At 41.8% G+C, this 57,671-nt stretch carries 56 protein-coding genes, 2 pseudogenes, 2 riboswitches and 1 other annotated feature (2 of these 61 cut by a window edge); of the genes and pseudogenes, 20 read left to right on the forward strand and 38 right to left on the reverse strand.

The features are described 5' to 3' along the window. Positions 1-725 carry the end of an FMN-binding glutamate synthase family protein gene (locus BAE31_RS18945; protein ID WP_041108671.1) on the forward strand. 856 nt of this gene lie to the left of the window's left edge, so the window shows 725 of its 1,581 coding nt (coding positions 857-1,581); the start codon falls outside the window, past its left edge; it ends in the stop codon at positions 723-725. 248 nt (positions 726-973) lie between these two features. Here the strand turns inward: BAE31_RS18945 and BAE31_RS18950 are convergent, their stop codons facing one another. Further along, positions 974-1,288, reverse strand: a complete 315-nt coding sequence (locus tag BAE31_RS18950; RefSeq protein WP_024424524.1) for a YerC/YecD family TrpR-related protein — start codon at positions 1,286-1,288, stop codon at positions 974-976. Positions 1,289-1,848: 560 nt separating this feature from the next. Further along, entirely contained in the window at positions 1,849-3,591 is a 1,743-nt protein-coding gene (locus BAE31_RS18955; RefSeq protein ID WP_024426688.1) for an adenine deaminase C-terminal domain-containing protein, read from the reverse strand. A gap of 125 nt (positions 3,592-3,716) precedes the next feature. Here BAE31_RS18955 and BAE31_RS18960 point away from each other — a divergent pair, with 125 nt between their 5' ends. After that, complete coding sequence (locus BAE31_RS18960; protein WP_024426689.1) at positions 3,717-3,938, forward strand: YgaP family membrane protein; 222 nt, start codon at positions 3,717-3,719, stop codon at positions 3,936-3,938. 32 nt (positions 3,939-3,970) lie between these two features. On the opposite strand, the gene BAE31_RS18965 is transcribed toward BAE31_RS18960, so the two are convergent. Genes BAE31_RS18965 through BAE31_RS18980 form a run of 4 tightly spaced genes read right to left on the reverse strand, consistent with a single transcriptional unit; the run spans position 3,971 to position 7,955 of the window. Beyond that, positions 3,971-5,236, reverse strand: a complete 1,266-nt coding sequence (locus BAE31_RS18965) for a peptidase (RefSeq protein WP_056767546.1) — start codon at positions 5,234-5,236, stop codon at positions 3,971-3,973. A gap of 14 nt (positions 5,237-5,250) precedes the next feature. Next, complete coding sequence (locus tag BAE31_RS18970; protein ID WP_056767543.1) at positions 5,251-5,916, reverse strand: 3-oxoacid CoA-transferase subunit B; 666 nt, start codon at positions 5,914-5,916, stop codon at positions 5,251-5,253. Further along, complete coding sequence (locus BAE31_RS18975) at positions 5,892-6,578, reverse strand: CoA transferase subunit A (protein ID WP_034282829.1); 687 nt, start codon at positions 6,576-6,578, stop codon at positions 5,892-5,894. Before BAE31_RS18975 ends, BAE31_RS18970 begins: the two co-directional genes overlap by 25 nt. 12 nt (positions 6,579-6,590) lie before the next feature. Beyond that, the gene (locus BAE31_RS18980) at positions 6,591-7,955 is read right to left on the reverse strand and encodes an aspartate aminotransferase family protein (RefSeq protein ID WP_056767540.1); all 1,365 of its coding nucleotides are present in this window, start codon (positions 7,953-7,955) and stop codon (positions 6,591-6,593) included. Positions 7,956-8,146: 191 nt separating this feature from the next. Here BAE31_RS18980 and BAE31_RS18985 point away from each other — a divergent pair, with 191 nt between their 5' ends. Beyond that, positions 8,147-9,805, forward strand: a complete 1,659-nt coding sequence (locus BAE31_RS18985) for a PucR family transcriptional regulator (RefSeq protein WP_076841123.1) — start codon at positions 8,147-8,149, stop codon at positions 9,803-9,805. On the opposite strand, the gene ablB is transcribed toward BAE31_RS18985, so the two are convergent. The 21 genes from ablB to BAE31_RS19085 all read right to left on the reverse strand — a co-directional run bounded on the left by ablB (position 9,800) and on the right by BAE31_RS19085 (position 29,237). Beyond that, positions 9,800-10,645, reverse strand: a complete 846-nt coding sequence (gene ablB / locus BAE31_RS18990; RefSeq protein WP_076841124.1) for a putative beta-lysine N-acetyltransferase — start codon at positions 10,643-10,645, stop codon at positions 9,800-9,802. The genes BAE31_RS18985 and ablB overlap by 6 nt on opposite strands. Before the next feature lie 14 nt (positions 10,646-10,659). Beyond that, complete coding sequence (locus BAE31_RS18995; RefSeq protein WP_076841125.1) at positions 10,660-10,860, reverse strand: hypothetical protein; 201 nt, start codon at positions 10,858-10,860, stop codon at positions 10,660-10,662. Between the two features lie 111 nt (positions 10,861-10,971). Further along, positions 10,972-12,246, reverse strand: a complete 1,275-nt coding sequence (gene purD / locus BAE31_RS19000) for a phosphoribosylamine--glycine ligase (protein ID WP_076841126.1) — start codon at positions 12,244-12,246, stop codon at positions 10,972-10,974. A 12-nt stretch (positions 12,247-12,258) separates the two neighbouring features. Continuing rightward, the gene (gene purH / locus BAE31_RS19005) at positions 12,259-13,797 is read right to left on the reverse strand and encodes a bifunctional phosphoribosylaminoimidazolecarboxamide formyltransferase/IMP cyclohydrolase (RefSeq protein WP_025092624.1); all 1,539 of its coding nucleotides are present in this window, start codon (positions 13,795-13,797) and stop codon (positions 12,259-12,261) included. Positions 13,798-13,812: 15 nt separating this feature from the next. After that, entirely contained in the window at positions 13,813-14,382 is a 570-nt protein-coding gene (gene purN, locus BAE31_RS19010; RefSeq protein WP_041108687.1) for a phosphoribosylglycinamide formyltransferase, read from the reverse strand. Further along, positions 14,379-15,419, reverse strand: a complete 1,041-nt coding sequence (purM, locus tag BAE31_RS19015) for a phosphoribosylformylglycinamidine cyclo-ligase (RefSeq protein WP_076841127.1) — start codon at positions 15,417-15,419, stop codon at positions 14,379-14,381. Before purM ends, purN begins: the two co-directional genes overlap by 4 nt. Positions 15,420-15,515: 96 nt before the next feature. Next, on the reverse strand, positions 15,516-16,946 hold the full coding sequence (gene purF / locus BAE31_RS19020) for an amidophosphoribosyltransferase (RefSeq protein ID WP_024424615.1): 1,431 nt from the start codon (positions 16,944-16,946) through the stop codon (positions 15,516-15,518). Beyond that, positions 16,922-19,153, reverse strand: coding sequence for a phosphoribosylformylglycinamidine synthase subunit PurL (purL, locus tag BAE31_RS19025; protein ID WP_076841128.1), 2,232 nt, complete (start codon positions 19,151-19,153; stop codon positions 16,922-16,924). The genes purF and purL overlap by 25 nt, the downstream gene beginning before the upstream one ends. Continuing rightward, positions 19,137-19,820 carry a phosphoribosylformylglycinamidine synthase subunit PurQ gene (gene purQ, locus BAE31_RS19030; RefSeq protein WP_024426699.1) on the reverse strand — a complete coding sequence of 228 codons (684 nt, stop codon included), beginning with the start codon at positions 19,818-19,820 and terminating at the stop codon, positions 19,137-19,139. The genes purL and purQ overlap by 17 nt, the downstream gene beginning before the upstream one ends. Then, a complete protein-coding gene (purS, locus tag BAE31_RS19035; protein WP_003214349.1) occupies positions 19,817-20,071 on the reverse strand; it encodes a phosphoribosylformylglycinamidine synthase subunit PurS in 255 nt (84 codons plus the stop codon). The genes purQ and purS overlap by 4 nt, the downstream gene beginning before the upstream one ends. Beyond that, positions 20,064-20,786, reverse strand: a complete 723-nt coding sequence (gene purC / locus BAE31_RS19040) for a phosphoribosylaminoimidazolesuccinocarboxamide synthase (protein WP_076841129.1) — start codon at positions 20,784-20,786, stop codon at positions 20,064-20,066. Before purC ends, purS begins: the two co-directional genes overlap by 8 nt. A 72-nt stretch (positions 20,787-20,858) precedes the next feature. After that, positions 20,859-22,154 (reverse strand): adenylosuccinate lyase, encoded by a 1,296-nt coding sequence (gene purB, locus BAE31_RS19045; RefSeq protein WP_008355754.1) that lies wholly within the window; start codon positions 22,152-22,154, stop codon positions 20,859-20,861. Further along, entirely contained in the window at positions 22,151-23,293 is a 1,143-nt protein-coding gene (gene purK, locus BAE31_RS19050; protein WP_076841130.1) for a 5-(carboxyamino)imidazole ribonucleotide synthase, read from the reverse strand. The genes purB and purK overlap by 4 nt, the downstream gene beginning before the upstream one ends. Then, positions 23,286-23,774, reverse strand: a complete 489-nt coding sequence (purE, locus tag BAE31_RS19055; RefSeq protein WP_039183007.1) for a 5-(carboxyamino)imidazole ribonucleotide mutase — start codon at positions 23,772-23,774, stop codon at positions 23,286-23,288. Before purE ends, purK begins: the two co-directional genes overlap by 8 nt. Positions 23,775-23,943: 169 nt before the next feature. Continuing rightward, a riboswitch (purine riboswitch) is annotated at positions 23,944-24,045 on the reverse strand. Between the two features lie 79 nt (positions 24,046-24,124). Further along, positions 24,125-24,325 (reverse strand): NETI motif-containing protein, encoded by a 201-nt coding sequence (locus tag BAE31_RS19060; protein ID WP_012009137.1) that lies wholly within the window; start codon positions 24,323-24,325, stop codon positions 24,125-24,127. Continuing rightward, complete coding sequence (locus BAE31_RS19065; protein WP_044335251.1) at positions 24,322-24,843, reverse strand: DUF2179 domain-containing protein; 522 nt, start codon at positions 24,841-24,843, stop codon at positions 24,322-24,324. The genes BAE31_RS19060 and BAE31_RS19065 overlap by 4 nt, the downstream gene beginning before the upstream one ends. A 237-nt stretch (positions 24,844-25,080) precedes the next feature. Then, positions 25,081-25,872: a hypothetical protein gene (locus BAE31_RS19070; protein ID WP_076841131.1), complete on the reverse strand. Its 792-nt coding sequence runs from the start codon at positions 25,870-25,872 to the stop codon at positions 25,081-25,083. 222 nt (positions 25,873-26,094) lie between these two features. Further along, complete coding sequence (locus tag BAE31_RS19075; RefSeq protein ID WP_024424503.1) at positions 26,095-26,274, reverse strand: YezD family protein; 180 nt, start codon at positions 26,272-26,274, stop codon at positions 26,095-26,097. 11 nt (positions 26,275-26,285) lie between these two features. After that, entirely contained in the window at positions 26,286-26,447 is a 162-nt protein-coding gene (locus BAE31_RS19795; protein WP_166644707.1) for a hypothetical protein, read from the reverse strand. A gap of 206 nt (positions 26,448-26,653) precedes the next feature. Continuing rightward, positions 26,654-27,979 carry an NCS2 family permease gene (locus BAE31_RS19080; protein WP_056767517.1) on the reverse strand — a complete coding sequence of 442 codons (1,326 nt, stop codon included), beginning with the start codon at positions 27,977-27,979 and terminating at the stop codon, positions 26,654-26,656. 144 nt (positions 27,980-28,123) lie between these two features. Continuing rightward, a riboswitch (purine riboswitch) is annotated at positions 28,124-28,225 on the reverse strand. A gap of 115 nt (positions 28,226-28,340) precedes the next feature. Continuing rightward, entirely contained in the window at positions 28,341-29,237 is an 897-nt protein-coding gene (locus tag BAE31_RS19085) for a LysR family transcriptional regulator (RefSeq protein ID WP_076841132.1), read from the reverse strand. Between the two features lie 101 nt (positions 29,238-29,338). On the opposite strand from BAE31_RS19085, the gene BAE31_RS19090 reads away from it, so the two are divergent. Next, on the forward strand, positions 29,339-30,526 hold the full coding sequence (locus tag BAE31_RS19090; protein WP_076841133.1) for an MFS transporter: 1,188 nt from the start codon (positions 29,339-29,341) through the stop codon (positions 30,524-30,526). A gap of 18 nt (positions 30,527-30,544) precedes the next feature. Here BAE31_RS19090 and BAE31_RS19095 read toward each other — a convergent pair whose 3' ends face one another. Next, a complete protein-coding gene (locus BAE31_RS19095) occupies positions 30,545-31,990 on the reverse strand; it encodes a DUF4179 domain-containing protein (protein ID WP_076841134.1) in 1,446 nt (481 codons plus the stop codon). Further along, on the reverse strand, positions 31,959-32,504 hold the full coding sequence (locus tag BAE31_RS19100) for a sigma-70 family RNA polymerase sigma factor (RefSeq protein ID WP_024426708.1): 546 nt from the start codon (positions 32,502-32,504) through the stop codon (positions 31,959-31,961). Before BAE31_RS19100 ends, BAE31_RS19095 begins: the two co-directional genes overlap by 32 nt. A gap of 179 nt (positions 32,505-32,683) precedes the next feature. Between BAE31_RS19100 and BAE31_RS19975 the strand changes: the two genes are divergently transcribed. The 5 genes from BAE31_RS19975 to BAE31_RS19125 all read left to right on the forward strand — a co-directional run bounded on the left by BAE31_RS19975 (position 32,684) and on the right by BAE31_RS19125 (position 36,408). Next, entirely contained in the window at positions 32,684-32,869 is a 186-nt protein-coding gene (locus tag BAE31_RS19975) for a hypothetical protein (RefSeq protein ID WP_041108705.1), read from the forward strand. Positions 32,870-32,873: 4 nt separating this feature from the next. Further along, positions 32,874-33,434 carry a GNAT family N-acetyltransferase gene (locus tag BAE31_RS19110; RefSeq protein ID WP_041108707.1) on the forward strand — a complete coding sequence of 187 codons (561 nt, stop codon included), beginning with the start codon at positions 32,874-32,876 and terminating at the stop codon, positions 33,432-33,434. A 748-nt stretch (positions 33,435-34,182) separates the two neighbouring features. Beyond that, positions 34,183-35,112: a S8 family peptidase gene (locus BAE31_RS19115; protein ID WP_041108709.1), complete on the forward strand. Its 930-nt coding sequence runs from the start codon at positions 34,183-34,185 to the stop codon at positions 35,110-35,112. 1 nt (position 35,113) lies between these two features. Beyond that, positions 35,114-35,962, forward strand: a complete 849-nt coding sequence (locus BAE31_RS19120) for an SAR2788 family putative toxin (RefSeq protein ID WP_041108711.1) — start codon at positions 35,114-35,116, stop codon at positions 35,960-35,962. Continuing rightward, positions 35,938-36,408 carry a DUF7878 domain-containing protein gene (locus BAE31_RS19125; protein WP_041108713.1) on the forward strand — a complete coding sequence of 157 codons (471 nt, stop codon included), beginning with the start codon at positions 35,938-35,940 and terminating at the stop codon, positions 36,406-36,408. Before BAE31_RS19120 ends, BAE31_RS19125 begins: the two co-directional genes overlap by 25 nt. 532 nt (positions 36,409-36,940) lie before the next feature. Here BAE31_RS19125 and BAE31_RS19980 read toward each other — a convergent pair. Then, positions 36,941-37,132: pseudogene (locus BAE31_RS19980) on the reverse strand (glutamine-hydrolyzing GMP synthase); the annotation flags it as partial. Positions 37,133-37,232: 100 nt separating this feature from the next. On the opposite strand from BAE31_RS19980, the gene BAE31_RS19130 reads away from it, so the two are divergent. The 4 genes from BAE31_RS19130 (at position 37,233) to BAE31_RS19145 (ending at position 41,874) form a co-directional block, all read left to right on the forward strand. Beyond that, on the forward strand, positions 37,233-38,120 hold the full coding sequence (locus tag BAE31_RS19130; protein WP_076841135.1) for a helix-turn-helix domain-containing protein: 888 nt from the start codon (positions 37,233-37,235) through the stop codon (positions 38,118-38,120). Positions 38,121-38,339: 219 nt separating this feature from the next. Beyond that, positions 38,340-38,604: a binding site (T-box leader), on the forward strand. A gap of 57 nt (positions 38,605-38,661) precedes the next feature. Next, positions 38,662-40,323: a 2-isopropylmalate synthase gene (locus BAE31_RS19135; protein WP_041108717.1), complete on the forward strand. Its 1,662-nt coding sequence runs from the start codon at positions 38,662-38,664 to the stop codon at positions 40,321-40,323. Further along, the gene (locus BAE31_RS19140; protein WP_076841136.1) at positions 40,324-41,379 is read left to right on the forward strand and encodes a helix-turn-helix domain-containing protein; all 1,056 of its coding nucleotides are present in this window, start codon (positions 40,324-40,326) and stop codon (positions 41,377-41,379) included. 18 nt (positions 41,380-41,397) lie between these two features. Next, complete coding sequence (locus tag BAE31_RS19145) at positions 41,398-41,874, forward strand: YbaK/EbsC family protein (RefSeq protein WP_076841137.1); 477 nt, start codon at positions 41,398-41,400, stop codon at positions 41,872-41,874. A gap of 88 nt (positions 41,875-41,962) precedes the next feature. On the opposite strand, the gene guaA is transcribed toward BAE31_RS19145, so the two are convergent. From guaA to BAE31_RS19175, 5 genes are all read right to left on the reverse strand, one after another. Next, positions 41,963-43,504, reverse strand: a complete 1,542-nt coding sequence (gene guaA / locus BAE31_RS19155) for a glutamine-hydrolyzing GMP synthase (RefSeq protein WP_024424487.1) — start codon at positions 43,502-43,504, stop codon at positions 41,963-41,965. A gap of 186 nt (positions 43,505-43,690) precedes the next feature. After that, positions 43,691-45,895 (reverse strand): transglutaminase TgpA family protein, encoded by a 2,205-nt coding sequence (locus tag BAE31_RS19160; RefSeq protein ID WP_076841139.1) that lies wholly within the window; start codon positions 45,893-45,895, stop codon positions 43,691-43,693. Positions 45,896-45,904: 9 nt separating this feature from the next. After that, positions 45,905-46,990: a DUF58 domain-containing protein gene (locus BAE31_RS19165; protein ID WP_249895876.1), complete on the reverse strand. Its 1,086-nt coding sequence runs from the start codon at positions 46,988-46,990 to the stop codon at positions 45,905-45,907. Between the two features lie 101 nt (positions 46,991-47,091). Continuing rightward, positions 47,092-48,054 (reverse strand): AAA family ATPase, encoded by a 963-nt coding sequence (locus tag BAE31_RS19170; RefSeq protein ID WP_024424484.1) that lies wholly within the window; start codon positions 48,052-48,054, stop codon positions 47,092-47,094. Positions 48,055-48,156: 102 nt separating this feature from the next. Then, entirely contained in the window at positions 48,157-49,056 is a 900-nt protein-coding gene (locus BAE31_RS19175) for a cation diffusion facilitator family transporter (RefSeq protein WP_076841141.1), read from the reverse strand. A gap of 482 nt (positions 49,057-49,538) precedes the next feature. Here BAE31_RS19175 and gabP point away from each other — a divergent pair. From gabP to BAE31_RS19190, 3 genes and pseudogenes are all read left to right on the forward strand, one after another. Further along, positions 49,539-50,935 (forward strand): annotated as a pseudogene (gene gabP, locus BAE31_RS19180) (GABA permease); the annotation flags it as partial. Between the two features lie 89 nt (positions 50,936-51,024). Then, positions 51,025-52,557 carry a multicopper oxidase family protein gene (locus tag BAE31_RS19185; protein ID WP_076841143.1) on the forward strand — a complete coding sequence of 511 codons (1,533 nt, stop codon included), beginning with the start codon at positions 51,025-51,027 and terminating at the stop codon, positions 52,555-52,557. 275 nt (positions 52,558-52,832) lie between these two features. Continuing rightward, positions 52,833-53,204 carry a carboxymuconolactone decarboxylase family protein gene (locus tag BAE31_RS19190; protein WP_076841144.1) on the forward strand — a complete coding sequence of 124 codons (372 nt, stop codon included), beginning with the start codon at positions 52,833-52,835 and terminating at the stop codon, positions 53,202-53,204. Between the two features lie 214 nt (positions 53,205-53,418). Here the strand turns inward: BAE31_RS19190 and BAE31_RS19195 are convergent, their stop codons facing one another. Together BAE31_RS19195 and BAE31_RS19200 are read right to left on the reverse strand one after the other, a co-directional pair. After that, positions 53,419-54,468: a hypothetical protein gene (locus tag BAE31_RS19195; protein ID WP_076841145.1), complete on the reverse strand. Its 1,050-nt coding sequence runs from the start codon at positions 54,466-54,468 to the stop codon at positions 53,419-53,421. Between the two features lie 73 nt (positions 54,469-54,541). Continuing rightward, positions 54,542-54,910 (reverse strand): RlpA-like double-psi beta-barrel domain-containing protein, encoded by a 369-nt coding sequence (locus BAE31_RS19200; protein ID WP_024424478.1) that lies wholly within the window; start codon positions 54,908-54,910, stop codon positions 54,542-54,544. Positions 54,911-55,119: 209 nt separating this feature from the next. On the opposite strand from BAE31_RS19200, the gene BAE31_RS19205 reads away from it, so the two are divergent. From BAE31_RS19205 to BAE31_RS19215, 3 genes are all read left to right on the forward strand, one after another. Next, entirely contained in the window at positions 55,120-55,794 is a 675-nt protein-coding gene (locus BAE31_RS19205) for a hypothetical protein (RefSeq protein WP_024424477.1), read from the forward strand. Positions 55,795-55,918: 124 nt separating this feature from the next. After that, positions 55,919-56,386, forward strand: a complete 468-nt coding sequence (locus BAE31_RS19210; protein WP_076841146.1) for a hypothetical protein — start codon at positions 55,919-55,921, stop codon at positions 56,384-56,386. A gap of 138 nt (positions 56,387-56,524) precedes the next feature. Further along, positions 56,525-56,875, forward strand: a complete 351-nt coding sequence (locus BAE31_RS19215) for a DUF4064 domain-containing protein (RefSeq protein ID WP_025092751.1) — start codon at positions 56,525-56,527, stop codon at positions 56,873-56,875. Between the two features lie 30 nt (positions 56,876-56,905). On the opposite strand, the gene BAE31_RS19220 is transcribed toward BAE31_RS19215, so the two are convergent. After that, on the reverse strand, positions 56,906-57,340 hold the full coding sequence (locus tag BAE31_RS19220) for a hypothetical protein (protein WP_041108742.1): 435 nt from the start codon (positions 57,338-57,340) through the stop codon (positions 56,906-56,908). Positions 57,341-57,584: 244 nt separating this feature from the next. Between BAE31_RS19220 and BAE31_RS19225 the strand changes: the two genes are divergently transcribed. After that, positions 57,585-57,671, forward strand: partial view of an LptM family lipoprotein gene (locus BAE31_RS19225; protein WP_076841147.1) — the start only. The gene runs 450 nt beyond the window's last position; 87 of the gene's 537 nt are visible here — the first part of the coding sequence; it begins with the start codon at positions 57,585-57,587; its stop codon lies beyond the right edge, outside the window.

Genomic DNA, 57,671 nt, shown 5'->3' on the forward strand with positions numbered 1-57,671 from the left:
TTGCGAATATCCGTAAATTACCGCCTCACCAATCCATTGACAGCCCAAACCGCTTTGAGATGTTCCACTCCATTCCTGACATGTTTGATTTCATTGATCAGCTGCGGAGTATAGGCGGAAAGCCAGTTGGAATCAAACTTGTTGTCGGACATAAAGAAAATATTGAAGAGCTTGCCAGCTATATGAAAAAAAGCGGGAAACACCCTGATTTCATTACAGTGGATGGCGGAGAAGGCGGTACAGGCGCGTCCTTTCATGAATTGGCGGATTCCGCAGGGCTGCCGATTTTCACGGCACTCCCAATGGTTCATCAAATATTGAAAGAATACGGTGTCAGAGATCAAGTGAAGCTCTTTGCTTCTGGCAAACTTCTCTCGCCTGATAAAATTGCGATTGCCCTTTCAATGGGAGCTGACTTTGTGAATATTGCCAGAGGACTCATGTTTTCAGTCGGATGCATTCGCGCCCAAGTCTGCCACACGAATAAATGCCCAGTCGGGGTCGCCACGACTGACCCAAAGCTGCAAAAGGGTTTATCGATTGAAGAAAAAAAATACCGAGTGTGCAATTATATCCTGTCTCTTAGAGAAGGTTTGTTTAATTTATCCGCAGCTGCGGGAATAGAATCTCCTATTCATTTTAATGAAAAACATATTATCTTTAGACAAGAGAATGGTGAAACAAGCGAAGTGCCGATGTTCTCAGGCACACAGCCATCTGTCTAGCTCGAAAAGGTGCGGAAACGCGCCTTTTTTGACCTTTTCACTCAATCGCGTATAAAGTTTGCAAACAGTAGAGTTTAAGGAAATCATCTCTAGTGAAGATGGCATCTCCTATGAAGGAGAAAGATGGTTTATAGGCGAGCTAAAGTAAAAAAACAGGGACACTTTATCAGCCCCTGCCCGCCTTTTCATAAAAAAACTGCAAACAAGTCCATTTTTCGTGAAAAGGATTGTTTACAGTGAAAGCTGCTTTATTTTGTTTCGTTATTTTCCTGCTGTTCTGCTACGCGGTCAAGTGCCATCGTATAGGCATCGTTTCCGTAGTTCAAGCAGCGTTTGACACGTGAGATGGTTGCAGTGCTTGCACCTGTTTCCGTCTCAATTTTATGATACGTGTTTCCCTCGCGAAGCATACGCGCTACTTCAAGACGCTGTGATAAAGATTGGATTTCATTGATGGTACATAAATCATCAAAGAATCGATAACATTCTTCCAGGTCTTTAAGGGATAAGATGGAGTTGAATAACTGATCTAAGCTTTTGCCCCTTAATTTATCAATTTGCATCTTAATACATCTTCTCCTTTACTATTGCCACACCGCTTCGCACGATCTTCTTCTAAGAAAGCGGTATCTTTCCTGACTAATTTTTTAAAACCTCAGCAATGAGCTTTGAACAGATCATGACAGGTTTGGTTCCACGCTGAAAATGCCGTCAGGTTCTTTCGTAAGCCGAAGCTTCTTTATCGTAAACAAATTCGACAAGTTCTGTCATTTTCCTTGTATGACAATCTGACAAACTTGTTTGCTTCCGGTATAAAGATGACTTCTGCTTGGTTAGGTCTTCTGCCCTCATATACAGGCTTGCAGAAAGCTCGGCGAGACCACAAATATGCGCCCCGCCTTGCTCAGGTTATTCAAAATATGTTGGCCGGTCAGCGTAACCGGCAAAATCATTTTACAATTAAAGTACTTCATTCGTCATGTCAAAGCCCTCTGCTTTGTCAATAGCTCCACATAAGATCATTTTCACTTACATGGCAGTGAAGAGAACCATGGCTCACTTCTGCCCTATAACAGCAGTCAGAAAATGCGGCAAAGATGATACAGCTCCACTCTGTTATATTTTAACGCATTATAGACGGAAAGAGTACAGTTTTTTTCATGACATCAAATATTCCTCTTGGTGTCACTCGAATATACGGCAAATGTGTACTTTGGAAAAAGACAAGTGTATCAATTGGGCAGTCAAATGGATAGCCGCGCTCAATGAGCAGCTCACGCAATGTTTGTTCCTGCTGAAGAACAGTCTCAAACGGTTCAGCCGATGCACAGCCTGATAATTGCAGCGGGATTTCGTGCAAAATTTTCCCGTTCTCTGTGAGTACGATCCCCCCGCCAATTTCTTTCATCCGCTTATGTGCCAGCATCATATCTTCTTTATTTTTCCCGATCACTAAAATGTCACCCGTGAGCGAAAATGAGCTGACAAAGCCCTGCACTTTATTTGCGAACCCTTTTAGCATCGTATTCACACGCCACTCGCCTTTTCGGTCAATCAGGCTAAAGAAGCTTTGATCATGGTCACATGACAGCTGGTTGATTGAGTTATCAATTTCCACTGTATAAGGCTCCATGATGACAGCATTTCTCATCTTCACACCTAGCGGCATAGAGAATTGCAAATCACTCATCGTGAGGTCGTAGCTTAAATCTAATGGAGCAAGCCCGCCATTTTCCCATTTTGTTTCTTGGAATTGATGCTGGTTCTCGCCATCTAATTTGAGAATAACCCCTTTAGATATCACCGTTTCGGGATTTGGGTTCATTGGATCATCTAAAATATTTAAAGAAGCCAGCCGGCCTGGGCCAACAACGCCTAATAAATCATCAATTTGATAGTATTTTGCAATGTTAAATGTCGCCATATTATACGCATCAATGATCGGCACGCCTTCTTCAAGGGCAATCGAAATCAAACGGTTAATCATGCCTTCCTCATAAAAGTGAGGGGCAGCACCATCTGTTGTATAGAAAAAGTGATCATAGTGTCTAAAGTCACGCTCATGCAGTTCTCTTAAAATGTTCACTAAATCTGGGCGGATGGAAGAATGCCGCAATGAAACATGATAGCCAAGGGACAAGCGTTTTAACACATCGTCCGCATTCATCGCTTCATGATCACTGTCCGCGCCAAACAGCTTCATTTTTGTTAGCGTTTTCTCAGAAGCTCCAGGGAAATGCCCTTCAATTCGTTTTCTCTGCTTCTTTGTTTCTTGCATGCAATATAAAATGAGATCATCACCGTCCATCAATCTTGGCCAGCTTGTTAATTCGCCGCCTTGGAGGACGTCAGGATGATCAATCCATTCCTTCCGGTAGTTGACTGGCAGCATCTCATCTTCATATCTGACTTCCGTTTGAAGATCGTATCTGGACCACCAGAAATACTGAAATGGCTGCTTTTTTAATTCACATAGAGTGGAAAGCGCTTTCTTTTCATTGCTTTGCAAAAGAAGAAATAAGTTATCGCTGACCATTGTTGTTGTGCCAAATTGAGACACATATTCTGCAAGTGATTGGGGATTATAAATATGGAACGGATGCGCGTGAGGCTCTATATACCCAGGCACAATGTATTTCCCTTCACAATCAATCACACGTTTAGCTGATTTATTTTGAGGAAGCTCTGCTCCGACATAAACAATTCGATCATCATGTATCCAAATATTTGCCTTCACCCATTGCTTCAAAAACGGGTTAAGCACGAGTCCATTCGTTAAAAGGAGTGTTGGAACTATTTTTGAGTCGACTACATCGATTTGTGTGCGGATGTCATTGTTTCTCCAATTAAAAGTACGTTCGGACATTCACATACTCTCCTTCATTTGTATTAGCCCTATCGTAACATAACGAACTACGTTACGCATTAATGAAACGTTACAATTTCTTGAAATCACACTTAAAATAATTTAAAAAAGGAGATTCACCTTCAATGAAACCTAATCTCGGCTTAATGGAAGCGCTCATTAGAATTGCCTGCGGAATGACAATATGTACTGTGGCTGGATCCTTATATGCTAGAAAACCATGGAGTAAAATGCTGCTTTTTAGCATCATGTTTGGCGGTATGAAACTGGGATCTGGCATTCTTCGTTTTTGTCCAGTGACATATATGTGTGAGCAGCAGGACACACATAAAGAGAAGGCTGAGTAAGGTAGCCTTCTTTTTTTGTGATCATTTTCATCTCATTCCGCTGCTTCACACCATTCGACCATTGTTCCTGCAATAATTTCTGCTGCTTCAATCACATGCTCAATGTCGATGGATTCATTCGGAAAATGGGCAAGCTCCGTTGTTCCCGGTCCAAACACGATGATCGGAATACCCGCTGCCTGTGACAGTAATCCGCCGTCCGTTCCCCAAGGGGCGGCTTCGATTTTCGGCGGCTGCTTCATGACCGCTTCATATTGTTCCTTCAATAAACCTAAAAGCGGATGATCTGTATCGATTGAACCCGGAAGCCATCTTGCACCAAACCATTCGACCTCAACAGGATGCTCTTGGAACCATTCATCTTTTTCTCCGAGTCCTGCCATCCAATTTTCTAATTCCTTCTCTGCCTGTTCTACCGTTTCACCTGGCATCACCCCGAGCCTGCCTTCCATTGTGACAAGGTCTGCTACAGAGGATGGCCAATCGCCGCCTTGAATTTTCCCGATATTGATTGGGATCGGGATTGGGATATGCTGAAACAATGGCTCAGTGATTCGCTGATTTCTTTTTTCTTCAAGTGCCGCTATATGTGAAAGGACAATCGTGCTCTTTTCAATAGCAGAAACGCCGTGATATCTTGTTCCGCCATGAGCAGCCCTTCCTTTAATATGCAGTCTGAACCATTTAGATCCTTGCTGAATCGGAAAGATTTTCATATGACTTGGCTCTGGAATGATGGCTGCATCTGCTGTATATCCTCTCAGTATGGCTGCAAGGGTGCCTGCACCACCGCTCTCTTCTTCGACAACACTATGAAACACGACATCTCCCTTCAGCGGAATCTGAAGCGCATGCAGTGCCTCAAGTGCAAAGAGTAAAGAAACGTTTCCACCTTTCATATCTGTTGCCCCGCGTCCATAAAGTCTCCCGTTTATGATATGCCCGCTGTAGGGCGGATATGTCCATTGTTTGTGATCTCCTGCCGGGACAACATCCACATGCCCATTTAATAAAATAGATTTGCCGCCCCCTTTTCCTTTCAATCGTCCGGCGACATTAGGACTTCCTTTAAAGGAACGTCTCGGGGAATAAAAATACGGGTGGTTCAGCAAGTCATCTCCGCCAATGTCCCACATGTCAACATCAAAACCAATGGCAGAAAGTTTATTTGCTACGATTTGCTGTACTTCTTGCTCATTTCCTTGTGTGCTGTCACATTGCACCATTTGCTGAAGAAGCGTCACGGCTTCCTCCTGATGCTCTTTCATCCAGCTTCTGATACGTGTAATTGGCTGCAAGTCGGTCATCCTTTCTACACAACAGATTTGACATCAGGCGCTAAAATGAGCGGCGCCTCTGTCGCCCTCATGACATCTTCTGGCTGATACGGCGGCATGACTTCACGCAAAATGAGCAGCTGTGACTTGACCTCAATGACTGCCATATCCGTAATAATCAGGTCCACACAAGACTTAGCTGTTAAGGGCAGCGTGCAGGCTGCTTTTATCTTAGATTGCCCATGTTTATCAAGGTGGCTCATCACAACCACCACCTTTTTCGCTTTTTGAGCGAGCTCAATCGCCCCACCCATACCCGGCACTCGTTTCCCTGGCACAATCCAATTGGCAAGATCCCCATGACTGCTGACTTCAAGTGCACCTAAAATGGTCATATCCAGCATTCCTTTGCGAATGATGCCAAAAGCGGTTGTACTGTCCATATATGAGCCGCCTTTTGTTAACGTAATGGGGAAACCGCCGGCATTGCACAAATTCGGATCTTCTTCCCCTCGTGCTGGTGAAGCGCCTGCCCCCATAATGCCGTTTTCTGCATGCAGCCACACCTCGTAATGTGCTGGGATGTAGTCAGCTGCAAGGGTCGGGATGCCGATCCCAAGATTCACAATCATGCCATCTTTAATTTCCTGTGCCGCGCGTTTGGCTATGCGGTGTCTTAAATCGATGTCTCCCATGCCCATGTCCAGTTCACTCCTTTTGATTGCACGATCTGGTTCACAAATACGCCTGGTGTGACGATTTCCTCTGGATGAAGCCCGCCCACAGGCACAATCTCTTCTACTTCCGCAATGGTCCAGTCTCCTGCCATCGCCACAATCGGGTTTGTATTCCGCGCACTTTTATCAAAAATCAGGTTGCCTGCTTCATCTGCTTTGAGGGCATTCACAATCGCGATATCCGCAGTCAGTGCAGGCTCAAGGATATACTTCTTTCCATCCAGCTGAACCAATTGTTTCTCATCAAGATTGAGGCTATCCATGCCGACATCCGTCACAATGCCCGCTAAACCCATCCCGCCTGCCCTGATCTTTTCTGCTAGGATGCCCTGCGGGTAAAAAAGAACGTCTAGTGTACCTGCCTGCATTTTCTGCCCGGCAATTGGATTTGAGCCAATATGAGAGGCAATGATTTTCTTCACTCTTCCTTCTGTGATCAGCCTGCCAACACCGATTTGCGGGAAGCCTGCATCGTTTCCGATCAATGTCAGGTCTTTGATATTGGCTTCTAGGATGGCATCGATCAATGATGGCGGGGACCCCACACCGCCAAAGCCGCCAAACATGATGGTCATTCCGTCTCTAAAATGCGTGATGACTTGATCAAAGTTCGCTGTTTTGTTCATCATCTTTCCTCCCTACATGGCAGATGGGAAAAACCCTCGATTGATGACTTCTTGCTCGACCTGCGTCATTGTCTGCCCGAATAAATGAATCAGTTCATCCATCTCCTGCTGCGTAATGGAAAGCGGCGGTGCGATCATGACCGCTGCACCCCCCACACCATCCTCTCCAGCGCTTGCTGGGTAAACAAGCAAACCATTTTGCTTGGCCGTCTCCACAACTAAATGCGTCATTTGAGCATGGGCAGGAAATGGTGTTTTCGATAATCGGTCTGCGACAAACTCAATGCCAATGAGCAGTCCCTTTCCTCTCACATCTCCTATGATGGAATGTTTTGTTTGCAAATCCTTTAAAGCATTCATTAAATATCGGCCAGACAGATCAGCCCGTTCTGAAAGCTGGTGTTTTTTCATATATCGAATGACAGCCAGTGAGACGGCTGCTGAAAGCGGATTGCCGCTATAAGTGTGGCCTGCCATCACAGAGCCCGAACCGCTGAGAATTGGTGCCATCACATGATCCGCTGAGACAGCTGCCGCAATTGGTGCATAGCCGGCGCTCATGCCTTTTCCGAGTACCATAATATCTGGTACGACGCCCCAATGTTCCATGGCAAACATTTTCCCAGTTCGTCCAAAGCCTGTCATGACTTCATCTGCAATCATTAAAATATCGTTTTCCTCACAAACTCGCTTCATCGCCGCAAAATATCCGTCTGGCGGAACAAGCGCCGCGCCCGCTGCTCCAACAATCGGCTCTGCAATAAAAGCCGCAATCCTCTCTTTTCCTATACGCTGAATGACAGTTTTAAATTCCTGTACATACCATTCGACCTGCTTGCTTTCTTCCTTTGGCAGCCACGAACGATAGCTGTATGGCGGAGACAGCACCGGGTGTTTTTCGAGCAGTGGTTCAAAGCGCTCTCTCCTTGCAATATGTCCTGACATCGACAGCGCACCGAGTGTGATGCCGTGATAACTCATCCATCTTGAGATGATGTGATTCTTCTCACCCTTCCCCTGCTCCTGCCAATGCTGAATGGCAATTTTCATGGCGGTCTCTGTTGCCTCTGATCCGCTTCCGACAAAAAAAGACCAGTTCAGGTTCCCTGGGCAGAGCGTACTCAATTCATAGGCTAGTTCTTCTGCTGGTTCATTTGTGAATTGTGATCTGTACGTAAAGCTCACCTTTTCCGCTTGCTCTGTCATGGCATCAATGATGTCTCGTATGCCATGTCCAATACTCGCCGTGACAGCACCAGATGAGCCGTCTAAATATTTTTTCCCGTCCTGATCATATAAATAAATCCCCTCTCCTTTCACAGCCACAGGATAATGCTGATTCAACATCGGTTTGATTAAGTAATCCCGGGTCTCCACTTTGTCATTCCTCCCTCTCTCGTCAGCAGCTGCATCTTTCTTTTTTCATGAATCGCAAGAAAATTTTGTATACTTGTTATAAGATTAGCTTAATCAAGAGGGCAGTCATCCTCCATTCGCCACATGCCCGAATTTCACACGCATTTTTTATACATCGTGTATAAGAGTGTTCAAAAGGAGGTCATGAGTCTATGGCGATTCTCGTCAAAGATGCACTCTCGCTCAATATCATGAAGGAAACAAAGCTGCTTGCTGGGGAAAATGGACTAGACCGCCTCATTCAGTGGGTGACCATCGTGGAAATTATCGAAGATACTTCAAGGCTTTCAGAAGGGGAACTGCTCGTCACAACCGGCTTTGGGCTTGCAGACAATCAGGAAAGGCGCACCCGGCTTGAGGAGCTGATTCAATCTCAACGTCTATCGGCCATTGCGATTTATAAAGGCGTATACTTAACGGAAATTCCGGCATCACTGATCGAAGCTGCCAAAAACAGCGGCATTCCACTCATCGAGATTCCTTCACATGTCAACTTTTCAGACATTACAAAAGCCGTCCTAGAGCAAATCGTCAGCAGCCAGCTCCATCAGCTTAAATATTCTTCAGCCATTCACCAAAGACTGACCCATTTAAATGTCAGCAATAAAAATGTCACGCAAATTACAGATGAGCTGGCACATCTCATTTCGGCAAACATCGTCGTGCTTGATGTTTTTTTACATCAAACAGCAGCTCATCTCATAAAAGATGAAGTGACGTACTCTCCTGCTTTTGGCTTTCTGACAGATCATGAACCAATCGAAACGACGCCTCTTCTCAAGCAGGCTGAGGAGAAAGGACGGCTCGTTTATGACACGTGCGGTGCGTTTGTCCTCGCTGCATGTCCGGTGATTGCGATGGGTGATATTTTCGGGTTTATTGTATCTTTAAAGAAAAAGGATGAGTGGCATCATCTCGACGCGATTGCCATCGAGCACGCCGGGGCGGTGTATGCAATTGAATGGCTGAAGCAAAAAGCCATTCAAGATACAGAAAACCAAATGCAAGGTCATTTGTTAGATGATATTTTGCAGCAGCAATACACAGAAGAAAGCTATGTGGTCGAACAGGCAACAAAGCTGCAATACGATATGAGCGATGAGCAGGTGGTCATCTACTTTCAATTTCAGCATCAGCACACACAGCTCGATCACCAAATGATGCAGCGCCTATCTCAATTACTCACGTCGATATTTGAACGCAGACATATTCCTTTTTTACTTAAGACAAGGCTCGATTCCATTTTTGTTCTTACGCCAGCAGAAAAAAAAGCGTTTCAAGAAGCGGAGTGGTATCGTGCAGCAGAAGAGTGCCGGAGCACTTGGTCTTATTTTTTTCCCGTCCATCCGATTGTGATTGGCATTGGGAGAGCCTATGAGCAAATCGGTCTCTTTTCAAAAAGCGCGAAGGAAGCGCAGTATGCAGCAAGGCTTCTTCCGCTTTTAAAGACAGACGAATGCATCATTCATTATCAAAAGCTCGGCTTATACGGGATGCTGCTTGAAATGAATGAAGCGGGTATGAATTTGCATGACTTTTACGTGGAGCTGTTAAGTCCCTTGCTTTATACGAAAAAACAGGGGGCTGACCTGATCCATACACTCGAAGTGTATTTGGCACACAATGAAAATATTCAAAAATCTGCGGGAGAATTGTTTATTCACAGGCATACATTAAGCTACCGGCTGAAACAAATTGAAACGAGAACAGGCTGCAGCCTCAAATCAACAGATGATCGGATGAAGCTGCAGCTCAGTATCATGGCGTACCGCCTATCTGGTCTGCTTGATCAGATGAGAACCATTTCATGATTCATTCGGCGTTTTCACCCATAGATTCATATCTTCAATTTTGTCAAAAATATAGCAGTTGTTTTGGAAACGCCCGGTATACGTATAGCCGAGCTGATAAAACACTTGGTTCATTCCATAGGACAGTGCACGTGCGAGAGAATAAAAGACATAGATGTGCATGAATTGAAGTTCTTTTTCGAGTGCTAGAATCAAATGATGCATGAATCCTAGTTTTCTGTATGATGGGAGGGTCGCACAATCTGTTAATTCCGCATGACCATACGGCGCATTGATTTCAGCGGATGCTGCACTCACAATGTGACCGTCATGTTCAACGGCATAAAAGATGGTCCCTTCCTCCATCACCTTTTGGATGTAATCTGGCTCATTCATTGGCGTAGGATACGTTTCAAAAACGGTATCATAGAGCTTTGCCAGCTTGTGAATATCCTGCGTATCCGCTTTCCTCATCACATACTCATCCTGCCACGTGCCTTGGTCTTTTTTGAGAGGCTTTTCCTGAATAGACGCAACAATTTCATCTTCCTTCAGCCAATACGGGCTGTTCATTCGATCCTCCGTCAGAAAGAGCGACATGCCGTACGCATCACTTCCAAGAAAATAATGAGAAAACACGCCTTCAAGCCGAAAGCCTTTTTCTAAAAAAAGAGGCATATGCTCACGCCTGACTTTCACAATGACCTTAGAAGCCTTGCAGTCCGCCGCTTCCTTTAGAACCGACTGAATCACATCCCGCACCCTGCCGCTATAGTCATCCAAACGGATGCGCTCATTAAATGAATCAATACAGATCGAGGCAGAAAAACGCTCGTTCGCAAGTTCCTTCAATTGCACCATATACTCATCCTCTCTTATAAATCAGCTAATAAAAAAATCCAAATGGAAAATGAAACAATGACGATACCAGAAAAAATCGACATGATCATATACCGAAAGGCTGAGCCTTTTTTGGCTTTGTTTTGCTTTCTCGCTTCATACATGATGAGATTTGAGAACAGTACAAATAAAATAAGTAACACGATTGCAAATAGAATGATTCCTTGAATGACCATGCTCCCTCCTCATAAACTCGTCATCCCATACTACTTCTTCATATTCGAGCATCATCCCTTCTCATGAACAAAAAACACCTTTCCATCTCGTCAGATAGAAAGGTGTTTTGATTAAACGTTTTTCCCCGCAGCCTTCAGTGCACGGGCACCAATGTCACGGCGATAAAATAGACCTGGCTGTATGATTTCTTCAACCGCTTCATACACTCTTGATCTTGCCGCTTCAAATGTGTCGTCAAATGCGGTTACATTCGCTACACGGCCGCCATTTGTGACGAATTGATCGTTTTCTTTTTTTGTTCCTGCGTGGAAGGTCACAACATCAGACACAGTCGTTTGCAAGGCACCGATCGGAGTCCCTTTTGCATAGTCTTCTGGGTATCCTTCTGATGCAAGAACCACACTGACAGCCGCAGTGTCTTTCCACTGTAAGTCCACATCTTTTCCATCAAGAATATCGAGGAAGACTTGGACTAGATCTGATTCAAGACGAGGGAGAACCACCTGCGTTTCAGGGTCGCCAAAGCGTGCATTGAATTCAATCACCTTTGAGCCTTCTGGTGTCAGCATTAAACCTGCATATAAAATGCCTGTAAATGGACGCCCTTCCTGCACCATCGCGCGAGCTGCCGGTTTGACGACATCTTCCACCGCTTTTTGGACGACTTCATCTGAAATTTGCGGAACTGGTGAATAAGCGCCCATCCCGCCGGTATTCGGCCCTTTGTCATCTTCAAAGGCCCGTTTGTGATCCTGCGCAATCACCATCGGGTACACCTTTTCTCCGTTGACAAAGGCCATGAGTGAAAATTCTTCGCCTGTTAAAAATTCTTCGATGACGACAGATGCACTTGCATCGCCAAACTTTTCATCCTCTAAGAAATCATGCAGACAATCGACCGCCTCTTCAAGCGTCATGGCCACTGTAACGCCTTTTCCTGCGGCAAGCCCGTCTGCTTTAATAACTATCGGCGCACCCTTTTCTTCCACATATGCCTTTGCTTCTTCAAACGAGGTAAAGGCGGCGTAAGCGGCTGTTGGGATATCGTAATTCTTCATTAAATCTTTTGCAAATTCCTTTGAGCCTTCAATGACCGCAGCTTTTGCATTCGGTCCAAATACTTTTAGACCTGCTTCTTCAAATGCATCAACGACACCTGCGATTAAAGGAACCTCTGGACCGACAATGGTTAAGCCGATTTCGTTTTCTTTTGCAAAACGAATTAATGACTCATGATCGCCCTCGTCGATTGATACAAGCTTCGCAGCATCTGTCATTCCATCATTGCCGGGTGCGACAAATACTTGGCTGACAAGTTCACTTTGATTCACTTTCCATGCGATGGTATGCTCTCTTCCGCCTCTGCCGATAATTAATACGTTCACACTGTCATCCCCTTAATGTTTGAAATGTCTAACGCCAGTGAAGACCATGGCGATGCCGTATTCATCTGCTTTTTGAATCGATTCTTCATCACGAATAGATCCGCCTGGCTGAATGATCGCTGTGACGCCTGCCTTTGCAGCAGCTTCCACTGTATCGCCCATTGGGAAGAATGCATCAGAGCCTAGTGCGCTTCCTTTTGCCTTTTCACCAGCTTGCTCAATGGCAATGTTCGCTGAGCCCACGCGGTTCATTTGACCAGCACCAATTCCTGCTGTCATTTGATCTTTCGCAAGGACAATAGCATTTGATTTCACATGCTTGACCACTTTCCAAGCAAGCTTTAAGTCTTTCCATTCGTCTTCTGTTGGTTCTCTTTTCGTTGGAATAGAGATCGTTGCTTCCTCTAAGCCGTACGTGTCAATATCCTGAACAAGCAGTCCGCCATGGACACTTGTCAGCTGTTTTTCCTTTTTCCCGAGATCCGCTTCTACATCTAATGTTAATAGTCGAAGGTTCTTTTTCGCTGTTAACACGTCAAGTGCTTCTTGGCTGAACGATGGGGCGATGACAATTTCTAAGAAAATCGTATGCAGCACCTCAGCTGTTTGTTTGTCTACTTCACGGTTAAGTGCCACAATGCCGCCAAAAATAGACGTTTCGTCTGCCTTGAACGCTCGGTCAAATGCTTCTGCAATCGTTTCTCCTGTACCAACGCCGCACGGGTTCATATGCTTCACAGCAACAGCTGCTGGCTCCGTGAATTCACGTACAATTTGAAGAGCGGCATCTGCATCTTTAATATTGTTATAGGAAAGTTCTTTTCCATGTAATTGCTTTGCAGTAGCCAAAGAACCTTTGGCTGGAAGAGCATTTTCATAGAAAGTCGCCGCTTGGTGCGGGTTTTCTCCATAACGAAGGGATTGTTTTTTCTCAAACGTGACAGTGAACTGCTCTGGCTCTGTTTCGCCCACAAAGTTTGTTAAGTAATCCGCAATCAGAGCATCGTAAGCAGCCGTATGACGGAATACCTTTGCAGCGAGCTCACGTTTTTTCTCGAGTGACACGCCGCCTTCTTTGATTTGCTGGATGACTGTATCATAGTCACGAGGATCGACAATCACTGTGACGTCTTGGTGGTTTTTTGATGCTGCACGAAGCATTCCCGGTCCGCCAATATCAATGTTTTCAATCGCTTCTTCATATGTCACATCGTCTTTTGAGATCGTCTCTTTGAATGGATAGAGGTTCACGACAACAAGATCAATCGGCTGAATGCCATGCTTTTCAATCTGTGCCATATGCTCATCGTTTTCTCTCACTGCTAAAAGTCCACCATGAATATTCGGGTGAAGTGTTTTGAGTCGTCCGTCCATGATTTCAGGGAATCCAGTGACTTCTGAAATCCCAATGACATCAATGCCGTTCTCTTGAAGAAGCTTATGTGTACCTCCAGTTGAAATCACTTCAACGCCAAGTTCTGTTAATTCTTTCACAAAAGGTACAAGATTCGTTTTATCGGAAACACTGATTAATGCGCGTTTGATCGTCATGCCTTCGTCACCTCATTAAGATAATTCTAAAAGTGATTTGATCACTTTTGGATATAGTGTGTGTTCTAGTTCATGCATTCTTTTTTCAATCGATTCAAGCTCTTCCCCTTGTTCGATGTAAATCGACGCTTGGTCAATGATCGGACCTGTATCCATACCTTCGTCGACAAAATGGACGGTGATACCTGCCACTTTGACGCCTGCTTGATAGGCTTGTCCAATGGCATCCAGCCCTGGGAAGGCTGGCAGCAAGGACGGGTGGATATTGACAATTTTCCCTCTGAATGCTTCAAGTAATGTCGGACCAATCAGTCTCATATACCCAGCAAGGAAAATCCATTCCACTTCATGCAGCCTAAGCTGTTCAATGATCGTTTGTTCAAAAGCGGCTTTATTCGGAAAAGCCTTCGGGGTAAAGGCAAAGGAGGGAATGCCCTCTTTCTCAGCACGCTCCAGCACCTTTGCACCCGGTTTATCGCAAATCACAATGGCGGCCTCTGCCTGCCACTGTTCTTTTTTTAATGTATCCATAATGGCTTGAAAATTCGTCCCGCTTCCAGAGGCGAAGATCGCAAACTTCTTCATGAGAGGCTTCCACCGCCGAATGTGACACCTTCTCCTTTTCGAACACGGCCGATGAGAAATGCTTTCTCTCCGTCTTCTTCAAGTCCTCTGATCACTTCGACAAGGTCATCTTCTTTTACCGCTAAGACAAAGCCAATGCCCATATTAAACACGTTGAACATTTCTTCTGCCTTTAACTGTCCTTTTTCTTGAATAAAGGAGAAAATTGGCGGTACTGGCCATGAGCCGTTATCAATCTCAACACCAAGCCCTTCAGGCAGCATACGTGGTAAATTTTCAATAAAGCCGCCGCCTGTCACATGTGCCATGCCGTCAATCTTGCCGGCTTTCACTTGTTTGAGAACAGGCTTCACATAAATTTTGGTCGGTTCAAGCAGTTCTTCTCCAAGCGGTCTTGTAAAAGGTTCATACGTTTGATGCAGGTCCAGACCAGCGTCTTCCAGCAATACTTTACGAACGAGGGAGTACCCATTGCTATGAATTCCGCTTGAGCTGAGTCCAATAAGCAAGTGCCCCTCTTTGATGCTCTCTCCTGTCACGATTTCATCCTTTTCAACAACGCCTACTGAAAAACCAGCAATATCATATTCATCTTCTGTGTAAAGACCTGGCATTTCTGCTGTTTCTCCGCCGACAAGCGCTGAACCAGACTGCTCACAGCCGTCAGCCACACCTTTGACGATTGATTCAATTTTTATTGGATCTGCTTTACCAACTGCTAAGTAATCTAAGAAAAAGAGCGGCTCTGCCCCTTGTGCCAGCACATCGTTCACACACATTGCCACGGCATCTACGCCGATCGTATCGTGTTGATCCATTAAAAAGGCAAGCTTTAATTTTGTTCCGACACCATCTGTTCCTGAGACAAGAACGGGCTTTTTGTATGGCAGCTCAGATAAATCAAACATACCGCCAAATCCGCCTAGAGCACCCATGACGCCTGCTCTTTTTGTACGTTCTACGTGTGTTTTCATTCGTTTGACGGCTTCGTATCCTGCTTCGATGTCGACACCGGCGTTTTTATATGCTTCTGACATCCCATTCACTCCTTTTAGCTGCTTCTCTTCCATTTATTTTCAGCAGAATGAAAGAGCAGCATATCAAATCATCTTGACTGCTGCTCCTTTATTCGATTATTTCGTCAGTGCTGTTTCCTTCACATGCGGAAGAACAGTATCTTCATAAATTTCAGTCGGGTATTTCCCAGTAAAGCATGCTAAACATTGACCGCGCTGCGGATCATCATACTTCCTGCCAATCCCGTCCATTAAACCGTCTACAGATAAAAATGCAATGGAGTCTGCACCAATTTCCTGTCTAATTTCTTCCACTGAATGAGAAGAAGCAATCAGCTCTTCATGCGTGGACGTATCAATTCCATAAAAACATGGATGTGCGATGGGCGGAGAACTAATGCGCACATGGACTTCCGTCGCACCCGCTTCTCTTAGCATCGTCACAATGCGGCGGCTCGTAGTTCCGCGTACGATGGAATCATCCACCATCACGACACGTTTTCCTTCGACGACCCCGCGCACAGCAGAAAGCTTCATGCGCACGCCCTGCTCACGCAATGCTTGAGACGGCTGGATAAAGGTACGTCCGACATAACGGTTTTTAATTAAACCGAGCTCATATGGAATACCTGTTGCTTCGGCATATCCAATCGCTGCAGAAATACTCGAATCTGGTACACCTGTCACAACATCTGCTTCGACATGCGCTTCCTCGGCAAGCTTTTTGCCAAGATTCTTTCTCGCACTATGCACGTTGATGCCATTGATGTTGCTGTCAGGTCTTGAGAAATAAATATATTCCATGCTGCACATGCTGCGGTTAATGTTCATGGAGAAGCGTTCAGATTTCAGGCCTTCATCATTAATGATCAGCATTTCTCCAGGCTCCACATCTCGTAAATACGTGGCACCGACAACATCAAATGCACATGTTTCAGAAGCAACGACATACGCGTCCCCAAGCATACCAAGTGAAAGCGGACGTAAGCCGTTCGGATCAAGAGCCACAATCATTTCTGTTTCCGTCATAATTAAGAAAGCATATGCGCCCTTAAGCATGGACAGAGCATTTTTGATCTGCTCTTTCAATTCAACATAGCCGCTGCGCTTAATTAAATGAGCGAGCACTTCAGTGTCAGAAGATGTCTGGAATATACTCCCCTGGTTCTCTAGCTGCTGCTTTAATTGCGTTGCATTCACTAAGTTCCCATTATGAGCAAGGGCAAGACTGCCGTTGTTTTGCGAGCGGAAGAAGAGGGGCTGCACATTTTCAAAGCCGCCTCCGCCTGCTGTCGCATACCGAACGTGTCCGATCGCTCCTTTGCCTTTCAGATCCTTTAGCTCACCGTTTTGAAAGACTTCCGTAATCAGTCCAAGGCCTTTATGTGCCGTCAGGTTTTCACCATCTGTTGCAATGATTCCCGCACCCTCTTGTCCTCGGTGCTGAAGGCTATGCAATCCGTAATATGTGATTTGCGGGGCTTCTTCGTGTCCCCAAACCCCAAAGACGCCACACTCTTCGTTTAAGCCTCTGATTTCAGCAAGCATGGGATCGCTCCTTTCCATGCACGTTCAAGCTCGTTGACCGCTGCATGAATCCATTGTTGTCCTTCTTGATTTTTGACAGTGAATACACCATCATTTGTGACCGTTCCAACTTCTTTCGCATCTTTGACAGCCGCAGCAAACGCTTCGCGGTGCTCTGGTTTCACTGTGACGACAAAACGTGACTGTGTTTCACTGAATAATGAAGCTTCGCTGTTTAAATCAATTTGGATATGAGCGCCAAGACCATCTGTTCCAAATGTACTTTCAGCAAGTGCGACACCAAGACCGCCTTCAGACACATCGTGAGCTGATTGAACAAGTCCGTTTTGAATCGCAGCAAGAAGGGCTTCCTGACGAGTGAGCTCGACATCCAAATCAATTTCCGGTGCTTTTCCGTAAATACGGCCTTCTGTCATCTTTTGAAGCTCACTGCCTGCAAATTCTTCCTTCGTCTCACCAATGACGAAAATCACATCGCCAGCCTGCTGGAACGATTGCGTCGTAATATGAGCTATATCTTCAACCAAACCAACCATCCCAATGACTGGTGTCGGGTAAATAGCTGTTCCATTTGATTCGTTATATAAAGAGACGTTACCACCGATAACTGGTGTGCTTAGCTTGCGGCATGCTTCGCTAATACCGTCAGCAGATTTTTCAATTTGCCAAAAAATTTCTGGTTTTTCTGGGTTACCGAAGTTCAGGTTATCTGTTACTGCAAGCGGACGAGCGCCTGAGCACACAATGTTACGCGCTGCTTCTGCGACTGCGATTTTCCCGCCGACTTCTGGATCAAGGTAAAGATAACGTGCGTTACAATCGGTTGTCATCGCAAGGGCTTTTTTCGTGCCGCGAATTCTTAAAACACCCGCATCAGAGCCTGGTGCAACGACTGTATTTGTCCGAACCATGTAGTCATATTGATCATAAACCCATTCTTTACTTGCAATTGTTGGCTGCTGAAGAAGCTGCTTTAACGTGTCGGCTGCATCTGCGATAGCAGGTGCTTCAACTTTTGTTTCTAAAAACTCACGATAGTAGGCAGGCTCACTTGACGGCTTGTGATAAACCGGCGCTTCTTCTGCAAGTGCATCAACAGGAAGCTCACATACCACTTCACCTTGATGAAGTAAACGAAGCATTTTATCGTCTGTCACATGACCGACTGATACCGCTTCAAGATCGTATTTTTCAAAAATATCAATGATTTCTTGTTCACGGCCTTTTTCAATGACCAAAAGCATTCTCTCTTGAGATTCAGACAGCATCATTTCGTATGCGGACATGCCTGTTTCACGCTGCGGTATGAGATCTAGATTCATCTCGATACCAGAACCTGCTTTACTCGCCATTTCAGCACTTGAGCTTGTTAAGCCAGCCGCTCCCATATCCTGAATTCCAACGAGTGCATCGTTTTTGATGACTTCAAGGCACGCTTCAAGCAGCAGTTTTTCCATGAACGGATCACCGACTTGAACTGCTGAGCGTTTTTCTTCTGATTCATCAGAAAATTCCTCAGATGCAAATGTTGCACCGTGAATTCCGTCACGTCCCGTTTTAGCACCAACGTACATGACCGTGTTGCCAACACCTTTGGCCTGCCCTTTTTTGATGTCCTCATGGTTGATTAATCCAACACACATTGCATTTACGAGCGGGTTGCCTTCATAGCTTTGATCGAAATGGACCTCTCCGCCGACTGTTGGAATTCCGATACAGTTTCCATAGCCTGCGATCCCTGCCACTACTTCTTCAAACAAGTACTTCACGCGCGGTGAAGTCAGTTCACCAAAACGAAGAGAGTTTAATACAGCAATTGGACGCGCACCCATGGAGAATACATCACGGATAATTCCGCCGACACCTGTCGCCGCTCCTTGATACGGTTCAATCGCAGATGGATGGTTATGGGATTCGATTTTAAATACAACCGCTTGGTTGTCTCCAATATCAACGATTCCAGCGCCTTCCCCAGGACCTTGAAGGACGTGCTCTCCTTTTGTCGGGAATTTGCTTAAAACAGGCTTTGAGTTTTTATAACTGCAATGCTCTGACCACATGACAGAAAAAATGCCCGTTTCTGTGTAGTTTGGCAGCCTGCCAATAATGGATTCGATTAAAGCGAATTCTTCATCACTCAATCCCATTTGCTGATACAATTTCTCTTCTTTAATTTGCTTGTGACTTGGTTCAAGCAGTAGTGACATGAGTGTCCCTCCAATTTTTCACGATAGATTGAAACAATTTAAGTCCGTCTGCGCTGCCTAGTAATGAATCAACCGCGCGCTCAGGGTGCGGCATCATGCCGAGTACATTGCCCTCTTCATTCGTTACACCTGCAATACGATTCACACTGCCGTTAATATCGTCTCCATAAGTGAAAGCGATTTGGCCGCGTTCAATGAGCTTCGCTAAAGTGTCTTCATCACAGTAGAAGTTGCCTTCACCGTGCGCTACAGGAATCGTAATGGATTCGCCTTTTTGATAACCGCTTGTAAATGGCGTTTCGTTGTTTTCTACAATGAGTTCAACTGGACGACAGATAAATTTCAAATCTTTATTTCGTCTCATCGCACCTGGAAGAATGCCAAGCTCCTGAAGAATTTGGAACCCGTTACAAACACCAAGAACAGGTTTTCCTTCCTCAGCTGCTTTTTTCACCGCCGGCATGATGTTTGAGAAGCGGGCAATCGCACCACATCTTAAGTAATCCCCATAAGAGAAACCGCCTGGTACGAGTACACCGTCAAATCCGTCAAGACTCGTTTCGTCGTGCCATACATATTCAACTTGTTCACCCAGCTCATCTTGAATCGCATGGTACATATCGATATCACAGTTAGAGCCAGGCAAGACGATCACTGCAAACTTCACTGTGCGACAACCTCCTCCACCTCATAGCGGTAATCTTCAATCACCGTGTTGGCAAGTAATTTTTCGCACATTTCTTTGACGACTGTGTCTAAATCACGATCTGATTTTTCAATGACAAGCTCCATGTATTTCCCGATACGGACATCCTTTACTTCCTGATAAGACATGCTGTGCAAAGCGTGCTGCACGGCACTTCCTTGTGGATCAAGAACGCTCTCTTTTAAGCTGACAAAAATTTTCACTTTATACATGTTTATGGCCTCCAAGTCTTTTGAAAATTTCTTCGTATGCATTCGTTAAGCCGCCCAGGTTTCGTCTGAACACGTCTTTATCAAGCTTTTCGTTTGTATCTTTGTCCCAAAGCCTGCACGTATCAGGTGAAATCTCATCAGCTAGCAAAATACGATTCTCGTGATCTATTCCGAATTCAAGCTTGAAATCAATTAAATTCACATGGCAGTCTGAGAAGATTTGCTTTAACTCTTCATTCACTTGTCTTGTGATCTGTTTCATTTCCTCTACCTGCTCAGGTGTCGCAGCATGTAAAATGCGAATATGATCTTCTGTAATGAGCGGATCGCCGAGCGCATCATCTTTGTAGTAAAACTCAATCAAAGGTGTGTCCAGTTTCGTTCCCTCTGGAATGCCAAGGCGTTTTGACATACTGCCTGCCACCACATTACGTACAACCACTTCAAGCGGAACAATCTGCACCTTTTGAATGAGCTGCTCTGTTTCAGAAAGACGTTTCACAAAGTGATTGTTGATCCCCTTATCATGCAGCATTTGAAAGATTAAGCTCGAAATTTCGTTGTTCAGTCTGCCTTTGCCTTCGATTTCAGCTTTCTTTTCGCCGTTAAATGCTGTAGCTGAGTCTTTATATTCGACATATAAAATATGCTCGTCATCGGTCTGATAGATTTTTTTCGCTTTGCCTTCGTAGAGAAGTTCTTGTTTCACAGTCATTCAGGTTGGCCTCCTAATTTGAATGTTGGCAATTTTCAGGATTGGGCGCCTGGCAAGCAGGCGGCCCATTTCTTACGCAAGACCTAGACGTTCGAAAATCATATCGACATTTTTCAAATGATAGTTGTAATCGAAGCAGTCAGCGATTTGTTCAGGTGTTAAACGTGACGTGATTTTTTCTTCTGCTTCTACTAATGAACGGAACGGCACTTGCTTCTCCCACGCTTCCATTGCCTTTGGCTGAACCGTGTCATATGCCTCTTCACGTGCCATGCCTGTATCGATTAATGCAAGAAGAACGCGCTGTGAGTAAATTAAGCCAAGTGTGCGGTCCATGTTGCGTTTCATGTTTTCAGGGAAAACCGTTAAGTTTTTCACGATGTTTGAGAAACGGTTGAGCATATAGTTCAGTGCAATCGTTGCATCTGGTAAAATGATGCGCTCAGCAGATGAATGAGAAATATCACGTTCATGCCAAAGCGGTACATTTTCATAAGCTGTCAGCATATATCCACGGATCACGCGGGCAATTCCCGTCATATTCTCAGAACCGATTGGGTTACGCTTATGCGGCATCGCTGATGATCCTTTTTGTCCTTTGGCAAAGAACTCTTCTACTTCACGTGTTTCACTCTTTTGAAGACCACGAATTTCAACAGCAAATTTCTCAATGCTCGTTGCGACTAAAGCTAGAGTAGCCATGTAATCTGCATGGCGGTCACGCTGCAAGGTTTGGGTTGAAATTGGTGCAGCTTTGATGCCAAGTTTCTCACATACATATTGCTCAACAAACGGGTCGATGTTCGCATATGTGCCAACAGCTCCAGAGATTTTGCCATATTCAATGCCAGCTTTTGCTTGTTTAAAACGTTCTAGGTTACGCTTCATTTCTTCGTACCAAAGAGCAAGCTTCAGGCCAAATGTTGTCGGTTCAGCGTGTACACCATGTGTACGACCCATCATGACGGTATATTTGTGCTCTTTTGCTTTTTCTTTTAGTATGTCAACAAATCTCTCAATGTCCTTGAGCAGGATATCGTTCGCCTGTTTTAATAGATATGAAAGCGCCGTATCCACTACGTCTGTCGATGTTAACCCGTAATGAACCCACTTTCTTTCTTCTCCTAGAGATTCAGAGACAGCACGCGTAAAGGCAACCACGTCGTGGCGCGTGTCTTGTTCAATCTCTAAAATACGTCCAATATCAAAGCTTGCATTTTTACGCATTGTCACAACGTCTTCTTTCGGAATGACGCCAAGCTCTGCCCAAGCTTCACAAGCGAGAATTTCTACTTCAAGCCATGCATTAAATTTGTTTTCCTCTGTCCAGATTGCTGACATTTCTGGTCGTGCGTAACGTTCGATCATTTCCCGTTTCCTCCATCTCTTTCAGTCCATATCTTTGTGATGTTTGTCATCCACTCATCATCGAGCTGTTTCATAAACGTCATATGCCCCATCTTGCGGCCTGCTTTCACTTCATGCTTTCCATACAGATAAAGCTTCGCTTCTTTGAGAAGCTCAGGATGCTCTTTTGGAATGTCCACTTCATCGCCTAATAAATTCACCATCATTCCCTCTGATAAAAGGGCTGTACCGCCAAGCGGCAAACCACATATAGCGCGGACGTGCTGTTCAAACTGACTTGTCTCACATAAATCCAGTGTATAATGACCAGAATTATGCGGGCGCGGTGCCAGTTCATTGACGAGCAGCTTTCCGTCATTTGTCAGGAACAGTTCTACAGCAAGAGTACCAACCAGCCCCAGCTTTTCAGCCAGTGTTGTTGCCAGTTCTTTCGCCTTCTCCTGAATGCGGTTCTCTACCCTTGCAGGCACAATGCTTTGGAACAAAATATTATGCTTATGAATGTTCTCAGCGACTGGGAATACTGCAATCTCTCCATGAACAGAACGTGTGACGATCACCGAGAGCTCCATTTGGAATGGAACCCAGCTTTCTAAAATACAAGTTCCATGTGTGAGCAGTGCAGCTGCTTCCTGAAGCTGTCCTTTTTCTTTCATGACGTACTGTCCTTTTCCGTCGTAGCCGCCTCTGCATGTTTTCAGCACGGCTGGCAAACCGAGCACGTCCACTGCGTCTTCCAGCTCTTTTTCATCATGAATAATGCGGTAAGGCGCTACTTCACAGCCTGCGTCTACAATTCCTTTTTTCTCGGTCTCACGATTTTGAGTTAAAAGGAGAAGGTCGCTTCCTTGTGGTAAATAGGCTTCTTCCTTCAGCTGATTCAGTGCATCATAATCAATATTTTCAAACTCATAAGTCACCACATCGCTGATTTTTGCCAGCTTTCGAATCGCTTCAAGATCACTATATGCGGCTGTGATTTCTTTATCGGCAACCTGTCCGCAAGGAGATTGTGCGACTGGGTCTAGAACTGCTGCCCGGAACCCCATTTGCTTTGCGCTGACAGCCATGTATCTGCCAAGCTGTCCGCCGCCAATGATCCCGATGGTTGCGTTTGGAAAAATGGTCTGCTTAGCCAAGCTGATCACTGCTTTCTAGTACAGTCTGTTTTGTCTGCTCTCTTCTTTCTTCAAGGCGAGCTGCGATTGTTTCATCAAATGCTGAAATCATTTGTGCGGCAAGAAGGCCTGCATTTGTTGCACCGGCTTTGCCAATGGCTACTGTAGCAACTGGTACACCGCCTGGCATTTGAACGATGGATAATAAGGAATCCAGCCCGTTTAGTGCCTTTGATTGCACAGGCACACCAATGACCGGCAGTGTCGTTTTTGCTGCGACCATCCCCGGTAAATGTGCTGCGCCTCCAGCACCGGCAATGATGACCTTTAGTCCTTTACCTCTTGCTTCAGTCGCATATTCAAACATCAAGTCAGGTGTCCGGTGTGCGGATACTACCTGTTTTTCATACGGAATGTTTAATTCCTCTAAGATGTCGCACGCATTTTTCATTGTTTCCCAATCAGATGTACTTCCCATGATGACACCTACAAGCGGCTTCATTTTGTCCCCACCTTTAAGCTGTTATTCGATTTTGTATCGTTTGACACGCTTCCCAAACCTAAGCAGCTTGTCAAACGCCGAACAAAAAGGCCCGGTCTGTATTGCAATGTTAGGAAGCAACACAAACCGGGCCATGGTAAGCGCTGTTCGCTTTTGAAACGCCATGTCAGTTTTGTTCACTATCCTGCATAGTCCAGTCATTTACGGTAACTGGGTAGAAACTTATGGGCCATATTCCCAAGATTATATGAGGCTCGTGTTTTGATTTCATGTTTATCTTAACAACGGATGTTCATGATGTCAACGGATTTATCGAACAATCTATGAAGTCGTCGTTTTAATGTTCGGATTTAGACTATTTTTCCTTCAAATACGATTTTTTTCCCAATCGGAATGATCTGAATCGACCCATTTTCCTTCTTTTCCTGAAAAATCGGTTCCTCCATTCGTCGGACAGGCGAGTAGCCTTCCGCTGCCATCTGGGACAACACTTGATCAATCGTCATGTTGTCTTCCACATAGAATTTTTTCTTCTTTGGTTTTGCGGTCATTCTTTAATTCTCCTTTTCTTCACAGCCTTCACCCAGAAGCCGCCGTGAATCGATTTGGGCTCATATGAAATGATAAACGCCTTTGAATCCAGCGTCTTAATCGTTTCATATAATTGCAGTTCATATTTTCTCGGTGTTAAAATTTGCAATGCTGTCCGGTCTCCTTCAAGACCGCCTGCTACCCAGCTGGTGACACCATATCCTTTTTCTCTCAATTGTCTTGGGAGATCGACATCCAATTCTTTTGTGATCACGTTAACAGTTGTGTAGCCAAGTGCCAGCTTCTCTTCAATTTTCATCCCGACAATGATCCCCATTCCATAACCTAGCGCATACGCAATGACATTCTGTATTTGATCTAAGTTATCTAGAACGATACTTAACCCAATGACATAAATGAGCATTTCGATCGTACCCGCAAAAGCAGCTGCGTACCGTCTGCCTTTCATTGTTAATATTAAACGCATGGTGGAAAAAGACACATAAACAATATTAATCACTAAAATGATTAAAACCATGGTGAACGCATTGTATAAAAGTTGTTGAAGCACGATTCGAACCCCCTGCACTAAAAAATCAAATAAAGCACCCCATATTCTACTAGAGAACATACCTTGATACAATCAAATTTACGCGATCAAAACACATATATCTTTCGACAACAAGGGTGGTCTTTGTTACCAAGAGTTTACCCGTTTTTTTCTCTTCTCAACATGAAAACCCCCTTTTTCAAAAAAGGAGGTTTTCAGTGTGTTTTATCCAAATCGAACAGGAACAAGTGATGGAATCAAATACTCCCCGACTATGCCCCAGAGTAGCGCAATGATGACAAGCTCAACCAATAAAAAGACCCAGCCAGCATACATCAAATCTCCACGTACGGCATCATGCTCCGATTGAATCGAGCGAAAGAGCACGACCGCAATCAACTGGAGGCCGACAAACATCATCACGGATATTATGACGGTCACATATGGAATATTCAGCATGGCAAATACAAGCCAAAGGATGGATAAAACCAACACCGGCACAAGCGCAGCACCAAACTTCATAATCACTTCTTTCAGTGATATGTTGCCTTTTAGCATGTACTTTCCGAGCAGCCAGACGGTAAGCATCATCAATGTCAACACAATGAGTGTAAAGACCGCTACCTTCAAAAAGGCGTCGCCAAAAGAATAATGAATGCCAAAGCCTAATAAACGGGTCTTTGACGCCTTTAATTGAACATAGTTGCCTAAAGCAAAAAACACGCTGAATAACACAATTGAGATCCAGGCGTACTTCATACGCAATGTTTCCGCATGATTAATGGCCCGGCTCGGTGATTTTAACATCGCCAGTCCATATGAACCATAACGCTTAAACGCGCCTCCTGCACCTTGCAGTATACGCTGGATAGCTGAACGCTCATCATCCGCTGATTTTGAGGTTCTTCCTCGTTTTGCAGCGCTGCGGCTGAGGCGGGATTGCCTTGTTTCTTGATCTATTGATGACTCTTCGTTTTTCTTTTCAGATGTCCCCTGATCTTGATCTTTCTCTAACATCTCATATCAACTCCTATCCAATCCTTACAGTGCTAAAAGTGCATGAACTGTTCGGATGACTCCTCTTAAAGTAGCGGAGTCTCTCTATTCAGTCAAGATTCCTTGACGTTCATACGAATAGACGGATAAAAGGCAGCAGAGGTTTTAAAATGGAGAGAAAATAAAACAAAACAAAAAAGCTGACGGCCTCCATCAGCTTTTTATCAATGTTGAAATTCATGGTCAACGATATTGACTCCGCTTTCCTTGCTGGACCCGGAGATTCTCCTGATGAGCGGGGAACCGAGTCTTTTTGGTCGTATCAACCTGTGTAATATGTCCATTATGAATGGTGATGACCACTGATCCATAGTCGATCCCTTTTAAGGCAGATAAAATATAATTCAGCTTTTGTTCATCCATCGCTCATCCCCCTATTTTTGTTTTCGCTCTTTTAAATAGAGAACCTCATTTTCCAGCTCATGAATCGTGTAATGCATGAGCGCTTCCTGTTTTTCTTCATGCCCCCATAAAAGGAGCTTTTGAATCAGCACCTGCTTTTTTCGTTCAATCACCTGTCGAAGCCAGCGTGACAAAAGACATCTCCTCCCCTTTTGAATGTCTGCAAGAAAAAAAGGCACCCTGAAACCTTCTATTAAAAAAGGAAATCAAAGCGCCTTTGGTGATCCAATCAGCGAATTATGTCTTTTTATCATAAACACATAATTCCTATAAGTCAACTATGTTTTGATTTTTTAACAAAAAAACAGCAGCCCCATGAGCTGCTGTTTCAGATGTTCAATTAATGATTTAAGAAAGCGAAATATAGAATAAAGATGACAAACAATCCGTACATGATTGGATGTACTTCTTTCGCTTTCCCTTTAAAGATCATCGTAATCGGGTAGAAAATAAAGCCAACCGCAATCCCTGTTGCAATACTGTATGTCAGTGGCATCATAATCATCGTTAAGAACGCTGGTACCGCAATTTCAAAGCGATCCCATGCAATCTTTGCAAGCGGAGCGACCATCAGTGCACCAACAATAATCAAAGCAGGTGCTGTCACATTAGGTGTAACAATGGATAAAAGCGGTGAGAAGAACATCGCCAGCAAGAAGAAAATGCCTGTGACGACAGCTGCAAAACCAGAACGCGCACCAGCAGCAACACCTGAGCTAGATTCAACATAAGATGTCGTTGTAGATGTACCAAGAATAGAACCTACAACAATAGAAGAAGAATCCGCCAGAAGCGCTCTTCCTGCACGAGGCAGCTCATTATTTTTCATTAAACCAGCCTGTGTTGCCACAGCTACAAGCGTACCAGCTGTATCAAAGAATCCAACGAAAAGGAACGTTAAAATCACAATAAGCATTTGAATCGAGAATATTTCTGGTAAGTGAATCAAGGCTTGACCAAAGGTTGGAGACAAGCTTGGAATACTTCCCACAATTTGAGACGGTACTGGTATAAGACCAAAAATCATCCCGGCAATAGCAGTCACAAGCATCCCAATGAAGACACCTGAATTCACACGAAGAACCATTAATATAACAGTCACTACGATACCAAACACCGTTAACAGAACCGGACCACTATGAATATTTCCAATCGAAACGAGTGTATTATCATTATTGGCGATAATGCCAGAGCCTTGAAGACCGACAAACGTAATGAACAAACCAATACCTGCACCAACTGCCAGCTTCAGCTCAGCTGGAATGGCATTGATGATTTTTTCACGGAAACCTGTTAAAGAAAGAGCAACGAAAATCAATCCTGAAACAAACACACCTGAAAGTGCTGCTTCCCATTTGATGCCCATGCCAAGCACAACCGAAAAGGCGAAGAACGCATTCAGACCCATACCGGGTGCTATCGCAATCGGATACCTGGCGATCAAACCCATCAGAATACACCCTGCAGCAGAAGCTAACGCAGTTGCTGTAAAGACTGCCCCCTGATCAATTCGTAATTTATCTGGAAAATCCGGCACAGACACTAATGCAAGTGTGATCGGATTAACAAACAGAATGTAAGCCATCGACAAAAATGTGGTTAAACCACCGATGATTTCTCTGCGGTAATTCGTTCCTAATTCATCAAATTGAAAAAACTGTTTCAAGCCAACTGACTCCCTTCATGTCCTTTTGCTTTAGTCTGTCCCATTCACAAGTCAAATAAAAAACGCCCCAACAGTTTTGGGACGCTTGACTACATATGTGAATTCAGACTGTGACATAAAACAAGAACAATGCATGATTTATATCAAACGAGTGTGAATTGACGTAGTCAAGCCATTTACGGTAGCTTGGTAGAAACTTGCGGGCCATATCCCCGCGATTATACGACTTCTATCTATTTGATTTCTGTGTCTATTGTACCAACTTCATTTTTAAAACACAATACGAAAAGCGAACATTTTTCAAAGAAATGTCCGCTTCATTCGTCTTATTACACGAATTTGGAAATTCACATCTAGTTCTTTATACACCCTTCCCCAAATCCTTCTCTTTTGCAAAAACCGCTTCGGCTACATGGAAAAACTCTTTCACTGCCGGAGAAGCTTGAGAGAGCGACGGACAGGCGAGCGCAACCTCACGATGATGAGAGACATTCAGCTGGCGAATATGCACAAGCTGCTGCGTTTTTAAAAATAACTCCGGACCTATTGTGACACCAAGTCCTTCCCCGACCATACGGGCAATGGTCGTACAATCATGTACTTCAAATAAAACAGCTGGCTTCATTTGAGCCTCCGAAAAAATATCCTCTACATGTGATTGATACATGCCAGTCGGCATAATAAATGGTTCACCCGCCAAATCTGTGATATCTACAATGGGCTGCTGCTCATATCGATGAAGTGGGTGATAGGCGACCACCATCTCATCTTTCATAAGCGGCAGTAAATCAAAGGCTTCATCCGCATGACCTTTCACAACAAATCCAACATCAATGATGCCAGAATCCAGCCACTCCAATATTTCTTCATACGTTCCCTCATAGAATTTAAATTCGATTTTTGGATGTTTTTTCTGATAGCTCACAAGCAGTTTAGGCAATAAACAAGCAGAGGCACTGGCAAATGTGCCGATACGAATCAAGCCCGTTTCAATATTTTTCGTTAACGCAATTTCTTGCTGGATTTTCTCCACTCTATTTAATACTTCTCTAATATGCGGGAGAAGCGTTTGACCAATGTCCGTCAGCATAATGCCCTTTTTTCGGTCACGAATGAATAAAGACACACCCCACTCTGACTCTAAATTTGCTACTGCATGACTGACAGCTGACTGTGTCATATTTAACGCTTCAGCTGCTGCTGTAAAACTGCCAAGCTCCACAACTTTTGCAATAATATCAAAGCGAACAAAGCTCATGAGTATTTACTCATCTCCTTCATGAAAAACATCAATTTTACTTATGTTAGCACGGAATTTAAACTAAAGACAACGTATCAACATGAAGGAAGGGTTCAAAAATGAAAAATACATCTCATCAGCTATTGATCATTCTTTTAGCTGTCGGTTCATTTGTCACAGGCACGTCAGAATTCGTCGTGTCAGGCATTCTAGATATCATTGCTGTCGATTTACACATCTCTATTCCTGTTGCCGGACAGCTCATCACCGTCTATTCTCTTTTTTATGCAGTAGGCGCTCTCTTTTTAGTCATGGCAACGTCGAAGCTGAACCGAAAAAAGGTTTTGTTATCAGCTATTTTTGTGTTTATTTTAGGCAATATGCTCGCCTTTTTCAGCCATCATTTTGTGCTGCTCCTGCTATCTCGTGTCATCATGGCCATGAGCGGCGGTTTATATATTGTCGTCGCCACGAATTATGCAGCGCAGATCGCCCCGCCAGAAAAAAAGGGAAGTGCAATGGCGACTGTCATCACTGGATTCACCGTTTCACTCGTACTTGGTGTGCCTATTGGAACATTTCTATCAGGTCACGTGGATTGGCACTATATTTTTCTCATCATTGCACTAGGTACTGCTTGTCTCTTCTTGCTTCTTTATCAATTGCTGCCACGCATAGAGGGACATTCACATCTGCCATTAAAGCAGCAATTACACATTATTCAAGACCGCAGGGTGATCAGCGGCTTAGCCACAACCGTCTTTTGGATCTTAGGCTACACGATGGTCTTTGCTTATATCTCTCCTTTATTGCGACAGACCGCCGGCTTTTCACTTGAAATGACAAGCATTGCCTTGCTCGTCTTAGGCATTTCTGCTTTTATTGGCTCACGCTTTGGCGGCTTCGCCGTCGATCAATGGGGACCAAACCGAACCATCTCGATCAGCATCATGATCCAGATGTTCGCTCTCTTTGCCTTATTCTTTACGCAATTCTCTACAATTAGCGTCTTGATCACACTCGCCATATGGAGCATTGCTACATGGACAACAACACCAGCGAAGCAATTTTATCTGATCTCCCTTAAACCCCAAGCATCAGAAACTGTGCTGAGCTTTAATACAGCGATTATGAACATCGGCATGATGCTTGGATCGTCTATGGGCGGTGTGATTATACAGTATACAAATGTAACGAATTTAAGTTGGATTGGTGGGATAGCTAGTTTTGCTGCGTTGATGTTGATCAGGTATTCGTTCAACCGTCATCGACTGGCGGAACAACAGACAAAAAGCGAACATGTATAATCATGTTCGCTCTCTTATTTATCGACTAGCTTTTGAAGTTTCTTTTTTGACTGGAATGGTTACCTTTATCGCTTTCTGTGGTGCCAACATGTTCAGTTCAGTCAAATCAAGATAAAGCCCATATTCTTTAAAAGAAAAATGGTTTAATGATAAAGTCTCTAAATTCTTATCATCAAATTCAAAGGTGGATTGCATGGAAGCTGTCTTTAAATTCGTCACCTTCGCATGGTTCCCCTTCAAGTAATATCCGCTTTCATAGTCTGCTTGTGGATCGGGCCATGATTTCATCTTTTCAACATCGCCTAATCCAATGAATTCACCTATATTCTCCATCACATCCTGATCTAATTCTTTTTGATCTACTCCAGTAAATTGATAATCAACAATCACAGAACGGTCTTTTTGCTCTATCTTATTGATTTTGATTCCGATGCCATGGTGTTTTGTTTTGAACTGAACAGGCAGCTTTGTCTTGAGAGGAATGATGTGGCTGTATTCTCGTTCGATATCCACAGATGTGTCAAATGTCAATTCGGTCGCCTTTGGATTGATCGGCTGATTCAAAATCGTCAAATGTTCTTTTCTATTTTTATCAGAAGTCAGGTGTTTTTTCCTTAAAACAGTTCCAATCTCAAGCTCATACTCATTTCCTAAATTATCTTTCATCCCATGTATACTAACTTTATCATCTTTGGCAAAACCATTGTAATCAATGGCATATTGAATAGCAGAGCCATTCACTCCATTTTCTACCTTTACATTTCTTATTTGATAACGTCCATTTAAAATAGACACGTCTTTTTGTCCCGCTAGTAAGGTGGTTTTTTGCTTGACCACAGGTAACTTGAAACGCCAATTCCCTGCAATATCCCCAATCTTCGAAATGACAAGTGGCACTTGCTGACCTTGTTTGATCGTTTGTCCATTTGTATAGACTTCCGTCTGCCCAACATAGCGGCCATCTTTTAATTTTTTCAACTCTGTTTTATCATAATTAAGTTGGAAGTTTCCATCGATTTTTTCTGCATTCACTCTGAACGAAACAGAATCTTCTTTTGTATGGAGATTCTCCACCGTGAACGTATAAACAAGCCGCCCGGCATCATAGTACACGCTGTTTACTTTCACAGTCACCCCTCTTGATTCAGCCCCTTCATTGACATGCTTCACCAAATCACTCTGAAAAAGAGCCATTCCTACTTTATCGTGAAACATCATATAAAACTGTCCAATAATCGGTACACGTGCCATCGCTGTATTAAGAGAAGGAAAAAGGAAACCTGATGAAAAATAAAGGACGATGAGAACAATGACAGAGTATATTGGCGTTCTCCAGTTCCATTTGAACCAATGTCTTTTCTGTTCCGCTTTTACATCACCAATGGCTTGACGAATGGCAGAGGTCACTTCAACTGTTGGTACACCAATATCATCATAGAGCTTTTTCATTTCTTTTGTTTCCATTGACACTCTCCTCCTTCTCCAATGTTTGCTTTAATAGCTTTCTTGCACGATACAAATGAGTTTTAACCGTTCCTTCAGGCACACCCATCTGCTCAGAAATCATCGAAATCGAATAATCTTGAAAATAAAATAGCTGAATCACGAGCTGATATTGCTCATCTAACACTTCAAGTGCATTTTTTAAATCGAGCTTGTCTTCTAAAAAATCATGTCGCTCAACGCTTTCGTGCTGCTGTTCAAACGGAACAACATCTTGCTGCTTTTTCTTCATCGCAAAAATCGTATGAATTAAAATCCGCGTCAGCCAGCTAGAAAAATAAGCCGGTTCTTTTAATCCAGATAGATGCTTAAACGCTTTAATGACCGTTTCTTGAACAGCATCTAACGAATCCTCTTTATTTCTTGTGTAGAGAAAAGCCGTTTTATATAAACGCTCCTGATTCATCAGCATTAATTTCTCAAATGCCGGGACATTCCCTTTTTGTGCTTTTTTAATTAGACGCACTTGCTTCATCTCACTCACACCTCCTACACCTGTTAGAGCAAGCTTTCTCTCAAACGGTTTCAACAAATGGAAATTTCTTTTCCTTAGCATATGTCGGACAAAAATAGAAAAAGTGAATAACGGGCCGCAAAGAACATGTCGAACATTTGATATAATGGAAGAAATATGTACAAAAAGGAGTAAGTCGATTGTTTCTATTTGAAGAACCCGCGTGTGCTAGCTGTCAAAAAAAGATAGAAGGAAACGAAGAAGTGTACGTCAAGCTGACCTACCCAAAGAGACGAGGGATGACAGAGGTGAAGGCTTGGCTGAGGAATGAAGGGGTTTTTTATTGTAAGGCATGTACAGAAAAAAAGACATCGCATGGAGGATAACCAAATGAACAAAATCAACTCTCCACAAACATTTCCAACAATACATACCGAAAGACTAATCTTAAAACAAGCAACGATCGAAGACGCTGAGGATATGCACATCTACTTATCCAATGAAACCGTGTGCCGCTACATGGGGATTGATGCTCATGAAACGATTGAAGACACAAAAGAAGAAATCAAGTGGTATCACGACATCTTCAAAGAACAAACAGGCATCCGCTGGGGCATTTCTCTAAAAGATGATCCTGCGATCATCGGCAGCTGTGGGTTTCTTAATTTGGAAAAACAGCACTGCCGCACGGAAATTGGCTATGAATTGCATCACGATCATTGGAGAAAAGGCATTATGAGCGAGGCGATTGCTGCGGTGTTACGATATGGGTTTCAGGAAATGAACCTGAATCGGATTGAAGCGATTATTGATCCAGCAAATACGTCCTCTATTCAATTATTGGAGAATGTTGATTTTGTTCGAGAGGGTTTATTAAGGGAGTATGATTTTGGTCAGAACGGGTTTGATGATGTGTTTATGTATTCGATTTTGAAGAGAGATTTCAAATAAACTGAATGATTTTTAAACAGAAGCGTTAAAGTGAATGAATTAAAATTGCACAATTACCCAGTAAGAAACCTCTAGTCAAGTTTATGACTAGAGGTTTCTTTGCATGGTAACCCTTCTAATTCACTTACAATTCCAGCAATATTCAACACCCTTTCTATAATTATTGTATCAGTAATAGTAAAAATTTTTGAACAAAATGCAGATCCACACTTAAGTAATTACACTATTTCACTTACTTTTCTTTTCTAGGTACAAGATTCAAATAAAAATAGCCTATTCTTTAATCTGTTTTAGTTAGAAGAATTCATATTCCAAAAAAAGAACTTTTGTCCATTTTCAATTTCACTGATTAATTTAGATTTTTCATTTTCAAAATCTATTTTTGTGACATTATTTTTATGTTTACTTGTTTCGCTTTCAATTTTGGAGAACGTTGGACATGTGGAATTGGAGTGAGGTTACAGCAAGTAATGAATAAACTTATTGTGTTATCAGGTCATAGCGGCAGTGGCAAAACATTCTTAATCAAAAAAATCATAGATAATTATTAAGTAAACGAGTCAAGAAGAAGAACTGGCATATTACAGTAGTACACGCATGGTAAATTTTAAATATATAAGGATATAATCCCTTAAATAACATTTACATCAAAATAAATATAGGTTAATATATTCTTGTATTTCAAAAAAAGGTAAGGGAGGTATATTCTGTATTAATTCTAAATACTGCATGTGAGAAGGAAGCTTGAATGAAAAAGTCAAAAGCCTTATTACTATTTGTTTCGTGCCTAGTGATTCTTGCAATTGTATTATGTTGGGGACTATCTGGCGATGTTTCTGAGGATAATAGTAAATCATACAAGACAGAGAAGGAAAAAGACCTGCTATGGGGATATAAAGTTATAGGTCATGAAAAACCTAATAATCATAAGAATTATGTCAAAATTGCTATCCTTGATAGCGGTATTAATAAGTCGCATAAAGAGTTTAAAGATTTAACTTTTTATGAGTACAATGCTATTAAACCAAAAAAATCTATCGAAGATGATTATGGTCATGGTACAGCAATTGCCGGAATAATCGCTGCAACTGGTGAAGAAATAAAAGGTATTTCACAGAATCCCATTATTTATGATGTCAAGGTACTAAATAAAAATGGCAAAGGAAAAGTTGAAGATGTTGTCAAAGGGATTAAATGGTGTATTGAGCAAAAGGTAGACATAATTAATATAAGTTTCGGATTTGGAAAAGACTACGATGAATTACGAAATGTTATAAAAATTGCTTTAGATAACAATATAACAATTACAGCTGCTTCTGGAAATACATTAGGTCTAACTGTTGAATACCCTGCGAAATATGATGGCGTCTTATCGATATCCTCACTTAACGAAAAACTAAAAATTGATCCAATTTCAGCAAAAGGAAAAATTGACTTTTCTGCGCCTGGAGTAAATATTAAAACAACTGATATACACGGAGGATATACAAAAGTTAAAGGTACATCCTTTGCAACTGCGTTTGCAACAGGTGCTATAGGCTGTTTGTATTCTAAAAAATACAAATCTAAAGAGAATGTTCATCAAACACTCAAGAAAAATACAGTTGATCTTGGAAAGCTAGGTTATGACAGAGAGTATGGCAATGGGATGATTATTTGTAACAAGGGAGAGAATTAGATTGAAGAAGGTTTTAATAAAAATTCTTGTGTTAACATTGTTTTTGTGTGGAGTTGTTCCTGAATTTGCAAGTGCAAAATCAGGCGAAATTGATTCTGATGCTTTAAGAATAGAAGAGAATGCTAGTAAAGAATATGAAGTGAATGTTGAAAAAGAATTGGGGATAGAGCTAGAACAAGATATGTTAATGGAAGTTAAGGAAAGCCCAGATGAAGTTAATGTATCTACTCAGCTTGAAGCTGAGAGTATGAATGTCCAAACTGACATGAAAATTAATCATGAGACAGGTGAAATCACAGTTGATGGTATTACAGAGTTAGAAAATGGGGAAAAAGAAACTAACAAATTCAACGTGTTAATTGAAGAGATTGAAGGAAATGATTTTACAGCAACCTTTGTGGATGATGAAACAGGAAAAGAGTATAAAGTTAGCACCATAGAAGCTCAGTCATCAATTGTTCCAGCAATAATAGTTGGAATTGTTTCTAGGTTTGGTATTCAATATGCTATTAAAAAATACGGAAAGAAGCTAATAATAAAAACTTTTAAAAAACAGGTAATTAAACAAGGTATAAAAAAAGTTTCTAAGTTTTCTGTTAGCAACAAACATCTTAGTAATGCAAAAGGTAGATACAGAAAATTTGATACCAAAAGCAAGAGCACAGTGAATAAATGGATAAAAGAAGCCTTACAATCTAAAAATGTTTCGTTTACTATAAACAATAATAAAAAACTATCCTTTGTCATCACTGCAAATCTGAAAAAGAAGATCGGAACAAAAGGTGAGACAAAAATAAAAATAGTTATAGGTTGGGATGGTAAAATATGGACAGCTTATCCAATCAAGTAGAATTTAATTATATGTTCACATCTGATGAGAAAGATATTCCAAAGAACATGAAGAAAGATCCGTCAACAGCTCTAAGAGTAGAGGGAGAGTTTAAAATAGTTATAAATGGCGAAGTATATTTTGAAGAAAATATCGCCTTATTAGAATTTTATGCATCTTTGCACGACTGGATTAAAAAGATAAAGAAAAAAAACAAAGTTACAGAGTATAGATATTACACAATGGAGTATGAGGAAGACGACCCCATTATTTCAGTAATACCATTTGATAATAAGGCTCGACTCACCACTATTTGGGAAACTCAACAGTTATATAATGTCTTCGATCTTAATTATATAATTGAACAAATGAAGGTATTACATGAAAGCCTTGGACGTGACATTGAACAACATTATAAAATTTCACTAAAAAACTTTATTGGAAATATCCCATTAAGAAAATATTGAATAGAGAAAAGAACTCCTGGTTAGGGGTTCTTTTCAATGTTTTAGTAGGATGTTTTTAGAGGAGGTGTATTTTTGATTTTATATTTCTTAGCTGGTTTTATAGGAATCATAATAGCCACAATTATGCTAGGTATTGAATCTATATTTGTAGGATTGATATGGCTAATAAATCAAAACAGAGAAGAATGCTCAAAAATAGCAATAAAAATGAAGAATGAAAGCTCATTGTAAAATTCGTCGTTACAAATATCTTTTATACCTATATCTCGAATTGCAAGCGGTCTTCCATCATTAATTACAAAAATCTTTATTTGATTTATTTTAGATAACTCATTAAAAGCATCATCTCTTGAACTGAAATATGATAAAAATATCTCTTCCTTATTACTATTATCTTAAAAAAAGATTGTTCTATTAATCTTACATGGTAAATATCCCAAACTGTATTTAAAATGCGCTCAACAGTTTTTTTAGAGTACCCTTTTATTTTCTTGCCATTAATCAAAGTGATAGCACCGATACCAATTGTTTAGTCGTATATTCTGGCGTCATCCATGGCACCTTTGTTGCGGATGTCTGGGAGAACCTTAAAATATTGTCAGATGTCTCACTCAAAGCCCAAGGTGGTAATTTCTTCGAGTAGAATTAAATCTTATTCTCGGACGATTTCTAGATTTTCTTCAGAAACTCCACCCAGTACACGGATACCAAGTCCTGAACCAGGACTAGAAGGTCCATTCTAAAATTGCAACACAGCACAAAAAGTCAAGTTTCCTAAAGAGCATTTCCGCTATACTAAACTCGTAAGGCAAGGAGGTGCTCGGTTGTCCTATCAAGAACATGAGAAAACGATTCAAGAAACATTGAATTATATTGAACAGCATCTGAAAGATGATTTACCGCTTCAAACTCTAGCGAAACACGCTGGTTATTCTAGGTTTCACTTTCACCGTATGTTCAAAAAAGTGATTAAGAAGTCAGTTGTTGACTATATACGGGAACGTCGAATGACTCAAGCGGCGAAGGATTTAATTCATACGGATCAGAGGGCGATTGATATCGCATTGCAGTATCGTTTTAGTTCACAGGAATCCTTCACTAGAGCCTTTAAGAAGATATATGACATGTCACCCGCACGTTATCGGAGATTACTAAGGAATGTCATTGATAAGGAGGAAACGAATATGGCTGCAAATAAGAACACACCTACTGGCTGGATTATGACGGGAGAAACACCATCTGATTATGAAACAGGTCTGGATGACAGAATTGTACACAGTGGTACTACCTCAGCTTACCTGAAATCAAAGGATGAAAAAGCACGAGGATTCGCGACCTTAATGCAGCAAATTAAGTCTGATCGTTACCGTGGAGAACGCCTTCAATTTTCTGCTTTTGTCAAAAGCGAAGATGTGAAAGGTTCAGCGGGTTTATGGATGAGAATTGACCATTCTTCAGGTGAAGTTCTTGCGTTTGACAACATGATGAACCGCCCCATTACAGGAACAAACGACTGGAATCATTTTAGTGTAGTATTGGATGTTCCAGTCAAAAGTGAAGTCATTGCGTTTGGCATATTACTACATGGTCAAGGTCACATTTGGATGGACGAACTTAGTTTTAAAATTGTAGATGAAAGTGTGCCAGTGACAGAACAAAATACCGTGGATCATTTAGAGGATGAACCAGTGAATTTAAATTTTGAAGGCTAGCAGACTCAATTTAAGAGGAGGTTCATTGCCATGAAAAAAATTAGTGCGATTTTATTGTTCGCTATGAATTCACTCACCTTTATTTGTGGCCTTGGAATTTTATTTGGTGACGAGGATTAAAGATAAGTACCCATAGAACAAAAAAAATCAATTAAAAAAGATATCCCTATCACTATCTCTTTTTTGTAGACTTGGTATAATAGAAAAAATCAGAAAAATGAGAATGCGATGATAAGGAATAGTACTTGCCAAAATGTTTTCAGAAAGTTGCTGGTTGATGAGAAGCAATAACAAAAAAGCACGGAACTCACCTTAGAGTAGCCTTAGTGAAATGAAAAGGATCGATGTAGTTAAGGTCGGCACCCCACCGTTATATGGGAAGGATATAAGATCAAACAATCTGTATCCGAATAAGGGCATGATAATGTTTGTTTATCATGAAACAGGGGTGGTACCGCGTAAGAAGAAGTCTTTCGTCTCCAAAGTAAATATTGGGGATGAAAGGCTTTTTTTATATTCTATTTTCTAGGAGGAATCGATGATGTTTAACCACAAAAAATACGAAAAGAAATACTTTTTGCCACCGAACCTTACGTATGATTGGGTGAAGAAAGAAACATTAGAAAGTGCTCCGATATGGTGCAGTGTGGACTTGCGGGATGGTAATCAAGCATTACCTATTCCTATGAACTTAGAAGAAAAATTGGAAATGTTTCAGTTACTAGTAGAGATAGGTTTTAAAGAAATTGAGATCGCATTTCCAGCTGCTTCTGATACGGAGTTTAGGCTATTACGGACACTGATTGATCATCATATGATTCCAGACGATGTCACGATTATGGTGATCACACAAGCGAGAGAGCATATTATCCGCCGAACCTTCGAAGCCATTAAGGGAGTACCGAAAGCGATTGTTCATTTATATAATTCGACTTCAGAAGCGCAGCGCAGACAGGTATTTAAGAAAACAAAAGATGAAATTAAACAAATTGCCATTGATGGAGCTATTTTAGTAAAAGAACTTGCCGAAAAAACAAATAGTGATATTTATTTTCAATATAGTCCAGAAAGCTTTCCAGGAACAGAAGTTGATTATGCGTTAGATATTTGTAATAGTGTTTTAGATATTTGGAAACCGACACCAACTCATAAAGCAATCATCAATATTCCGACAACAGTTGAATATTCAATGCCTCATATCTTTGCAAGTCAGATTGAGTATATTCACAAAAATCTGTCTTACCGAGACAGTGTGACATTATCTATTCATCCTCATAATGACCGAGGTTCTGGGGTGAGTGATGCAGAATTTGGTGTTCTAGCTGGCGCAGAAAGAGTCGAAGGTACATTATTTGGTATCGGTGAACGTACAGGGAATGTAGACTTAATTACCTTGGCGATGAATATGTATTCACAAGGTTATGATCCAAAATTGAATTTCAATAACCTAGAAGCGATTCGTAAAAAATATGAAAAACTAACAAAAATCACTGTTCCCGAGAGGCAGCCCTATTCTGGGGAGATGGTTTTCACCGCATTCTCTGGTTCACATCAAGATGCGATATCTAAGGGTTTGAAATATAGAAAGGAAAATCATGTTGATAAATGGGACGTTCCGTATATCCCAGTAGATCCAGTTGACTTGGGGAGGAATTATCAAACGGATGTGATTCGAATCAATAGCCAGTCTGGAAAAGGCGGCATAGGCTATATACTCGAAACAAATTATGGCATTCAACTTCCTTATCAAATGAATGAAGCCATGGGATATGAAGCGAAGAAAGTATCTGATCAGGCAAGTAAGGAATTGTGTGTCGAAGAAATATATCATGTTTTTAAAGAACAGTATGTTGATTATCACCCTCATTTCCAGCTGCTTGATTATCAATTTCATAAAGGAGAAAAGCAGGAAGTTACCTTAACTTTGCTGAGAGATGATCAACAAATTGAAATACAAGGAACTGGCACTGGAAGTTTAGATGCAATCAGTAATGCGTTAAAAGCATATTTTCATCTCGAATATGTTTTGGAAGTCTATGAACAGAATTCTTTGGGCAAAGATTCCCAAGCACAAGCCTGTGCACAGATTGGCATTTCATATCAAGGAAAAATGCATTGGGGTGCTGGAATTGATAAAGATATTATAGAAGCAACAGTGAAGGCCCTGGTGGTTGCAGTAAATAAACTAGAGGTTTGGATGTAGATGGAAAAAGATAAACTTGAAAAACATGAAGTGATGCAATATTTAAGAGAATATAACGAGCAAGAAATCTTTTATCAACAATACCAACAGAAAAAGCATGACAATCAATCATTGCAATTATTTTTGAAGGATTATGATAAACACAATTTAATGCATAAGCAAATATATATAGAAGAATTTTTGCAAAAAGGGCAGAACGAATTTGAAAAAGAGGATACCATGTGGTTAGGTCAGGAGAAAGATATCGAAGTGAGAAAGTATAGCCGTTTTATGCCTCAATTGCCGGCAATCCATGATTTCTTTGAGATGATCTATGTTCTGGAAAATGAGATGTGTTTAGAAGTGGAAGACAAAAAAATGACTTTAAAATCAGGAGATATTGCCTTTATTCCACCTGACACCATACACAAGCCAATTGTAATGGAGAATACAATCGCCATGCAAATCATGATCCGTAAAAGTACTTTTCAAAAAGTGTTTTTTAAAATGTTAAAAGGCAACAATGTCATTTCAGAGTTCTTTTTAAATGCATTGTATATAAAAGAAAATAAAAATATTCTTATTTTCCATAGTCACTTGGATAAACATTTGCTAGACTGCTCTCTTCAACTATTTACAGAAAATTATAATCGGTTCCCTAGTTACCAGTTGATTATGAATAATTTGTTTGAGATATTATTATGTCTCTTATTAAGATTCAAACCAAGTCATATGAACGTAAATCAGGTCAAACAATATAGTGATATACGTATTATTGAAATGCTCCAGTATATTCAGCAATGTTGTGAGCATATCACCATCCAGGAGATGGCAGTGGAATTTAACCTTTCACAATCTTATCTGTCAAAATATATAGCTCGTAAGCTTGGCAAATCATTTAGTGAGATTCGACAAGAAATAAGATTGGAAAAAGCCTGCGAAATGCTCACTGGCAGCAATTCACAAGTAGATCATATTGCGGCAGCCGTTGGTTATCAAAATGTAGAGCATTTCATTCGTTTATTTAAGAAAAATTATCACCTAACACCACATCAATATCGTTTAAAAAATAGATAATAAAGAGGAGAAATGATAATGTCCATCAAACAAGTAAAAGATTATTTTAAACAATATGATATGCATACTCGAATTCAAGAGTTTTCAGTATCTAGTGCCACCGTAGACTTGGCTGCTTCTGCATTGGGCTGCGAACCTGAAAGAATCGCAAAAACACTCTCCTTTCTAGTAAATGGACAAGCTATTTTAGTTGTGACCTCTGGCGATGCAAAAGTTGATAACAAAAAATTCAAGGAATATTTTAAAACAAAAGCTAAAATGCTTTCTCCTCATGAGGTTGTTGACTTGGTCGGTCATGAAATTGGCGGAGTATGTCCTTTTGCTATAAAGAATGGCGTTTCTGTTTATTTAGATATTTCACTCAAACGTTTTGAGACAGTCTATCCAGCCTGCGGGAGCAGTAACAGTGCTATTGAACTCACAATAAAACAATTAGAAAAATACTCCGGTTATTCACAATGGATTGATGTGTGTAAGGGATGGAATGATGAATGAACACATGATGACGGAAGGAAAAAGTGCAGTTAAAAATAAAAAAGAGCTAGAAACCCTTGATACACAAAGGCTTTTAGCTCTTTTACAATTATTCCCACTCAATCGTAGCAGGCGGCTTACTCGTAATATCATACACCACGCGGTTAATATGCTTCACTTCATTGACGATACGAGTTGAGATCTTTTCTAGCACGTCCCAAGGGATTCTTGCCCAGTCACTCGTCATACCATCAATAGATGTAACAGCACGGATGCCGATTGTGTAGTCGTATGTTCTTGCGTCACCCATAACACCTACGCTGCGGATGTCTGGGAGAACCGTGAAGTATTGCCAGATGTCGCGCTCAAGGCCGAAGTTGGCAATTTCTTCGCGTAGAATTGCATCCGATTCACGGACGATTTCTAGTTTTTCTTCAGAAATTTCACCTAGTACACGGATACCTAGTCCTGGACCTGGGAATGGCTGTCTCCAGACAATGTCATCAGGAATGCCAAGCTCTGAACCTAGGGCACGGACTTCATCCTTGAATAGCGTATTGAGTGGCTCAATCAATTCGAACTGCATGTCTTCTGGAAGACCGCCTACGTTGTGGTGAGATTTGATTGTTTGTGCCGTTGCTGTTCCGCTCTCAATGATGTCTGTGTAAAGTGTTCCTTGTGCTAAGTAGTCGATTCCTTTTAGCTTGTCCGCTTCGTCATCGAATACATAGATGAATTCGTTACCGATGATTTTACGTTTTTGCTCAGGATCAGACACACCTTTTAGCTTGTTTAAGAAACGATCTTTCGCATCTACTTTAATCACGTTCATGTTGAAACCTTCGCTAAATGTTTTCATAACCCCTTCTGCTTCGCCTTTGCGAAGAAGACCATGGTCAACGAAAATACATGTCAGCTGATCGCCGATGGCTTTGTGGATCAATACCGCCACAACAGATGAATCCACACCGCCGCTTAATGCGCACAATACTTGCTTGTCGCCTACTGTTTCACGGATTTTCTGCATTTCGATTTCAATGAAGTTCTCCATTGACCATTTGCCATCACAATCACACACGCCGAAGACAAAGTTTTTCAATAGGTCATTTCCGTACTCAGAGTGACGAACCTCTGGGTGGAACTGAACGCCATAGAAATTTTTCTCAGCTAAGCTCATGGCTGAGTTTGGACAATGTGCACTTGTTGCATCGACTGTAAAGCCTTCTGGTACTTCCACAACGAGGTCACCATGGCTCATCCAAACGACTTGATCAGTTGGAAGGTCTTTGAATAAAGCAGGTGTTCCGTTAATATGGATATCTGCTTTTCCATATTCACGCTGGCTGGCCGCTTCTACTTTCCCGCCTAAATAGTGAGTCATGAGCTGCATGCCGTAGCAAATGCCTAGAACCGGAATGTCTAGATCAAAAATCTTTTCATCACAGCGGAAAGATCCTTCATCATAAACACTGTTTGGTCCACCAGAAAGGATGATTCCTTTAGGTGCCATTTCTTTAATTTCTTCAGCAGTTAAAGTGTGCGGATGAAGCTCACTGTACACACCAAATTCACGAATACGGCGTGTGATCAGCTGATTGTACTGACTGCCGAAATCGAGAACCAAAATCATTTCATTTACTAAATTTGTCATGGTGTCACCTCTATGTCCAATATAGTTTTTTATAAACGCACAGAAAAAATGAGAGGAGAAAACCTGCTCTCAGTGTGAATCACGCTTTTGAAGCGCCCAGACTCACATCCGAACGCTTCAATTTCATGTATTTTAGAAGGTTTTAATATTCACCTATTCTAACAACAGGAAGGTACGCGGTCAAGACTATCTCCTGTTTATTAAATTTTCCCATAACTTTGCCGATTGCTGCCAAAGCGCCGAGGCATCCTCTCGCCGGTAGAGCGCACGTTCATAAAGCTGCGTCAGCTCTGACATATGATGATCTCCATCCTTCTCATCAACCAGCGAAGCGAATTCTCTTAGCGTCCTACCTGGCTTTTTCTCGATTCCTCTGCGCCCTAGCTGCTTTAATAGAGCCGCATATGCATAGAAGAATGCTTCATCCTTTGGCAGACGTTTCACCTTTTTTACAATAAAGAATGGCAGCCATCTTGTTCTGAATCGATAAAGCATCCAGCTGATGAATCCAAGCAGGACAATAGCTCCTGCCGCATAACCTATAACCCAACCAACATGCACCATATTTGGCTTTGCCTGCGCTGTTTGTTCCTTTGGTTGTGCCGGCTGCTCTCTCTCCTGCTGCTGCGGCTGGTCTTGCTGCTTTTCTTCACTTGCATCAGAACTAGACTGATCTTCTTCTTCCTTTTGATCATCCGTTTGATCGCTTGAAACAGCTTCATTCGTAAATGTCTCTGGGTTTGTAAATCCTTTTGTCGGTTCAAAGGTGACCCAGCCTCTGTTTGGAAAATAAACCTCTACCCATGAATGCGCATTGTTATTGGTCACTTCATACACATTGTTTCCATCCATTTGTGTTTCATATAACTGACCAGACGTATACCCTTTCACCCATCTCGCCGGAATTCCGATCGAACGAAGCATCACAATCATAGAGGTTGAAAAGTTATCACAGTAGCCAATCATCGTATCAAATAAAAATTGATCCACATAATCTTCATTACGACCAGGCACAGCGACATTCTGCGTTTCATATGAAAACTTCGCAGATCCTAAATAATCTTCGATTGCTTTCGCTTTATCATACATATTGTCCTTCGTTTCCGTTAAGCTGTTTGCCAAAGTTTTCACACGCTCTGGAAGTGACGATGGAAGCTGCAAGTATTCACGGCCAACCTGCTGATTCACCTGCTTCTTTGTCGGTACTTTAATCCTTTGCAAATCCTCCAGGATAAATGTAGGAGATAAAAAGCTGACTTGATAGTTCCCTAAATTTTTAGGCGGGTTTTGCATAGACGGGACAATTTTCTCCGTTTTGCCCATGATTTGCAGCGGAATGTTTTCCATTGGCGTCAGCATGATCGTTCCAATAGGATACACAGCATGATTAAATCGATAATCCGATTCTATATCAATTCTTGTTTCATGCTCCTCTGTTTTCACTCGCTCAGTAAACCACCGATTCGGCACAGTGTCGTCCTTTAGCCGAGTAGGCTTCGTATCATTTGAAGCATCCTCCCAGCCCTTTCCTGTGTAAATACTTTTTGTCTCTACACGAAAGTAAGACGGCTCCTTTCCGCTCCATTTAAAGACAGGTGTGCGGTCCTCACTAAACGGTCCGCCAAGCGCCGAATCATCTGCACTATATCCCACTTTATTCTGCCCAGCTGCCCCATCTTGATTCGTGACCGCCTTAAAAAACGGGACAGGATCGGGCCATTTTGGATCTGACTTCGGCAAAGAAGCGCCGAGTGTCGCTGATAGGAGGACAAGCGCCAGCATGGGCAAAAACCACTTTAGACGCGCTTTCTGTGACACCCGAACGCCCTCAGCTGAACGCAGTCGATCGAAATACAGCAATCCAAGCAAACAAAAGCCAAATACCATAATACGAATGATCGCAAAGGTCGCATCATATGGCGTAAACGTATCAAGAATCGTGACATACACAATCGTCATCAGTAAAAAGAAAAAGATACGCTGCTGATAGACCACCCAATAATGAAGCAAGTAGACAAGCAGCCACAGCAAAATATAAAACAACAATGTGCGGAAAGACGGATACATGTCACTCCACATGCCCATGCTCATTAACGTGATATTATCCTTGATATCAGCAAACAAAGCAGCCGGATAGCCTGGCGCTGATTGATAAAAGATCAAATATAAGGCGAGCAAAATCAGTCCAGCACAAATAGGAAACGTCACATACCACTTTAGACGAAAGAACGTAAACAAACACGTAAGCCCGATAAAAATGATGAAATAAGACGTATGGCTCGTCTCTGTAAAATCTTGAAGTGGACGAAGCCACTCCCATAGCAGCAGAAAAGCTACAGCATAATAGATGAACAATTCAAAACGGCTTTGCCGCAGATGCGTATGCAGCATAAATGTTTGTCACCTCACAGTTCTTTCGTGCAGCCGGTCTTCAAATAAAAGGGTGATGCGTATTCCAGAAGCCTTGAGCCGGTCTACAAGCTGTTTTTCTTTTGTCGTCAAATGGTCAACGGCTTTCTTCACTAAAAGCACGGTGATGTTCTTTCTGTTTCGATTTCCAAAGAGACCTGCCGCAAGCTCCTCCTGCAGCTGACCCGTGACGACATATTTTCCTGAATGCTGGTACTCACTCGCTGCTAACGATTTATATTCTAGTGCCCGGGAAGACTGATGCTGCACCCTTGTTAAATAATAAAGTATGTCCTGTAAATGAAGTTCCCCTTGATCGACTCGAAAGGCTTGCTGATCTCCTAGAGGGACAAGACCTGACGGCACGCCTTTTTTCACAGCCGTTTGAAGAACAGATGCCGCAATCGAGACGACTGTTTCAAAAACAGTTTGATCAGTAAAATCAGCAAACACGACAAGGTCCTTTGCTTGATTCTGTTCAAATTCCTTCGTCATCAGCTGGCCTCTTCTGGCCGTCGTCTTCCAGTCCACCCAAGCAAACCGGTCTCCTTGCTGGTATTCCCGTACGCCTGTTGTCACATGGGCCGGTTCATTGAACCACGAGTGAACCGCTTTGCCACCATTTTCACTCACTGACTCAGCAGGCTCTACAGGGATATCCAGCACTTTTGGGTAGACAAGCAGCTTTTTCTCTAACGGAATGATGATTTCCTTTTCAACAAAACCAAACATATCCCCCGTTTTGATTCTAACGGCTGTCAAATGATGCTCTCCCCGCATGACATCATTCAATTGATAGGAAAATCGCCATGTTTTCCGAAACCAAGGAAAAAGCATTTGCTTCATTTCAATCTGTTCCTTTAAGTGAAAGGTGTCTGGCGGAGCATCCTCTATCATGACGTAAACGTACGGAAATGGATGTGTCCGCTTGATTTCAAGGTCAACGGACAGCACATCCCCCGCCTTTAAGCGTGTTTGCTGTATTGTCCTCTTGGCTGTCGCGCGAAGCGGAACAAGTGCAAACAGCAATGCATACAAAGCATATGGTAAAAATGCATAAAAAAGGAACCAACTCACAAACCCTCCCTGAAACATGGCATAACAAAAGGCTGCCGCAGTGAGAATGATGAGCATCATCACCCTTAACCATAATGAAATTGCTACACGATGACGTGACTTCATTGAGTCATCGACTTTTGAACTGGCACGCCAATTTGCTCAAGCATTTGCCGCAGCAGTGTCTCCGCCTTCTTCCCTTCATATGTCGCTTCTGATGTCAAAATCATACGATGCGGTAATGTATAAGTCGCCAAATACTGTACATCATCAGGAATCACATAATCACGCTGATTCAAAAGCGCATACGCCTGTGCCGCTTTCATCAGGGCGATCGATCCCCTTGGACTCACACCTAGATAAACAGATGGGTGTTTACGCGTCGCTTGAGCAATTTCAACAATATATTCTTTAATGGATGCATCCACATGAATAGTCTGAACAGCCTGCTGCAACGCATGGATATGTTCCTTTGTCATGACAGCTTGGAGCGTATCAATCGGGGATTGCTTCTCCTGCAAGTTGAGCACCTCCAGCTCCTCGAGCATGGTCGGATATCCCATCTGCAGTTTGAATAAAAACCGGTCCATTTGCGCTTCTGGCAGCGGATACGTCCCTTCATATTCCACTGGGTTTTGCGTCGCCATGACGAAAAAAGGATCCGCAAGCGGCATCGTTTCTCCGTCCACTGTGACACTGCCTTCCTCCATCGCTTCAAGCAATGCTGATTGTGTTTTAGGAGAGGTCCGGTTGATCTCATCAGCCAAAATAATCTGCCCCATGATCGGTCCTTGCCTAAATTCAAATTCATTCGTCTTTTTATTGTAAATCGACACGCCTGTTACATCTGAAGGCAAAAGGTCAGGAGTGAATTGGATTCTCTTAAACTCACAGCCAATGGATTTTGCCAAAGCACGAACCATCATCGTCTTTCCTACACCAGGCACATCCTCTAGCAGCACATGCCCCTTCGCCAAAATCGCAACAAGGCTTAATATCGCAATATCTTTTTTCCCAACCATGACTTTATTGATGTTATCTACGATTTTTTGTAAATCTGAATGCATCGGTTCATCAAATGCCATCCTGATCCTCCTATCACGTTTCTGTCAATTTTCATATAGTCTAACTTTACCATACAACGCGCATTTGCATATAACATCAGCACGTATAAAAAAGAAGCCTTCTCACGATGGGAAAGACTTCTTCTCTTCTTTTGGCTTACTTGATGGCTCCATATGAACATGAGAGTGTAAAATATCATGCTCCTGTTTCATTCTCCGTTCAATTTCATCTGCAATATCATGGCTTTCTGCTATGTTCAAGTTAGGCTCGACCTCAACCACTACATCCACATGAACAGTACTTCCAAGATAACGCGCTTTTATATCCTTTAAATCGCCTACTCCTGGTGTTGCTTCAATGGTTTCTTTATATTTAGACATATCTTTGATATGAAAACCGTCTGTTAACGAATGAGAGGCATCTCTGAAAATCTCCCACGCAGTTTTACAAATAATTAAGCCAATGACAAACGCTGCAAGCGTATCAATCCATGCCAGCTGAAATTGAGAAGCCATGATTCCTACAAATGTGCCAATACTCACATACGCATCTGACTTATTATCAGCAGCTGCCGCATGGAGAGCCTGGCTATTAATTCGTTTGGACAGATTGCGGTTATAAATATACACACCGTACATCACAACAGCACTTCCTGCTGCCGTCCAAGCCGCGATCATATCCGGCGTTTGATGCTCAGATGAGAAGAGCGACTGGCCTGCACTCAGCAAAACTTGAAGTCCAACAAGCATCATGATAAAGGAAGCCACAAGAGACGCAATATTTTCCGCTCTAAAATGACCATACGGATGATCTTCATCAGGCGGCTTTTGAGAAATACGCAGCCCAATCAACACAGCAAGGGATGCAATAATATCCGTCGTGTTATTCAATCCATCTGCCGAAAGGGCCTCTGAATGAAACACGTACCCAATAATGAGTTTGACCGCAGATAAGATCACATAGGCAATGATGCTGACCCAAGCACCTGTTTCACCTTGTCTTAATTCGTTATAGCGCTCCATGTTGAACCGCGCCTCCTCACACATCACTTTTCTATTATTTATCTTACAAAGCAAAGCCCGTGTGGGTCTACAGCAACATGATTCGCTTATGTCAGCAAAATAGGATAAATAGAAATGTGTTGACCTAAGTAAACTTATTTTTATAAGGTCAAATGACCTCAAGACCTACTCCTATCAACCTTTTTCCATTTCTCTTCGAAATGGACATATCGTCAAATCACTCTTCTCTGGTAAATTATCAGAATAATTTTATTTCGAGACACAACTTCCCTCCTTCCTTTTTTATGCTATTTTAAAAATAAACAGAGGGAAAAGAGGGAACATAATCTCTCAAATCCTTTCTACTTTTTAACACCATGTTAAGAGGTTTGAAATGTCAGTTTGATAACCTGTCCAATGCTGAATGACAATTCAGTATGATAAAATTTAAAATATTCTAAAAACAAATTCTCTATTCATGAGAAATGTTTGGAGGTAAAGAAATGTCCAACATGACAAACGGTCTTCAAAAAAACCTTAAAACAAGACATATTTCGATGATCTCCATTGCTGGGGTCATTGGGGCAGGGCTATTTGTTGGTAGCGGCGCTGTCATTCATTCTGCAGGCCCTGGATCCATTCTTTCCTATTCTTTTGCCGGACTTCTGGTGATCTTTATTATGAGAATGCTTGGAGAAATGGCATGTGCCTATCCGACAAGCGGTTCTTTCTCACAATATGCGAGCGATGCCATCGGTCCATGGGCCGGGTTTACAATCGGCTGGCTTTACTGGTTCTTCTGGGTGATCGTCATCGCCATCGAAGCCATTGCCGGTGCTGCCATTATTCAATATTGGTATGGAGATGCACCTGTTTGGCTCACAAGTCTTATCCTCACAATCCTCTTAACATTAACAAATATCTTTTCTGTTAAATCTTTTGGCGAATTTGAATATTGGTTTTCACTAATTAAAGTCGTCAGCATCATTCTCTTTCTACTCATTGGTTTTGCATTTATCTTTGGTTTTGGCGGTCATCATACTTCAGGTCTTGCCAATCTAACAGGGAACGGCGGTTTTCTTCCAAATGGATTCAGCTCTGTGTTACTCGGAATCGTCGTCGTCATCTTTTCCTTCATGGGAACGGAGATTGTGGCCATAGCGGCCGGTGAATCAGCAGACCCAGTCAAATCTGTGACGACAGCCACCCGCTCTGTTGTATGGCGTATTATCGTATTCTATGTCGGATCAATTGCTGTCGTTGTCACCTTGCTTCCTTGGAATTCCGCAAGTATTTTAACAAGCCCGTTCGTTGCGGTATTAGAATACATTGGTGTTCCATCAGCCGCTCAAGTCATGAACGTCATTGTCTTAACAGCTGTTTTATCTTGTTTAAACTCCGGGTTGTACACAACGTCCAGAATGCTTTATTCATTAGCAGAAAGAGGCGAAGCACCGAAACGTTTTATGAAAATCAGCAAACGTGGTGTTCCTGTAGCGGCTACAGTCGCAGGTACCTTCTTTTCCTACATTGCCGTCATGATGAACTACTTTTATCCTGAAACCATCTTTTTGTTCTTAGTCAATGCATCTGGCGCCATTGCTCTTCTTGTCTACTTGGTCATTGCCGTTTCACAATTAAGAATGCGACGCAAAATCGAAAAAGAAAATCCAGAACAGCTCAAAATCAAAATGTGGCTGTTCCCATACCTCACGTACTTTACCATTTTGGTCATTTGCGCCATCTTGGCATCGATGCTGTTTATCGAATCCATGCGGCCGCAGCTCATTTTGACGAGTATCATTACCTTAGGCGTACTGGCTGCTTATTTTATCTTTAAACCGAATAAAAAAGTGCCTGCAAATGCGGCGCTTGAAAATAAACACCCGTAATTCTCCCGCTGAAAAGCGGGTTTTTTTATTTTATTCACCTATTTGGATGTCCGCACTTATACTGTATCAAATTGAATTTAAGTGAGGATTAGTCAACATGAACCTAGAAAAATTTGTTGACGAGCTTCCAATTCCAGAAGTCGCGGAGCCCGTCAAAAAGAACCCAAGACAAACGTATTATGAGATTGCTATGGAGGAGGTATTCTTAAAAGTTCATAGAGACCTGCCCCCAACCAAGCTATGGACCTATAATGGCAGCTTGCCTGGTCCAACCATTAAAGCCAATCGAAATGAAAAGGTCAAAGTGAAATGGATGAACAAATTGCCATTGAAACATTTTCTGCCTGTCGATCACTCCATCCACTCCGGTCATCACGATGAACCAGAGGTCAAAACAGTCGTTCATCTGCATGGCGGCGTCACACCAGCAAGCAGTGACGGCTACCCAGAGGCCTGGTTTTCACGGGACTTTGAAACAACCGGCCCTTTTTTTGAAAGAGAGACTTACGTCTACCCAAATCATCAGCAAGCCTGCACATTATGGTATCACGATCATGCGATGGCATTGACACGACTAAATGTGTACGCCGGTTTAGCTGGGTTTTATTTGATCTCAGATGCATTTGAAAAGTCCTTAGAGCTGCCGAAAGATGACTATGACATTCCTTTAATGATTATGGACCGGACGTTTCAGGAGGATGGCTCACTGTTTTATCCTAGCAGACCAAACGATACGCCAGAGGACAGTGACATACCAGACCCATCCATCGTGCCCTTTTTTTGTGGAGAAACGATCTTAGTCAATGGAAAAGTATGGCCATATTTAGAAGTAGAGCCGCGAAAATACCGTTTTCGTATTTTAAATGCGTCCAATACTAGAACTTACGAGCTGCATCTAGATAACGACGCTACAATTTTGCAAATTGGTTCCGATGGTGGCTTTTTGCCAAGACCCGTTCGCCATCAATCCTTTAGCATCGCACCTGCTGAACGTTTCGATGTCATCATCGACTTTTCAGCTTATGAAAACAAAACGATCACTCTCAAAAATACAGCCGGCTGCGGACAGGATGTGAATCCTGAAACAGATGCGAACATTATGCAATTCAAGGTCATACGTCCACTAAAAGGGAGAGTACCTAAAACATTACGTCCGATTTTCAAACCCCTGCCACCGCTTCGGCCAAGTCGAGCTGATAGAGAGCGTACGCTCACACTTACCGGCACGCAGGATAAATATGGCCGCCCTATCCTATTGCTCGATAACCAATTTTGGAATGACCCTGTCACAGAAAATCCTCGTCTTGGCAGTCTAGAGATTTGGTCTATCGTCAATCCAACCAGGGGGACACACCCTATTCATTTGCACCTTGTTCAATTTAGGGTTTTAGACAGAAGGCCATTTGATACAGAAGTCTATCAATCGATAGGAGAAATTGTGTATACAGGACCAAACGAAGCGCCTCCTTTACATGAACAAGGCTACAAGGACACCATTCAGGCGCATGCAGGTGAAGTCATTCGGATCGTTGCTCGATTTGTTCCATACAGCGGCCGATATGTGTGGCATTGTCATATTTTAGAGCATGAAGATTATGACATGATGAGGCCGATGGATATCATTCAGTAAAAATGAAACCACTCTTCCGCTAAAAGCGTAGAACTTGTATGAAACTGCTGATTACAAAAGGGCTAACGGACATCTATTCATTAGCCCTTTTATGATCCATTTCAAAATGGAAAAATAAATCGCATGAATCATTCCTTTGAAGAGCATTCCATACTTAAAAAGTTGACGCAGCAAACCGATAATACTACTATATACCCATTACATCTATCAAAAGGCACATAAGCCATAATGAACGAACAAATGGAAAATTGCGATAAAAAACGGAGGAGTTCAATTTGAATGAAGAAAAAGAGACTTGCCAGGTCAAACAAGAAACAGCGGCAGGTAACAGAGAGAAGCTTTCAATTCATGAGAACGAGAGCATTCGGTCAAACATTGAACAACTAACCATTGAACTCAGTGAACAAAAAGAATTCAATCACTTCATATTAGATGAAAAACAAAAGGCCATCAGCACATTATCTTCCCTCATCACAAAAGGCAATTGTGATGAAGACTTAAAGACTCATTTTCAACAAGCATTACATATCGGACTTTCTGTCATAGAGATTATGGAGATTATTAAACACTGTACAAAGGTTGCTGGCTTCCCTCACTCCATTAACGCCCTGTTTATCTTTCAAAACTTATTAGATGAAAACAAATAAAACAGAGAAAACGAGATGTCATCAATCCTCTCGTTTTTTTATGTTCACTCATATTACTCTTTTCCTTTTTCTCTGTCACATAAGCAAAATATGAAAATAGCCCTCGTATCACTGCTTAAAAATTGATTTTCCATCTATAGACCCACCATTTCTCCAGCATTTCAAGAGACAAAATAAAAAAACGTCCAGTTATATAAATAACTGAACGTTTCCTTTATCGATTGACAGTGAAATTGTTAACGATTCCGCCATCCTTCTCCCAAGCGGCTTCCACCGTTTTCTTCTTCATATTGTATTCAAAAATCGTTCTTACCTTCGCCTTTCGTCCAGTGTCATCCTTTAATTCTTCTGCGTTTTTTGCAACACCTAAGAAATAAACAGACGACCCGTCCGTAGAAAATTGCGGCTGTGCAGCACTTAAAATATGAACATCCTGGCTATTTTTAACGAGTGTCGCCGTTTTTCCTGTTTCTACATCAAGCATCTTAATCGAGGATATTTCTTTTTCTTTACGAACCTTTACTTCTGTATAAATCAATTTCTTATGATCTGGAGAAAATGAAATATCATTGATCGTTTGTGAGATGCGTGCAATGCGTTTCCCCTTCTCACCTGTTTGAAGGGTGATCTTCATGGTTGTTGGTTCAGGATCTCTGCCCTTTTCATTTGCTTCATCGGTTTTTTGATAATCTTCTTTTAAAGAATAATGCTGGATCGCCAAATCATTTGAAGTCGGATCATATGCAAAAGAACTCACTGTATCATCCTTGCTTTTTTCCGGATACAGCTCCTTCATTTTGTGTGTTTTCAAATCAAAAGATGCGACATAAAATTGCTCTCCAGAATCCTTGTTATACCTTAGAAATAACTTCTTTCCGTCACCAGACAGCCTCATACTGTCGATAGAATCATCACTCGTAAACAGTGTTTTTTCTTCGTCAGATTTCACATTTAATTCCCGAATACTCACCTTTTGCGTGTCTTCATCCGTATACGTGTAATATAAAACTTGTTTCGTAGAATCATAAGCAATCGAAGGATATGCTGTCAGTTTCTCCGTATGAAGCGCCCGATCATGCAAGTAATAAGTATTGTTTAACTTTTGATCTGTAAATGAAACGAGCAATTCGTCTTTTGCATCTTGATTTGTTTTGACTTTTCCTGTATGTTTCGCCTCTTGCCCAGGCTTCATCATGAAGAAAATAACTGCCGCAATCACTGCGACGCCAATGACTGTGATGATCCACCATGTTGATTTTTTCATTGCCTTTCAGACCCTCTCTACAAGAAAAGAAGCCAGAAAATGAACTTTTCCCGCTTCTTTGCATGCCTATGTATTAATAAGTGTAATGCCCTTTTACGACACCTTTACTTGTTTTATACCCAAGTGCTTTGAATGCTTTTGGACTTACGTCTAATACAGCATTTGGCATTCTGCCTACATCATATTTATATACTGTAATCACTTTATGTGGTTTCGCTTTTGTTGTCACTCTTAGTTTTGTACCTTTTTTCGGTACGTCAAAGCCCATTTTAGTTGCTGCATCCCAATGACCGAGTTTTTTTCCATCTGCGCCTTTTTTGCCGACACCATTATACCAAGTAATATTGCCGCTTACTTTTTTTGCACTTGCTCCATGTGAGAAACTGAATGCTAAAAATAAACTAGCTACTGTTACGATTGTCGTGATAAGCTTTTTATTCATTAAGAAATCCTCCGTTTTTGGTTTCTGCACTCATTATACATGAAGATGAACCCAGTTATTTTACAGACACATTACAATTCAAATACAAGTTGACCACTTTATGACCGATAAAGTTCATAAATACTACCATAAACAGTCAGAACATTGTAAGCAGCCCCCCTCTTTCATTTTATATAATAAAAGTGAATCAAATTTAAGGGGGAATTTTCATGAAAAAGTGTTTCACCGTTTTGATTGTAAGTTTGGCCTTCGTTTTGATGTTTTCAAGTCTTCCTGCCTCAGCGGCTAGTCCTCGTCACGGCGCAATTGTGACGCAAACAGATGAAGCCAAATGGTCAGGTATCTCTGCTGATATTGTCCTGCCGAAAACAGCCACCATAAAAAATGGCTATGCCGACTGGTATCTCGGTCTCGGCTCTGCTGTTGTAGAGAGCGGTATTTCAAAAACGTCTTCTGGCTATAAAGTTTTTCTGGGCAGCGGCTCACAAGGCGGCAGTAAATACTGGAACAGCGAATACGATACAAGTATTAAAGATGGCGCACGTGTCAACTTAAAGCTCATCAACAATGGTGATGGCACGGTGTCACTATATGTCAACGGGAAACTGCGCTATAAGCAGCCTGTTTACAACCCTAGCCGTCTGAAAAACCTTGATGTTGTCAAAATGGTACATGGCGTACAGGATAATGGAACAAACAGCTATTCACAAGCAAGCTTTTCGAATGTACAGCTTCGTGCAAATACATCAGGAAGTGTCTATAAAAATTGGGACGGGTCAATCAAATCGTCACTTTTACGTAAAAATTTAGAATCCGGTGCCGCAGCTCCTAAATTCACCGTCATTTCTTCTATCCCATTAAGTACAAGCCTTTCAGCACAATAAGAAAAAAGCACCCTCCATTGGGTGCTTTTTATTGTTCACAGCTTATCAACACTTCTCTTTTAATCAAAACAACGATTCGTGGTAACATAAACATACAACATTCGACGAAAAAAGGAGAACGAACGTGAAAAAAAGTCTACTTGTTTTCATGAGTCTAGTTGCAAGTCTCTACATTCTAGCAGCTTGCTCGAATACGACAAAAGAACAAAAAACAGAAACTAAAGCTCTTCCAACGATTAATGAGCGCATTCAAAAGGAAACAAAAGAAGTGATGGAACAGTCTAAACTCATCAAAGATACTGACATCACCGTTGATCAAAAGAAAAAAAGCATTTCTTTAAACGTAACGGCTTCCTCTGATACCAATAGTGATTACGCTGAAGTCATCGGTTTAAACTTTGCAAAAACGCTAGCCATTGGAGCATCAACTGAAAAAGAAAACAATCTTCATAAACCGGAAAATGACAGCCTCGGCGCCCTCTATTCCTTTTATGACCTAAACATCACCGTGAAACAAGAAAACGGCAAGGTACTCGCAAAAGGAAAGAAAACAACAAATGAAACAAAAATCACTTGGGAAAGAGCCCAATAACTGGACAAGAAAATCCTTTATGGATTTTCTTCTTTTTTTTAACAAAACTATTAACATTATGAAAAGAATGCCGATTAGTAAGATTGTGTTGGTTCTTAAGTACCAATAATTCTTATTTACATATCGGAGGAAAGTATCATGAAAAGAACAACTGAATTTGTTTTAGGTTTAATTGGAGGTATTTTTGGATTTTTCGGCGCAATGTTCGCTCTTGCTTTCGGGGGAATCGATGCAGCATTTAGCGATTCTGGCACGAGTGAAATTACAGGATTAGGCTGGGCAGCAATGCTTTTCTCTATTCTTGCCATTGTCTCATCTGTCATTGTAAAGAAAAAAGCAAAGCTTGGTGGAATTTTATTATTAGTATCTGCTGTAGGCGGCATTATTTCTATTTCTATGTTCTTCATCCTTCCAGCTGTATTAATCATCATTGCAGGCTGCATGGGCGTGTTTAGAAAAGAGCCTGTCGTTAATAACACAACTGCATAAGAATAAAGAATAAAGCTTGTAGAGATTGCTCTACAAGCCTTTTCTCTCTACTCTTTGTAATTCATATTGAATGGCATCAACTAACTCTATTATGTTTTCATCTGTCCAAAGATCCAACATAAATAATATATCATTCACCATGTGTGACAAATCTTCTTGGCTCATCAATTCTTCTTTGTAAGCAGGGACAACAAAGAAATAGAGTAGATCAGCCAATTCAAGAACGACACGTACATCTTTTTCATCCATGATAGCTTTATGCAAAGAATGAATCAACCATTTGAGGTCTTCATGATTTTCAATAGGAACATACATCAATTGGTGTATTTCATCGGTATCCCTCCCACTTAGAATCCTCTCAGCAGATTCCTTTGAAAGAGCCCCAACTGTATTTGAAGATATATTCAGAAACAAGAATTCATGTTGATCCTCTCTATTAACCGTCTTGATTGACGAACCTTCCATCTCAATCACTCCCAATCCCTTATAATAATTCTATTATAAGGAAATTCAAGTTCGTTTTAAGTCACAAGAAGTGGATTTTATGTAATTTTAAGCTAACTGGTTTATAAAAAACACTCCAAAACAATTATTTTCTATTTTTATCATTTTTTGTTGATTTACAAGTACTTTTATCCTATTATAATAGTCATGGTCAATATATAAGCACAAGACGCTTATATAAATTAAACAAAAGGGGATTTTCATTTTGAAGAAATTCTATGCTTTATTTTTAGCTTTAGGGCTAACATTTACACTGGCTGCTTGCGGCTCAACAGAAGATGTGTCTACAGGT

Source organism: Bacillus sp. I-2, assembly GCF_001974945.1.
In the GTDB taxonomy this organism is placed as follows: Bacteria; Bacillota; Bacilli; order Bacillales; family Bacillaceae; genus Bacillus; species Bacillus safensis.

What these genes read in the sequence shown, in the direction of transcription:
- BAE31_RS18950 (WP_024424524.1), bottom strand. Translation starts at nt 1,288, where the DNA reads ATGCAAATTGATAAATTAAGGGGCAAAAGCTTAGATCAGTTATTCAAC.
- BAE31_RS18955 (WP_024426688.1), bottom strand. Translation starts at nt 3,591, where the DNA reads ATGTCCGAACGTACTTTTAATTGGAGAAACAATGACATCCGCACACAA.
- BAE31_RS18960 (WP_024426689.1), top strand. Translation starts at nt 3,717, where the DNA reads ATGAAACCTAATCTCGGCTTAATGGAAGCGCTCATTAGAATTGCCTGC.
- BAE31_RS18970 (WP_056767543.1), bottom strand. Translation starts at nt 5,916, where the DNA reads ATGGGCATGGGAGACATCGATTTAAGACACCGCATAGCCAAACGCGCG.
- BAE31_RS18975 (WP_034282829.1), bottom strand. Translation starts at nt 6,578, where the DNA reads ATGAACAAAACAGCGAACTTTGATCAAGTCATCACGCATTTTAGAGAC.
- BAE31_RS18985 (WP_076841123.1), top strand. Translation starts at nt 8,147, where the DNA reads ATGGCGATTCTCGTCAAAGATGCACTCTCGCTCAATATCATGAAGGAA.
- ablB (WP_076841124.1), bottom strand. Translation starts at nt 10,645, where the DNA reads ATGGTGCAATTGAAGGAACTTGCGAACGAGCGTTTTTCTGCCTCGATC.
- BAE31_RS18995 (WP_076841125.1), bottom strand. Translation starts at nt 10,860, where the DNA reads ATGGTCATTCAAGGAATCATTCTATTTGCAATCGTGTTACTTATTTTA.
- purH (WP_025092624.1), bottom strand. Translation starts at nt 13,797, where the DNA reads ATGACGATCAAACGCGCATTAATCAGTGTTTCCGATAAAACGAATCTT.
- purN (WP_041108687.1), bottom strand. Translation starts at nt 14,382, where the DNA reads ATGAAGAAGTTTGCGATCTTCGCCTCTGGAAGCGGGACGAATTTTCAA.
- purM (WP_076841127.1), bottom strand. Translation starts at nt 15,419, where the DNA reads ATGTCAGAAGCATATAAAAACGCCGGTGTCGACATCGAAGCAGGATAC.
- purF (WP_024424615.1), bottom strand. Translation starts at nt 16,946, where the DNA reads ATGCTTGCTGAAATCAGAGGCTTAAACGAAGAGTGTGGCGTCTTTGGG.
- purL (WP_076841128.1), bottom strand. Translation starts at nt 19,153, where the DNA reads ATGTCACTACTGCTTGAACCAAGTCACAAGCAAATTAAAGAAGAGAAA.
- purS (WP_003214349.1), bottom strand. Translation starts at nt 20,071, where the DNA reads ATGTATAAAGTGAAAATTTTTGTCAGCTTAAAAGAGAGCGTTCTTGAT.
- purC (WP_076841129.1), bottom strand. Translation starts at nt 20,786, where the DNA reads ATGACTGTGAAACAAGAACTTCTCTACGAAGGCAAAGCGAAAAAAATC.
- purB (WP_008355754.1), bottom strand. Translation starts at nt 22,154, where the DNA reads ATGATCGAACGTTACGCACGACCAGAAATGTCAGCAATCTGGACAGAG.
- purE (WP_039183007.1), bottom strand. Translation starts at nt 23,774, where the DNA reads ATGAAGCCGCTTGTAGGTGTCATCATGGGAAGTACATCTGATTGGGAA.
- BAE31_RS19060 (WP_012009137.1), bottom strand. Translation starts at nt 24,325, where the DNA reads ATGACCGCAAAACCAAAGAAGAAAAAATTCTATGTGGAAGACAACATG.
- BAE31_RS19065 (WP_044335251.1), bottom strand. Translation starts at nt 24,843, where the DNA reads ATGGTTTTAATCATTTTAGTGATTAATATTGTTTATGTGTCTTTTTCC.
- BAE31_RS19070 (WP_076841131.1), bottom strand. Translation starts at nt 25,872, where the DNA reads ATGTTAGAGAAAGATCAAGATCAGGGGACATCTGAAAAGAAAAACGAA.
- BAE31_RS19075 (WP_024424503.1), bottom strand. Translation starts at nt 26,274, where the DNA reads ATGGATGAACAAAAGCTGAATTATATTTTATCTGCCTTAAAAGGGATC.
- BAE31_RS19085 (WP_076841132.1), bottom strand. Translation starts at nt 29,237, where the DNA reads ATGAGCTTTGTTCGCTTTGATATTATTGCAAAAGTTGTGGAGCTTGGC.
- BAE31_RS19090 (WP_076841133.1), top strand. Translation starts at nt 29,339, where the DNA reads ATGAAAAATACATCTCATCAGCTATTGATCATTCTTTTAGCTGTCGGT.
- BAE31_RS19095 (WP_076841134.1), bottom strand. Translation starts at nt 31,990, where the DNA reads ATGGAAACAAAAGAAATGAAAAAGCTCTATGATGATATTGGTGTACCA.
- BAE31_RS19100 (WP_024426708.1), bottom strand. Translation starts at nt 32,504, where the DNA reads ATGAAGCAAGTGCGTCTAATTAAAAAAGCACAAAAAGGGAATGTCCCG.
- BAE31_RS19110 (WP_041108707.1), top strand. Translation starts at nt 32,874, where the DNA reads ATGAACAAAATCAACTCTCCACAAACATTTCCAACAATACATACCGAA.
- BAE31_RS19115 (WP_041108709.1), top strand. Translation starts at nt 34,183, where the DNA reads ATGAAAAAGTCAAAAGCCTTATTACTATTTGTTTCGTGCCTAGTGATT.
- BAE31_RS19125 (WP_041108713.1), top strand. Translation starts at nt 35,938, where the DNA reads ATGGACAGCTTATCCAATCAAGTAGAATTTAATTATATGTTCACATCT.
- BAE31_RS19135 (WP_041108717.1), top strand. Translation starts at nt 38,662, where the DNA reads ATGTTTAACCACAAAAAATACGAAAAGAAATACTTTTTGCCACCGAAC.
- BAE31_RS19140 (WP_076841136.1), top strand. Translation starts at nt 40,324, where the DNA reads ATGGAAAAAGATAAACTTGAAAAACATGAAGTGATGCAATATTTAAGA.
- BAE31_RS19145 (WP_076841137.1), top strand. Translation starts at nt 41,398, where the DNA reads ATGTCCATCAAACAAGTAAAAGATTATTTTAAACAATATGATATGCAT.
- guaA (WP_024424487.1), bottom strand. Translation starts at nt 43,504, where the DNA reads ATGACAAATTTAGTAAATGAAATGATTTTGGTTCTCGATTTCGGCAGT.
- BAE31_RS19160 (WP_076841139.1), bottom strand. Translation starts at nt 45,895, where the DNA reads ATGCTGCATACGCATCTGCGGCAAAGCCGTTTTGAATTGTTCATCTAT.
- BAE31_RS19170 (WP_024424484.1), bottom strand. Translation starts at nt 48,054, where the DNA reads ATGGCATTTGATGAACCGATGCATTCAGATTTACAAAAAATCGTAGAT.
- BAE31_RS19175 (WP_076841141.1), bottom strand. Translation starts at nt 49,056, where the DNA reads ATGGAGCGCTATAACGAATTAAGACAAGGTGAAACAGGTGCTTGGGTC.
- BAE31_RS19185 (WP_076841143.1), top strand. Translation starts at nt 51,025, where the DNA reads ATGAACCTAGAAAAATTTGTTGACGAGCTTCCAATTCCAGAAGTCGCG.
- BAE31_RS19195 (WP_076841145.1), bottom strand. Translation starts at nt 54,468, where the DNA reads ATGAAAAAATCAACATGGTGGATCATCACAGTCATTGGCGTCGCAGTG.
- BAE31_RS19200 (WP_024424478.1), bottom strand. Translation starts at nt 54,910, where the DNA reads ATGAATAAAAAGCTTATCACGACAATCGTAACAGTAGCTAGTTTATTT.
- BAE31_RS19205 (WP_024424477.1), top strand. Translation starts at nt 55,120, where the DNA reads ATGAAAAAGTGTTTCACCGTTTTGATTGTAAGTTTGGCCTTCGTTTTG.
- BAE31_RS19215 (WP_025092751.1), top strand. Translation starts at nt 56,525, where the DNA reads ATGAAAAGAACAACTGAATTTGTTTTAGGTTTAATTGGAGGTATTTTT.
- BAE31_RS19220 (WP_041108742.1), bottom strand. Translation starts at nt 57,340, where the DNA reads ATGGAAGGTTCGTCAATCAAGACGGTTAATAGAGAGGATCAACATGAA.